This is a genomic window from Rhodococcus daqingensis (genome assembly GCF_042665615.1).
Lineage (GTDB): Bacteria > Actinomycetota > Actinomycetes > Mycobacteriales > Mycobacteriaceae > Rhodococcus_G > Rhodococcus_G daqingensis.
On the sequence record NZ_JBHTCS010000014.1, the window covers coordinates 56,417 to 112,708 of the forward strand.

The window sequence follows — 56,292 nt, forward strand, 5'->3', positions numbered from 1 at the left end:
GCCGAGGCTGATGCACTGGCCCACGAAGCCGAGCGAGAGCGGCGTCGGTTCGGTGCCGCCGAGGCGGGCGAGGACCGTGTCGGCGGCGTGTGCACCCATCGGGAGGGCGGCCTGGCAGCTCATCCGGAGGTGGCCGAGTTCGTCCGGCGGTCCGGCGACCGCGTCACCGGCGCCGACGATCGACGGGGCGCCGAGGCTGGTCAACGTCGCATCGACCAGCAGTCGGCCTTCGGCATCGACCTCGAGCCCGCTCCTGCGCGCCAGATCGGGGAACGCGAAGGAGGTCGCGAGCACCGTGCAATCGCTCTGCAGGATCCGCCCGTCCGCGAGAGTGACCTTGCCCTCGGCGATTTCGGCCACCCGGTCCCCCTCGGTCACCGTGACGCCGAGCGCGGCGAGGGTGGTGAGGATCTTGCGTCGCGTCCGCGGCGGCAGGGTCTGCGCGACCGGGGTGTCGGACACCAGGGTCACGGCGATCTCGGGGTCGTTCTCGGCGAGCTCGGCGGCGGTCTCGATGCCGGTCAGTCCGCCCCCGATCACGGTGACGGCGAGCGGTCGCGGCAGCGCGCGCAATCGGAGCCGGAGCAGGTGTGCCTGTTCGAGCTCGGACACGGAGAAGGCGTGCTCGGATGCCCCCGGGATGTGGTCGCGTCGGTCGGTGCTGCCGACGGCATAGACGAGATGGTCGTAGCGGAGGAGTTCGCCGTCGCTCAACGCGATCGTGTTGTCCTTCGCGTCGATACGCTCGACGGTTCCCACCCGAAGCTCCAACCCGGGGTGCAGTACACGCTCGAATGGGATTGTCGCGTCAGAGCTTCCGGTGACGAGCTGATGGAGCCGGATACGTTCGACGAACGCGGGCCGGGGATTGACGACGATCACTCGCGTGTCCTCGCTCCGTGATCTGATCCTGTTCGCGGCCATCACCCCGGCGTAGCCCGCTCCGACGACCACCACACTTGCGCTCATCGGCGCACTCCTTTCGAGGTCCTGAGCCCGGCGACCACGGCCTCCGCCGCGCGCAGGGCACTGTTGATTGCGATCTCGCCGCGCATCCCGGGGGCGGCGACCATGTCGCCGACAAGGTACACCCCTGAGCCCCGGTCGATCTCGGGTCGGTCGCGCCAGGTCTGGCCCGGCAGGTCGACGGCTCCGGTCCTGTCCCTCGCCGTCGCTGTCCGTTGCCAGGTGACCCGGTCGCGCCAGCCAGGAACCGTGAGATCGGTGAAGCGGTACAGACGGATTCGCGCCTGGTCGGCGGACTCGTCCGGGCGCACCGGCATGTCGATCTGGAACAGGGACTCGCCCGGCGGCGCGACGGAGCGGTCCTGCATCGAATAGCAGTCGTGGAAGCCTCCCTCGTCGAGGTCGGCGGCGGTGAACAGGTCGCGCCGTCCCTCGCGGACGGCGAGGTCGAGCATCACGCAGTGCCCGCTCTGCCAGCGCAGCGACGAGTCGCCGAGGAGGGTTCGCGCGGAGGACAGTTCGGTCGCGACGATCGTCGGAGTGGAGGGGATCGCGTCGACCCGGGAGCCCAGTTCGATCCGGACCCCGAGGTCCCGCGCGCGGGCCACCATCCGGCTCGTGACCGCCTGCCAGCCGCCGGCCACGTAGCGCACGCCGGGGACCCTCGGTCCGTAGATCCGCTGGAACAGATTCCACACGAAGGCGGCCGAGAGTCTCCCGGTGTCCGCGTCGTAGGTTGCCACGCCGACGGAGTTCGCCATGGCCGTCGCGGCGCAGTGCCCGAAACGCTGTGTGGCCCAGGAGTGGAAGTCCGCGTCGACGGGCGCGGAGACCCAGGGAGAGAGCTGGGCTCGCAGCATTCCCTTCGGAGGGGTCCGGCGGAGTCTGCCGTCCCGTCGGAAGCCGAGCAGCCCGAGGGTGCGCACCGGCGGCAGGCACAGGTCGTCGACGAATCCACGCCGCTTGAGCCATCGCCAGTGCGGGCCGTCCGCGTAGAAAACGTGGGCGCCCTCGTGGGCGACGTACGGGCCGGCCGTGGCGCGGGCCCGGCCGCCCAGCGTCGCGTGGGCCTCGTGGAGCGTGACCTGGGCGCCGGCCTCTGCACACGCGATCGCCGCAGTGAGCCCGGCGAGGCCGCCGCCGATAACGGAAACCGAATCAGTCATGACTGCGACGTTAGGGAGCGGATACCGATTACTCCAATGCATTGTTCGGGTCGTCTCGATGCGCTAGACGTATAGAGATGACCCTGACGCAGCTCGCCTGCTTCCTCGCCGTCGCACGCACCGGGCATTTCACCAAGGCCGCCCGCGAGGTGCACCTGGCGCAACCCTCCCTGAGCAGACAGATCCTGGCGCTGGAGAAAAGCCTGGGGGCCAGCCTGTTTCACCGCGCGCGCGGGAACATCGCACTGACCGCGGCAGGCGAGTCGTTGCTGCCTCTGGCCACCAGGATGCTCGCGGACGAGGAGCTCGCACACCGCGAGATCGCCGAGCTGACCGGGTTGAGGCGAGGTCGGGTGCGCCTGGGTGCGCCGCCGAGCCTCTGCGTCAGCCTCGTGGCGGATCTTCTCGAGCGCTATCTCGCGGCGTATCCGGGGATTGCGTTGAGCCTGAACGAAAGTGGATCACGCGCGCTGGTCGATGCGCTGACCGGCGGACTGGTCGACATGGCGTTGATCGTCTCGAACGAGGATCGCGGCGAGGCTGCCCTCGAGGTCACCCCGTTGCTGCGGGAGGACCTCGTCGTGGTGTCGTCGGCCGCCGCCGATCCGCTGACCAGGCGACGCGCACTGACGCTCGACGAACTCGCGAGACGCCCCCTCGTGGCATTCCACCGCGGTTACGACCTGCGCGTGGCCACCGACGCTGCCTTTCGGCAGGCCGGATTGTCGCCGCGGGTCGCGGTGGAGGGCGCCGAGATGGACGGGGTGCTGCGGTTCGTCGAGCGCGGTCTCGGCGTGGCAGTGGTGCCCTCGCTGGTGGTGTCCCATCGGCCCGGCCTGCGCTCGGTGCGGCTGGAAGGGCCCGAACTCAGTCGAACCATCTCCCTGGCGCGCCGGGCCGACGTGCGGCCGACCCATGCCGCACGTGCGATGCAGGACATGCTGATCGAGGTGGTCGACGACATGGTCACGGGAGACGCGCACGGGCTCACGCGACTGTGACCCGCCTCAGCCGGCGATCGCCTGCCCTCCCGCGGACAGGTTCGCTGCGTCGGCCGCCGACCGTCCCGCCAGCACGCCCAGGGGATCGACCGGGGAATGCCGCCAACTCTTCGTCGGGCCGAACAATCGGTCCACCTCGGCCTTCACCGCTGCCGCGCGACCCGCGAGGAGGGGGAGCAGGTCTCCGAACGAGACTTCGGCATCGACCACCGCCCGCGCGGTCGCGGCCTTGTCCGCCTCCGTCAGTCGCTGGCCGATCCGGATGGCGAACCCGAACAGGAATGCCTTGCGGAACGATGTGGATCGCGAACCGACCTCACCGTCCTCGCCGGCCTTGCGCATCGCCCGGGTCGCCTGGACGAGCAGCGAGGTGAACAACATCTCGACCTGTTCGAGATCGACCGGAGCGCCGACCATCGTGGCGGTGGCCATTCGGGAGTTGTACAGGGTCTGAACATGATTGGCGGTGCCGATCGAGGTGAGCAGCAGGGCCTTCTGCTTGACGTACGGGTTGTCGAGGTGGACCCGCCTGCTCTGCACGCTGACCCCCTGGCCGGGTTCGCCGGAATCGAGCAGCGCGGAGTTGATCGCGTAGCGGGTCATCAACTCCTGGGCTTTGGCGGTGAGCGTCTCGGCCTCCTCGGTGAACTCCGTGCTCTCGGCCTTCGCCAGCAGTCCACGGATCTTGTTCAGCACCTTCAGGTCTGCCGGCCGTTGCGGCTGCGCCGTCGACTCGCTGTGCTGCCGCGGCCAGGCCGACGGTGGCGGGCAGAGTGCCGTCCAGTGGCCCAGGAGTTGCCACAGGAACCCGAGCGATCGGGCATGGTCCTGGTCGACCGGCAGCCTGCTCTCCGCCTCGGGGTGGGCGTCCGCGATGGCCCGAAGCTGGTCGAGCCACTGCCGGGGGGCCCGCGACCAGGCGCGACTCGTCCGCGCCTCGTGCAGGACGAGCGTGGCCGCGCTGCCGACCACCGTGGCGTCCAGTGCGCGCTTGGTGACGTGGAGGATGTCCGCGGGCTGCCAGCCGCGCTCGTAGGCCCGGGCGAGCGCATCGACCGCGGCCGTTTGTCGAATATGTGTTCGATTATCGCTCATGGCGGACAGTGTGCACCGAGGGTCCGACACGACTGCTCGCCGCAGGTCAGGGCCGTGACTTGCCCTGCTTGGGCCTGAGGGCGCGCCCGCCCTGCGGTAGCGGTGCGTTGTCCGCCGCGGCCTGCCCGGCATGCCAGCCCCGCGCGTCCACCGGGCGGGACCTGGCCGTCCTGGTCGAGGGGAACAGCCGGGTGAACTCGGCATCGACCGCCGCGGATGTGGTGGCGAGGACCGGCAGCAGGTCGCTGAGCGGGATGGACTCCTCGGCCGCCGCGGCCTCGGTCGCCCTGGCGTCGGCGTCGCGCAGCCGCTGCCCGATCCGGCTCGCGAACCCGGCGAGGAAGGCCTTGCGGAATCCGGTGGTGCGCGAACCGCTGCGGCCCGCCTCGGCGGCGGACTGCAGCGAGTGGGCCGACTGGACGAGCAGTGAGGTGAACAGCAGGTCGACCTGCTCGAGGTCGATCGGGGTGCCGACCGCGGTGACGATGTCGAGATCGCCGAACAGGACGGTGCGAACCCGATTCGCGTCACCGATCGCGGTCAGCAGGTGTGCCTTCTGCTTCAGGTACGGGTTCTCGAGGTGAAACCGGCGGCTGTGCACCACGGCTCCACCGGTGTGGGCACGGGAACGAAGCAGGGCGGTGGTGATGGAGTAACGCGTCATCAGTTCCTGTGCCTTCGCCGTGAACGCCTCCGCCTCCTCGGCGAACTCGGTGCGCTCGGCCTTGGCGAGCAGTCCGCGGATCCGGCCCAGCGTCCTGGGATCCGGGGTGCCTGCGGTTCCGGTGGCGACAGCATCGGATCCCGCGCCTTCGGCGGGCCACTGCGCCGATGGGGCCGCGCCTTCGGCGGGCCACTGCGACGGCGGGGGCAGCACGATCATCCAGTCCGGCAACCGGTTCCACTCGGCCGCCAGCTCGGACAGTTGGAAGCCCACGAAACCCGACCGGCCGGCGGTCAGGGCCCCTGCGAGGTGCGCGCCCGCCGTATCGGGGACCGGGATCCGGTCCGCGAGGCGGGCCTGCTCCGGGTACTGCTCGGCGACGGCGCGCAGCTGATCGGACCATTCCGTCGGCGCCCGATCCGCCGCGCCACTCTGCCGCGCCTCGTGCAGCAGCACCGCCGCGGCGAGCGTCGGCGGCGACTCGGCGGCCCGGCGGGTCAGGTGCAGCAGGTCCGCGGGTTGCCAACCGCGTTCGTACGCGCCCGTGAGCGCCGCGAGGAGCGCCCGGACCTCGGCCGTCGGCCGGCCGTCGTCGGCCGCGTCCTCGTCCGCCATGTCAGGCGGTTTCGGGCTCCACGTACCGGGGGAACACCGGCGAGGGAGCGGGCAGCGGATTCCCCGCGGCGATCCGCACGGGGAGGCTCGCGAAGTCGCGGGCGGCCGGGTCCTGCCCGAGCAGGTCCAGGATCTTCGCGGCGGAGTCCGGCATCACCGGCTGGACCAGGATCCCCACGATGCGCACCACTTCGAGGGTCACATAGAGGACCGTCGCCATCCGGGCCGGGTCGGTCTTGCGGAGCACCCACGGCTCCTGCTGCGAGAAGTAGCGGTTCGTCTCGGCGAGCACCGCCCAGATCGATTCGAGTGCCAGGTGCATGGCCTGGCGATCGAAGTCGGCGCGCACGATCTCGAGCAGCGCGTCGGCCCTCGCCAGCAGCCCGCGGTCGTCGTCGGTGAGCTCGCCGGGGGTCGGGACCTGGGCCTCGCAGTTCTTCGCGACCATCGTCAACGAACGCTGCGCGAGATTGCCCAGCTCGTTCGCCAGGTCCGCGTTCATCCGGGTGACGATGGACTCGTGGCTGTAGCTGCCGTCCTGGCCGTAGGAGATCTCCCGCAACAGGAAGAATCGCAGCGCGTCGAGGCCGTACTGCTCGACCATCTCGAGCGGGTCGACGACGTTGCCGACCGACTTCGACATCTTCTCGCCCTTGTTGTACAGGAACCCGTGCACGAAGACACGCTTCGGTAGCTCCAGGCCCGCCGACATCAGGAACGCCGGCCAGTACACGGTGTGGAAGCGGGTGATGTCCTTGCCGATGATGTGCAGGTCCGCGGGCCAGAACTTGCCGAAGGCCTCACCGTCGGTGTTCGGGTAGCCGACGCCGGTCAGGTAGTTGGCGAGGGCGTCGACCCACACGTACATGACGTGCTCGGGGTGGCCGGGCACCGGGACACCCCAGTCGAAGGTCGTGCGCGAGATGGACAGATCCTTGAGTCCGCCCTTGACGAAGCTGACGATCTCGTTGCGTCGGGTGTCGGGTGCGATGAACTCCGGGTGCGACTCGTAGAGGTCGAGGAGCTTGTCCTGGTATTCGGAGAGCCGGAAGAAGTAGGTGGACTCCTCGGTCCACACCACCGGGGTGCCGGTCAGCACCGACACACGGGTCCCGTCCTCGAGGACCTCGGTCTCGGCCTCGGTGTGGTAGGCCTCGTCGCGCACCGAGTACCAGCCGGCGTAGGTGTCGAGGTAGATGTCACCCGCCTCGACCATCCGCTCCCAGATCACCTTGCAGGCGGCCTCGTGGTCCTCGTCGGTGGTCCGGATGAACCGGTCGTAGGACACGCCGAGGACCTTGTCCATGGCCTCGAAGGTGTCGGAGTTCCTCGCCGCGAGCTCGCGGACCGGGATGCCCTCCTTGGCCGCGGTCTGCTGCATCTTCAGCCCGTGCTCGTCCGTGCCGGTCATGAAGAACACGTCGAAGCCGTCGAGGCGCTTGAAGCGCGCGAGGGCGTCCGAGGAGATGTACTCGTACGCGTGGCCGACGTGCGGGACGCCGTTCGGGTACGCGATCGCCGTGGTGATGTAGAACGGGGGACGAGTGGGTGCAGTCATGGTGCGCCTACTCTATCTGCGTGCCAAGAGACCGTCCGGCCCCGGACCTGCCAGAGCCGCTCGCGCCGCTGATCGACGCGCACACCCACCTCGACGCGTGCGGTGCCACCGACGCCGCGTCGGTGGCCGCGATCGTGGACCGCGCCGAGAAGGTGGGTGTCGGTCGCGTCGTCACCGTGGCCGACGACCTCGCCGCCGCGCGGTTCGCGGTGGACGCCGCGAACTGGGATCCGAGGGTGTACGCGGCGACAGCCATCCATCCGACCAGGGCCAACGTGCTCGATGACGCGACCAAGGCCGAGATCGAGCTCCTGGCGGGCGATCCGCGGACCGTCGCGGTGGGGGAGACGGGACTCGACTACTACTGGCCGGGCAAGCTCGAGGGTTGCGCCACCGTCGAGGAGCAGGTCGAGGGGTTCCGTTGGCACATCGACCTGGCCAAGCGGCTGCGCAAGCCGCTGATGATCCACAACCGGGAGGCCGACCACGACCTGCTGGCCGTGCTGATCGACGAGGGCGCGCCGGAGACGGTCATCTTCCACTGCTTCTCGTCAGACGCGAACATGGCGCTGGCGTGTGTGGAGGCGGGTTACGTGCTGAGCTTCTCCGGGACGGTCAGCTTCCGGAACGCCCGCGACCTGCACGAGGCGGCGAAGCTGGTGCCCGATGACCAGCTGATCGTCGAGACGGACGCGCCGTACCTCACCCCGCACCCCTTCCGCGGAGCGCCGAACGAGCCGTACTGCCTGCCGTACACGGTTCGGTCGCTGGCGCACACCCGTGGGCAGGACCCGGTCGAGTTGGCGGAGGCGTCGACCGCGACCGCCCGCCGGGTTTACCGCATCTGACGTCGAGCGTGCACCTGCAGTCGCATCGGCCGGGAAGGGCCGACAGCAGCTGCACTCTCGGCGAGTAGATTGGGCCGCACAGGTAACGACGAATGCACGGGTTCACGAATTCGACTCCCGTCGACCGCGGCGTCGACGTCATCGACGTGTACATCGCAGCCTGGGAGATCGAGTGCTGCGCGCCACCGCCGGAGGTGGGTTGCGAGGCGACGTGGGCACTCGCCTTCGCCGCGGACGACGCAGAGCCGGAGATCTTCCACCGACCCGTTCGCTGGGATCGGACGAGCGGGAAGCTCAGCGCCGGGGGCGTCAGCGCCTACTGGCGAGACGCGCCGGATGACCTGTCCGACCGCCCCACCGGACTGCGCGGGCGGCTCTGGGGAACGGTGCACGGCGCCGATGTCCCCGACGATTTCGACAGCACCACCGGCTCGATCCTGGGCGTGTACCTGCTGGAGGAGCTGTACCGCGAGGACGAGGGCGGCGCGTGGCGCCCGATCCCGGGGACCGCGGTGCGGACGTCGATCCCGAAGAGTCCCGGTTGGTTCGGGGGCAGCGGGGAGTTCGTGTCCGGCATGGACTGCCGCAAGCAGACCGGGGTGGTGATGGAGCTGGCGGTTCGGAGTTGACGCAGCTCCCCGCCGAGCGTGCAGTATTCGGGGCATCGCCCGAGAGCGACCGACGAAAGCTGCACGCTCGGCGAGCGGCGCGGGCAGGGCCTACAGCACCTTCTTGAGGAAGTCCTGGGTGCGCGGGTGCTGCGGGTTCCCGAACAGCTCCGCGGGGGTGCCCTCCTCGACGATGAACCCGTCGGCCATGAAGATCACCCGGTCGGACACCTCGCGGGCGAAGCCCATCTCGTGGGTCACCACGACCATCGTCATGCCCTGATCGGCCAGGTCGCGCAGCACCTGCAGCACCTCGCCGACCATCTCCGGGTCGAGCGCGCTGGTGGCCTCGTCGAACAGCATGATGTCCGGGTTCATCGCGAGCGCCCGGGCGATCGCCACGCGCTGCTTCTGCCCGCCCGACAGGCTGGCGGGCTTGGCGCTCGCCTTCTCGCCCAGCCCCACCTGTTCGAGCAGCTTCTGCGCGGTCACCCTGGCCTCGTCCCTGGTGGCGCGCTTGGTCTGCACCGGTGCCAGCATCACGTTCTCCAGCGCCGTCATGTGCGGGAAGAGGTTGAAGTGCTGGAACACCATGCCGATGTGCTGGCGGACCTTGTCGATGTCGACCTTCTTGTCGGTCAGGTCGTAGCCGTCGACGATCACCGTTCCGCCGGTGATGTCCTCGAGCTTGTTCAGGCAGCGCAGGAACGTGCTCTTGCCGGACCCGGACGGGCCGATCACGCAGACCACCTCGCCGTTGGCGATGTCCACGTCGATGCCCTTGAGCACCTCGTTGTCGCCGTACGCCTTCTTGAGGCCGGAGACCTGAATCTTGGTGGTGGGCGCCGCGACCGGCGCCGCTGACGACTCCGTCATGCGTTGATCCTCTTCTCGAGTCGGTTGGAGAGCTTGGTGAGCGCCATGATGATGACGAAGTAGAAGAGGCCGACGATCAGCCACATGTTGAACGACTCGAAGTTCCTGGCGATGATGATCTTGCCGGTCTGGGTGAGCTCGGCGATGCCGATCACCGACAGGATCGAGGTGTCCTTGAGCGTGATGACCGCCTGGTTGACGAACGACGGCATCATGGTCCGCATCGCCTGCGGGAGCACCACCTTGCGCATCGAGGTCATGTAGTTCATGCCGAGGCTGCGCGACGCCTCCATCTGGCCCTTGTCGACGGACTGGATGCCGCCGCGGATGATCTCGGTGATGTAGGCGCCCGCGTTCAGGCTCAGAGTGATGACGCCCGCGGTGAACGCCGGCATCTGGAAGCCGAGCGCGGCCGGGATGCCGAAGTAGATGAAGAAGGCCTGCACCAGTAGCGGTGTGCCGCGGAAGATGTCGACGTAGGTGACGCCGATCGCGCGCAGGAACTTGCTGTGCGAGACCCGCAGGAACCCGAAGATCAGACCGAGCACCAGCGCGATCGCCAGCGACACGACGGTGAGCACGATGGTCAGCCACAGGCCCTTGAGCAGCTGCGGGTAGGTGTCCTTGAGGAGCGAGAAGAAATTGTTCCCGCCCTGGGCCTGCTGCGCCCCCTCGCCGAGGTAAGTGTCGAGGATCTTGTCGTACTGCCCGCTGGCGCGCAGGTTCGCGAGTCCGACGTTGAACTTCTCGATCAGTTCGGCGTTCTGGCCCTTGGAGACCGCGAATCCGTACGAGTTGCCGGCCTCCTTCTCACCGACCGCCTTGAGTCCGTTGCCCTGCGCGATGCCGTACAGCAGCACCGGGTAGTCGTCGAACACCGCGACCGAGTTCCCGGTCTTGACGTCGTCGTACATGCTCGCCGAGTCGTCGAAGGTGACGGTGGAGAAGCCGTACCGGTCCTTAATGGATTCGGCGAAGGTGGCGCCCTCGGTGCCGGTCTTGATCGCGACCCGCTTGCCCCTGAGGTCCTCGTAGGACTCGATGTCGTCGTTGGACTTGGCGACCGCCATCTGGACGCCGGAGTCGAAGTAGGGGTCGGAGAAGTCGAAGACCAGTTTGCGCTCGTCGGTGATCGACATGCCGGCGATGACGCCGTCGACCTGACGAGATTGCAGCGCCTGGACGGCGGCGTTGAAGCCGAGCGGCTTGACCTGATAGCGGAAGCCCTGGTCCTCCGCGATGGCCTTGAGCAGGTCCATGTCGATGCCGACGAAGTCGCCCTGTTCGTTCTGGAACTCGAAGGGGGCGAAGGTCACGTCGGTGGCGATGACGTAGGTCTTGTCGGGGTCGGATTGCGCGGTGGCGGTTCCGGGTCCGAGGACGAGGGCGAGCAGGGCGAGGATGCCGATCACGACGGGTAGTCGGTCGAGTCTTCGGCGCGATTGTGTACGCATCCGAGTGAGCTTTCCCGGTCACGATTCGAGGAGCAACTGAGGCACGCGGTTGCCGTTCTGAGACATTGATATTTCCTGGTCAGGGTCCTCTGGTTGCCTCGTGTCCCCGTGCTCGTTACCGTACTGTGATCGAACCGCATCGGGAATACCCCCGATGACCGTCAGCCCCCAGGACTTCTCGTGTCACCTATTGCTCGGATCAACAACGCCAATTCCCCGCTCCTGCGCGTGGTCGTGGGAGCCCTGCTCCTCACGCTGATCGCGGGTGGTCTGCTCGCGGTGTTCCGCCACAAGACGGTGACCGTGGACGTGGACGGGGAGACGATCGCCCTGAGCACGATGAGCACCGAGGTGGTCGACGTCCTCGCCGACGCCGGCTACTCGGTCGGCGACAAGGACGTAGTCGCGCCCGCGGCCGACGCCGCGGTCGCCGACGGGTCGACGGTGGTGTTGCGCCGGGCCCGCGAGGTCGCGCTGACCGTCGACGGCGAGCCGCGCACCATCTGGACCACCGCGCTCACCGTGGACGAGGCGCTGCAGCAGCAGCGTCTGGCGGGCGATGTGCACGTCTCCGCGTCCCGGTCGCAGCGTCTCCCGCTCGAGGGCACCGCCCTCGACGTGGTGAGCCCGAAGCTGGTCAGCCTGATCGACGGTGCCGCCGCTCCGGCCGAGGTGCGACTGGCCGCACCGACCGTGGGTGAGCTGCTGGCGGCCAAGGGTGCCCCGCTCGAGCAGGCGGACACCGTCGTGCCCGCCGCGGACGCCGAGCTCGTCGAGGGCATGCAGATCGCGGTCACCCGCGCGCGCACCGAGAACGTGACCGAGACGCTGCCGCTCCTCCCGCCGGAGCAGCGCATCGAGGACCCGACGATGAACATGAGCAGGACCGTCGTGGAGAACCCGGGCGCCCCCGGCGTGCACGACGTGACGTTCTCGGTCACCAAGGTCAACGGTGTCGAGTCCGGCCGCCAGCAGCTCCATGCCGTCGTGACCACCCCCGCCCAGCCGAAGGTGGTCCGGGTCGGCGCCAAGCCCGGTACCGAGGTGCCGCCCGTCACCAACGGCGCCACCTGGGACGCGCTCGCGCAGTGCGAGGCGACCGGCAACTGGGCGATCAACACCGGCAACGGCTTCTACGGCGGCGTCCAGTTCGACCAGAACACCTGGGAGCGCCAGGGCGGCCTGCGATACGCCCCGCGCGCGGACCTCGCGACCCGCGAGGAGCAGATCGCCATCGCGACCAGGACCCAGGAGACCCAGGGCTGGGGCGCGTGGCCGGCCTGCACGTCCCGTCTCGGCATGCGCTGAGTGTCGGATTTCGCGGCAGCTCGGCAGAGGCGATAGGTTCACCTCGTGACAAACCCCGAGGTGAACCCCCTGTGATCAGCCCCGAGGTGAACCCCGCCGAGGGGAACCCGCGAGGCCAGGCCGCGCTGCTCGGCCCCGTCGAGGTGCGCGCGCTGGCCGAAGAGCTGGGCGTGCGCCCCACCAAGACGCTCGGCCAGAACTTCGTGCACGATGCCAACACGGTGCGCCGCATCGTGACCACGGCCGGCGTCGGCCGCGACGACGTGGTGCTCGAGGTGGGCCCCGGACTGGGCTCGCTGACCCTGGCGCTGATGGACGTGGTCGACTCGGTGATCGCGGTGGAGATCGACCCGGTGCTCGCCGGCCGGCTCCCGACGACGGCGGCCGAGCGGGCTCCGGAACTCGCGGATCGGCTCACCGTCGTGGGCGCGGACGCCATGAAGGTGATGCCCGCCGACCTGCCCGCCGCGCCGACCGCACTGGTCGCGAACCTGCCCTACAACGTCGCGGTGCCCGTTCTGCTGCACCTGTTCTCCGAGTTCCCCAGCCTGCGCACCGCCCTGGTGATGGTGCAGGCGGAGGTCGCGGACCGGCTGGCCGCGGTGCCCGGCAACAAGATCTACGGGGTGCCGAGCGTCAAGGCCCGGTTCTTCGGCGAGGTCCGGCGGGCGGGGGCCGTCGGCCGTCAGGTGTTCTGGCCGGTGCCCAAGGTGGAGTCCGGGCTGGTGCGGGTGGACCGCTACGCCGAGCCGCCGTGGCCGATCGACGAGGAGCATCGGCAGCGGGTGTGGGCCGTCGTCAATGCGGCATTCGCACAGCGCCGCAAGACGCTCCGGGCCGCGCTCGCAACCTGGGCCGGCTCTCCCGCCGAGGCCGAGCGCCTGCTGGTCGCGGCGGGGATCGACCCGTCCGCCCGCGGGGAGGTTCTCGGCGCTGCGGACTTCGTTCGATTGGCGAACGTCGAGTAGATCACCCGATTCGTTCGCGTTAAACGAATCATCAAGTGCCGCAACAATGTATGGATTCTTGCATCGGGCCTGACCGATGTCGGTAGGGTGGCGCGAAGCGTGCTCGGTGGTGGTGCTCTTCGGCGCCGACGATGTACGACTCAATCGCCGTCTCTGAATGGAGTTCGTACATGCCTCGTTCCACGATGCGTCGTCTCGCCGCTACTGTGGTTGCGTCGGCCGTGCTGGCTGGTGGTCTCGCCGCCGGGTCCGGTGCCGCGTCCGCGGCGCCCGCCGGATCCCTCTTGCCGGCCGAATCCGTCGCCGCCACTTCCACCGGATCCCTGGATGGCGTCGAGAACCTTCCCCTCTACGAGAACAAATACGGGGTGCTCGGCGCTCCGCTCGTCCTGCTCTCCTATTTTGGCGGAAGTTATGAGGAATGTAACTTCGCCCCCTACGGTTGCATGATCCAGTAGGGAATCCGTCGCGGCCCGGTGTGTGCCTGCGCTCGGGCCGCGCTGCTCCGCACGGGCGGAGCATTGGGCGCTGATGTCGCAGCCTTGGTCACGTGATCGCAGCCGAGTCGCTGGACTCCATCGCGTGACGGGCGGCTGGCGGCGTGGCAGATTCCGTCGATAGTCCGTTGCGTTGAACGAATCGACAAGTGCGGCAACAATGTACGAATTTCCGCACCGGGCTTGATCGTTGTCGGTACGGTGTCGCGAACCGTGTTCGGTATCGGCGTATTCAAGCCGTGCCGAGTGCGACACAATCTCGAAACCTACGAATGGAGTTCGTACATGCCTCGTCCCACGATGCGTCGTCTCGCGGCCACGGTTCTCGTCTCGGCAGCGCTGACCGGCGGCCTGGCCGCCGGAGCGGGCACCGCCTCCGCCAGCCCAGTCGAATCCCTCCCGCCGGCCGGATCGGTCGCCACCCTATCCGCCGACATCGCCGCCGCCGTCTTCGGCGGCCTGGCAGAACTCCCAACCGGGAGCCTCAGGGGCTGCAACGGCTTCTGCTACCAGCAGGAAGGGGACACCCGGAGCGGGTCGTGACCGGCTACGCCCGTGAGTCCTTCTGGTGTGCAGGGACACCAGAAGGACTCATGGGCGGCGGAGCCGCTGCTACCGGAACCGACGCAGCCGGAGGCTGTTGCTCACCACGAAGACCGAGGAGAAGGCCATCGCGGCGCCGGCGAGCATTGGGTTGAGCAGGCCGGCCGCGGCGAGCGGGATCGCCGCCGCGTTGTAGGCGAAGGCCCAGAACAGGTTGCCGCGGATGGTGCCGAGTGTCTTGCGGGACAACCGGATCGCGTCGGCGGCCGAGCGCAGGTCGCCGCGGACCAGCGTGATGTCGCTGGCCTCGATCGCCGCGTCGGTGCCGGTGCCCATCGCCAGACCGAGGTCCGCCTGGGCGAGTGCAGCGGCATCGTTGACACCGTCGCCGACCATCGCGACCACCTTCCCGCGCGACTGCAGCTCCTTGACCGCGTCGACCTTGTCCGCGGGCATGACCTCCGCGAGCACCGTGTCGATGCCGACCTGGTCGGCCACGGTCCTGGCGGCCGCCGCGTTGTCACCGGTCAGCAGCACCGGTTCGAGGCCCAGCCGCTTGAACTGCGCGATCGCCTCGGCGCTGGTGTCCTTCACCGCGTCGGCGACGACCAGCACGGCCCGTGCCGCGCCGTCCCAGCCGACCGCGATCGCGGTCTTGCCCGCGTTCTCGGCCGCCGCCTTGGCCTCGCTCAACGCCGCCGGCAGGTGCAACGACCAGTCCTCGAGCAGCGAGGTCCGGCCCGCGACCACGGCGTGCCCGTCGACGATGCCCTGAACCCCGCGGCCCTCGACGTTCTCGAAACCCTCCACCGACGGCAGCGGACCGGTCGCGTCGGCCGCGGCGGCGCTCGCGATCGCCCTGGCGATGGGGTGCTCGGAGGCGTGCTCCAGCGCCCCGGCCAGGCGCAGCGCCTCGGCGCGATCGGTGCCCTCGACCACGATCACGTCCTCCAGCGTCATCTTGCCGGTGGTGACAGTGCCGGTCTTGTCCAGCACGATCGTGTCCACCTTGCGGGTGGACTCGAGCACCTCGGGTCCCTTGATCAGGATGCCCATCTGGGCGCCACGCCCGGTGCCGACGAGCAGGGCCGTCGGGGTGGCGAGGCCGAGCGCGCAGGGGCAGGCGATGATGAGCACCGCGACCGCGGCGGTGAACGCGGCCGACAGCGGGCTGCCGGTTCCGATCCAGTACCCCAGTGCGGCAACGGCGATCGCGATGGCGATCGGCACGAAGACCCCGGCGATGGTGTCGGCGAGGCGCTGCACCTGAGCCTTCCCGTTCTGTGCGTCCTCCACGAGCGCCGCCATCTGCGCCAGCTGCGTGTCGGCGCCGACCCGGGTGGCCCGGACCACGAGTCGGCCACCGGCGTTGACGGTCGCGCCGACCACGCCGTCGCCCTCGGCCACCTCGATCGGGACGGATTCACCGGTCAGCATCGACATGTCCACCGCGGATCGGCCCTCGACGACCTGGCCGTCGGTGGCGATCTTCTCGCCCGGACGCACCACGAACAGGTCTCCGACCGCGAGTTCCGTTGCCGAAATACGGGTCTCGACGCCGTCGCGGAGCACCGAGACCTCCTTGGCCCCGAGTTCGAACAGCGCACGCATGGCGGCCCCGGCCCGGCGCTTGGACCGCTGCTCGAAGTAGCGGCCCGCGAGCACGAAGGTGATGACACCCGCGGCGACCTCGAGGTAGATGTTCGCGGCGCCGTCGGTGCGTCCGATGGTCAGCGAGAACGGGTGCGTCATCCCGGGTTCGCCCGCGGTGCCGAAGAACAGCGCGTAGAGCGACCAGAGGAAGGCGGAGCCGGTGCCGATGGTGATCAGCGTGTCCATCGTGGCGGCGCCGTGCTTGAGGTTGGCCCAGGTGGCCTTGTGGAACGGCAGGCCGGCCCACACGATGACCGGTGCGGCCAGCGTGAGCGAGAGCCACTGCCAGTTGGTGAACTGCAGCGCGGGGATCATCGCCATCGCGATGACGGGGACCGACAGGATCGCCGAGACGATCAGCCGGGTACGCAGGGCGGCGAGCGCGCGGGACTGCTCGTCGTCGGGCTCGGCGTCATCACCGGTGCCGGTGTCGGTCGAGGGCGGCAGGGGAACGGTGGCCGAGTACCCCGCCTTCTCGACCTCGGCGACGAGGTCGGCCGAGGTGACCGCGGGGTCGAAGACGACCTTGGCCTTCTCGGTGGCGTAGTTGACGGTGGCGGTCACGCCCTCCATCTTGTTGAGCCGCTTCTCGATCCTGGCCGCGCAGGAGGCGCAGGTCATCCCGCCGATGGCGAGCTCGATGCTGGCGGTGCCGGTGGTCTCGGGAGCGAGGTACTCGGTGGTCATGTCAGTGGCCTTCGTGGGTGGAGACCGTGAATTCCGCTGTGCGGACCACGTTCTCGTGCTGGAAGTCGAGGAAGAGGCGGTAGGTGCCGTCCGTCGGCGCCTGCGCGTGGAACGTGACGTCCGGGCCGGGCGCGGTGACGCCGTCGCCGGGCTCGCCCTGCGGGTGCACGTGCAGGTAGGCGAGGTCGCCGGTGCGCAGCGCGACCAGGTGCCCGAAGGCGCCCAGGTACGGCTGCAGGTCGGTGACCGGTTTGCTATCGCGTGACACGGTCAGGGACAGCTGTCCGCCTGCCGTGCTCAGGTCGCCGTCGAGAGTGACCTGGTAGCCGTCCACCTCGGCGACCCGCGATTCCTCGGGCAGCGGGGCCGGGGTGAAATCGCCCGCGACGTCGACGTTGCGGCCGAGCGTGAGCTGCGGACCGCCGGCCGGCTGGAAGTCGGCGAAGACGCGATAGGTACCGCCCCTCGGCCAGCTCCAGTCGATGGACCAGGTGCCGTCCGCCGCCCGGACGGGGTGAACGTGGCGGAACTCGCTGGTGTCGCTGCGCACGACGATCAGGTGCAGCTGCTTCTCGTGCAGATCGTCGTACTCGGTGACTGCGGTACCGGACGGGCCGAGGATCCGGAAGGCCAGCGTGCCGGGGCTGCCGGCCACGGCGGGCGCGGTGACCTCGGACAGGGTGTACCCCTGCTCGGAAACCTGGAGGCCCGCGGGGGCGGTCGCGACGGCGGCGCCCCCGTCGGCATGGCCGCCGTGGGTGGCGGTGTCGTGGCTGTTCGACATCTCGATCGGGCTTCCCGTTGCGGCGCCCAGCCCGAGGGCCGCCGCGAAGATCACGGCGAGCCCTCCGGCGTAGGCGCTGAGTTTGATCGGAGTGTTCATGGCGGTCCCTATGCGGGTGTGGCCGAGTAACCGGCCTCGTCGACGGCGCCGAGGACGGCGGATTCGTCGAGCGGGGCGGTGCTGGTGATGGTCAGCCGGCCGGTGGGGACGTCGACGGCGATGTCGGTGACCCCGCCGAGCTTGCCGACCTCCGCGCGGACCGAACCTGCGCAGTGGCCGCAGGTCATGCCGGTGACGGTGTAGTTCGAGGTGGTCATGTCGATCTCCTTCGTGTGGTTGTGGATGGTGCGGGCTCCGGGCCTTTCGGTCCGTTGCGGTCGCACATGAACATGTATACCCCTACCCCCGGGGGGTATGCAAGTGATCTGGGTGACACTTGTGTTCGGGCGGTTCGGGTCCGGCGCTCGGCACCAAGGGTTGTCGCCGAGAATCCGCTGGTCGGGTCGGTGAGGTGGGCGATCCTGCCGGCCGCGCATGTGACTGTGGGGCAATGGAGTTCGCGGATTCTCTATATGCCCACCGGGGGTAATTGGAGAATCTCGCGCCCGCTCTTGTGGACCATACCCCCGGAGGGTATAAACGAGACCCTGCGGTATTCGACCGTGGACGTGCCGAGATCCCGAGGAGTGATCGAGATGAGTTTGAACACTAGTCCCGCGCCGTCACGAAAGTGGCTGGCGCTCGGTTTGATTGCGCTTGCGCAGTTCGTGGTCATCATGGACACCTCGATCATCGGGGTCGCCCTTCCCGAGATGCGGGCAGATCTCGGGTTCACCCAGGGCAATTTGACCTGGGTGTTCAACGCGTACGTGGTGGTGTTCGGTGGGATGCTGCTGCTCGGTGGGCGGCTGTCCGACCTGTACGGGGCCCGCCGGATCTTCGGCCTCGGCTGGGTGATCCTGCTGGCCGGCTCCTTGGCTGCGGGCTTGGCGGCCAACGTCCCCACCGAACTCGTCGGGCGCGCGGTGCAGGGAATGGGTGCGGCACTGATCGCGCCCGCCGCGTTGACACTGTTGATGATGCTGTTCGGCTCGTCGCCCCGCGAGCTGACCAAGGCGCTGGCGGTGTACGGCGCCGCCGCCCCCGCGGGAGGAACCGCGGGCGTGTTCCTGGGTGGATTGCTCACTGAGTACGCGTCCTGGCCGTGGGTGTTCTTCGTCAACATCCCGGTCGCGATCCTGGCCCTCGTTGCGGCGCCCGCGCTGCTGCCCGGTGGGCGGGGCGCTGCGACGGGCGGCGTCGACCTGATCGGTGCCCTCACCGTCACGCTCGGCATCGGCGCAGCGGTCTTCGGCATCGTCCGAGCGCCGGAGGTGGGCTGGGCCGCGACTCAGACCTGGGGTGTTCTCGTCCTGTCCGCGCTGCTCCTGATCGCCTTCGTCGTGATCCAGGCGCGCCGCCGTGAGCCGCTGGTCCGGCTCGCGATCTTCCGGACCCCCCAGTTGGGTGCGGCCAACCTCGCCCAGTTCCTGCTCGGGGCCGCGTGGATCCCGATGTGGTTCTTCCTGAACCTGTACCTGCAGCAGGTGCTCGGCTATTCGGCCTTCCCCAGCGGCGCCGCACTCATCCCGATGACGGCCCTGATCATGATCGGCATGATCGTGCTCGCACCGCGTCTGATCGCGAGGTTCGGAACGAAGTCGATGGTGGTCTCGGGTCTGGTCCTGCTGTCGGCGGGTCTTACCTGGTTGTCGCTGGTCCGGCCGGACGGCAACTTCTGGGTGGATGTTCTGCCCGCGTCGCTGGTCTCCGCGCTCGGCATGGCACTGGCCTTCATTCCCTCGCTGGGTACCGCGATCTCGAGTGCGCGGCCGGAGGAGGGTGGACTGGCGTCTGGCATCGTCAACACCAGCTACCAGCTGGGCTCCGCGCTCGGCCTGGCCGCCGCGACCGCGGTCGGTGCGGCCGTCGGGGCGAACGAACTCGGGGACCGGGCCGCGCTGACGGACGGGTTCTCCGCGGCGTTCCTGCTCGCGGCAGGCATCGCGTTGGCCGGTGCGGCTCTGGCCGCGGTCACCCTGCGCGGATCGCGGGCGCCCGAGCCTGCCGCCGAGTCGGTGACGGTCTGATGTCGCGACGAGTGGTCCGGCTGGATGACCCGAGGGTCAGGGCCGTGCTGCGCTGCACCGCGGGCTGCCTGCTGACGGCCCTGCGGGTTCGGTTGGGACCGCATGCCGGCGGTGGCGCCCGCTGAGCATCGGTACTGCTCGGGTGGCCGCTGACGCTCCCGCCTGGACGAGAGTCCGGGCGGGAGCGTCAGCGTTCGCCTGCCCCGATGCACGAGGGGGAGGCGTCAACGGAGGCCGGGGGCCACCGGCGCGGTCCACTGCGGATCTCGACCGAGGAGGGCGGCCAGCCGGTCGAGGACGGGGGCGTCCGGGTCGACGGTCTCTATCGGGGCGAACAGTGCGCCCGGCCCGCGCATGGCGGGTGAGTCGGGGTATCGACCGGCGAACTTCAGCGCGGTGGCCACCCGGCGTTCCGCGGGGCGGTAGTCGATGCCGATCGCCCGGCTCAGGTCCCAGCCGTGGGTGAGGACGTCGACGAAGTGGACGCCGATGGCGATCGAGCCGGGTACCGTCCCGGAGCTCGCGACGGGCACGCTCCGGTCGAGGACCGCGTCGTCGGCCAGGGTACGGGCGAGTTCGCTTGCGGCCGCGTCGAAGTCGGCACAGGGATCCGGTGTCGGCGGGGCGTCGCCGGTGAGGCCTTCGCGGCTGCCATCGTTTCTGTCGGACAGGTGGGAGCTCATCGCACGGGCGTTGGCGCTCAGGTGGCAGATCACCGCCCGGACGTCCCATTCGTCGCAGGGTGTCGGGAGATCGAGTTGTTGTTCGCTCAGGCCGCCGACGATGTCGCCCGTCAGGGCGAGTGCCTCCAGGTAGTGCTCGCGCAGATCCATGAACCCTCCTCAATATGTACGAACGATCGTGCTTTTATTTGACCATCGTTGGGCGTGCGGATCAAGAAGGGGGGTTAATGCTGCGGACCGTCCGGCGTGCGGCGCGCGATCAGCTCTGTCGGTAGCGCTCGCTGAGCAGCGCGTGGTGCTCGGCCCGCCGCAGACATTCCTCGCGGAGCTCGGGCGGACCGAGCACGGTGAAGTCGACGCCGAACGCGCTGAGCCAGCCGGCGATGCCGGCGGCCGATTCGCCGTGGAGCTCGATCATGCACCGGCCGTCGTCCACCGATTCGAGTGCGCCCCAGGACTCGTCGACCATCGGGGCGATCTGCTCGATCGGGGCGTTCAACATCACCCGTGCCGTGACCTGACTGAGGGCGCGGCTGATGCCCCGGGATACGAAGGCGGCGGCGTCGCCGGTCGGCAGCTCGCGCGGGGTGAACCGGGGTCCGGTGGGCGTCCTCGGTGTCAACCGGTCCACGCGGAACGATCGCCAGTCCGCGCGCGCCAGGTCCCAGGCGACGAGATACCACCGCGCCCCCGCCCGGACCAGCCGGTGGGGTTCGACCTCACGCCTGGTCTCGGCGCCGTCGTGGGTGCGGTAGTCGAAGCGCAATCGCTCGTGGGTATGGCAGAGCGAGGCGATGGCGGAGAGCACCTTCGCGTCGACCGCGGACCGCGGCGCACCCTGCGGCACCACGTCGATCCGCAGCGCGTCGAGGCGGTGCCGCAGCCGCGACGGCATCACCTGGCGCAGCTTGGTCAGCGCCCGCAACGACGAGTCGCCGAGACCCTCCACCGAGCCGGTGGCGCCGGACTGCAGCCCGAACGCGACGGCCAGCGCCTCCTCGTCGTCGAGCAGCAGCGGCGGCATCTCCGCGCCTGCACCGAGCTGATATCCGCCGCCGACGCCCACGCTCGCGTTGACCGGATAGCCCAGGTCGCGCAGCTTGTCCACGTCGCGGCGCACCGTCCGCGGCGTCACCGCCAGCCGTTCCGCCAGGTCCGCGCCCGACCACTCCCGCCGCATCTGCAGCAGCGACAGCAGCCGGAGCAGTCTCGCTGAGGTTTCCCGCATGGCTACACCCTGCCAGCTATTGCGGACAGTTGTGGTCCGCAATGGTCTTCTCGCCCCGAGACGGCGAAGGGCACCAGGTGTGCCTGGCGAGGCCGTGTCGTCCGCGTGATTCGTTGCGTATTACGAATCATGTTGTGTCGCAGTGGAATGAATTCACCACCGCGGGTGCGGAGCGCAGGATACGGTAACCCCCCCAACGGCAGACCGCGGCGGCCGGCGGGCGCGGATTGGGACAGGCCGGTCTCGCGACAGCCGTCACGGCGGGGCCTCGTCCGAGGTCCCGCCCCTTTCACACAGGAGGATCTTGATGACACAGCATTCCGGGCGTCGAATCATCTCGACGGTCGTCGTCGCTGCTGCCCTGGCAGGGGGTCTGGCGTGCGGTGCCGGAACCGCGGCGGCGGATTCCTCGGACTCGATTTCCTCGGACTCGATCGGGTGGTCGTCGGACGCACTCTCGTCGGAAGTACTCATGATGCCCCCCATCCTGGAGGCTGGAGTCGACGCGCTCGGCTCCGCCTGCACTGCTGTGCGGAATCTGCTGTTGGGGCAGAACTACTGCCTCGCTCCTCCCTTCCACGGCGCCACGATCGACTGACACCTGGGGAGGGCAGTAACAACAGTGGGCGCCGCCGGAATGACTTCCGGCGGCGCCCACTGTGCTGGCAATCGGTCCCTACACCGTGTTCAGAGCCTTGCCCATGCCCCGCTCCACCGCGTCGACCAGGCGCGGACGCAGCTCGGCCGCCGGGACGATCGCATGCACCGAGCCGACCTCGCGGGCCCGCTCGATGTTGTGGATCGCCTCGAACTCGGCGGCCACCTCGCCGAGCTTCGCCGACCGGACCGCGGAGCGTTCGGCGGCGAGCTCGACCCGCAGGCGGGTGCGCTCGGCGTTGTCCTCGGTCTCGGCCAGGCGGGCCTCGAGCTCGCGGACCGCGGGGTCCGCGGCGGTGCGGGTGTTCACCTCGCGGGTGAAGACCACGGCCGCGGCGGGCGCACCGCCGAGCACGGAGGCGAACGAGCCCTCGACCGCGAGCACCTCCATGTTCTCGTTCAGTGCGCCGGAGAACACCACGAACGCGCCGCCGTGGTAGCGCGAGACCACCACGAACACGATCGGTCCGTCGAAGTTCACGATGGCCCGGCCGATCTCGGCGCCGTACTCGAGCTGCAGGTTCCGCAGCGACTCCGGGGAGCCGTCGAAGCCGGACAGGTTCGCCAGGACCACGACGGGGCGGTTGCCGCTGGCCGCGTTGATCGCGCGGGCCGTCTTCTTCGACGAGCGCGGGAACAGCGTGCCGGACGTCCACTGGTCGGGGCCGTCGGTCGGGAACCAACCCTTGCGGGAGATGGCGCGCGACTCGATACCGATCACGGTCACCGCGTTGCCGCCGAGGTGCGCGTCGAACACCACGGAGGTGTCGGCGTCGGCCATGTCGGCCCACCGTTCGAGCACCGCGTGATCCTGGTCGACCACCGAGCGCATCACGGTCCGGATGTCGAAGGGCTTCTTACGATCCGGGTTCGTCTCGGCGGAGAAGATCTCGCCGACCGTGGTGAACTCGCTCGACGGATGCACGTGCGGGAAGGTGCGCACGTCGCGGTCGATCGGGTCCGTGGACTCGACCTTGCGCGGGAAGCGTTCGCCCGCAGCGAGATACGAGTGCTCGTAGTGCGTGAACAGGACGCCGATGGCCGCCGTCAGGTTCGGCGCCCAGTACTGCGCCTGGCCGTTCGGCCCCATGACCCGGTCGTAGCCGCCGATGCCGAAGTTGTCCTCGGCGGAGACGCCACCCGAGTAGTCGAGCGACTGCTTGCCGGTCAGCACCATCGCGCTGTCCGGGGTCATCACCAGGATTCCCTTGGTGTGCATCAGCATCGTCGCCTCGGCGTTCCAGTACGGCTGGGCGCCGACGTTGATCCCGGCGACGATCACGTTGATCTCGCCGCCCGCCTGGGTGAACGTGATGATCCGACGCAGACCACGCGAGACCCAGTCCATGTTCTCGGTGCCGGATTCCATCGAGATGGTGGCTCCGGAGGAGAGGGCAAACCACTCCACGGGTGCGCCGAGCTGCTCGGCCAGGTCGATCGCGGCGACCACCCGCGAGCACTCGGCCTCCGCCACGGTGCCCAGCGCCTTGGTGGGATCACCGAACAGCGCGACGCGGGTCATACCCTCCGGATGGCGCTCGGTGGGTGTGGTCACCAGGCCGACGATGATGCCCGCGGAGTTGCGCCCGTGTGGGCGGTCGACGGGGACCAGCAGTCCGGTCTCGTCGAGGTCGTACTCGACGAACGTGCCGCCCGCCGACAGGGCGGGGATCAGCTCGTACGGGTACACGGTGCCGCGGGCCTTGGACCGCTGCACCTTCTGGGTGTAGGCGTCCAACGGCTTGAGCGGCTCGGTCGGCGGCTCGGTGACGGCGACCTGCAGGCCGGCGCCCGAACGGTACGAGAACCGAACCGCCACCTGACGAGGCGCCTCGGTGGGAGTCTCTTGCAGGCGACCGATGATGGTGAGCTGCTCGAGTCCGGCGCCCACGGTCAGCGGCGCGACATGCTGGGCGATCCTGGCGATCCGGTCGGCCGACACCTCGAACTTCGGCCACACGTAGAGCACCACGCGGTTGTTCTCGATGCGCTTGCTGCCGCGCTCGGCCTGAACCCGTCGGATGCCGTCGAGGCAGGCCACGACGGCCCGCTCGATGGCGGGCGCGGCGGCGATCTCGCCGTCCGCGTCGAACTGCAGCGTCAGGTCCCGCACCTGGGCCATCGCGATCAGCCGCTCGTCGGTCTGGTTGTCCTTGGCGACGAGGTGGTACAGGTAGGTGTCGGCCGGGGCGGGCAGGCGGGTGCCGTCGAAGTTCTTGAGCCGCCACATGTCCAGGCGCTGGGCGGTGAGCGGATGCATGTCGCGGATGATCTTGTCCTCGACGAGCCCCGAATCCGGCTCCGCCGCGGGGCGGAGGGTCACCACACGCTGCGCCGTGATGTCGCCGGGGGTCGCCACCGTGACCGTGACGCGGCGCCAGGACGAGGCCCCGGCGTGTTCGCTCAGCACCGTCCGCAGCGACTGGGCGAGGGTGTCGCCGTCCGCGGGGGCATCCGGCCAGGCGAGGTAGAGGTCGATGACCTGGTTGACCGGTGCCGGGCCGACGGCCGCGTCGACCACGGCCAGTGCCTCGGCGAGGCGGGCCCGGTCGGCGGCGACCGAGACCAGGTTCATCTGCTCGCCCGACAGCTCGAAAGTGCCCGTGACGCAGGGCAAGCCATGGCCGTCGAGGGACTTCACGTCGTGCAGGCCGCGGATCTTGTAGTACTGCCGCGTGACCACCTCCAGCAGGTCTCCGGGCAGTGAGAGCGGGTCGGCGAGGAGACCGACCAGCGGCTCCGGGGTGTCCACCAGCGCGTCGAGCCGCTCCGCGCGGTCCACCGCTCCCGGCCGCTCCGCGAGGTACTGCAGGCTGCCGCGCACGCCGTCGTAGACCTGCTCGCGAGCCCTGCGGATCCTCGGCTCGTCGAAGATCCGGAACTGCAGGTTGCGGGCCACGTCGCCGACCACGGGGTAACGCAGCTGGGTGGCGAGCACGAGGCGGTCGAGCACCTCCGCCAGGGCCGGGCAGTTGTCCGTGCAGACGCGGCCGTCGTGCAGCCACTGCGCGAGCAGCCCGGCGACGATCGGGACCTGGGTCTCCATCCGCTGCTGCGCGACGAAGATCCGGTAGACCGCCTCCTCTAGCTCCTGGGTGCGATCGAGGTCGTTGACGTCGTAGTGCCGCAGCGACCGGGAGAGCTTGGCGCGGAACGAGTCCGGCAATCCGTGCACGTCCACGTCGAGGGACTGCAGGAACGAGTGGAAGTGCTCACGCGGGCTGTGCACGCGCTCGACGGTGTCCTCTTCGTCGGCGGTGGGCCGATTGCGCGAGAGCTCGCACAGATCCGCGAAGGTGGTCAGCAGGCTCAGCTCGGCGGCCACGAGGGTGTTGTCGGACTCGGGCAGCGACTCGCGCAGCGAGAGGTACTCGGCCAGCAGCGCGCGCGAGCGCGCGGCGTCGACGTCGAAGCCGGTGATCATCGCGCTCAGCGCGTCGAGCCGGGCGAGTGCCTCGGTGAGGTCGTCGCGGTCGCGGGTTTCGGGGGCGACGAACTCGACGCGCGGTGCCTGGGTGGTCACCGTCTCCTCGGCGACCTGATCGACACGCAGCAACGGCGCGCCCGCATCCACCTGGGCGTTGACGACGGCCAGTACCTCGCGGACCGTGCCCGCATAGGGCGCCCGGATCGCGGTCTCCATCTTCATGGCCTCGAGGACGACCAGGGTGTCGCCCGCCTCGACCTCGTCGCCGACGGCGACGGGCAGGGCCACCACCACGGCGGGGGAGGGGGCGCGCACGACGCCGGCCTCGTCCTGGCTGATCTGGTGGCTGATCCCGTCGACCTCGACGAGGTGGTGGGCGGGACCGGTGACAGAGACGATGTGGAACCGGCGGCCGCCGACCACGATGCGGCTCTCGAACTCGCCGAGCCGGTCGACGTCGACCTCGATCTCGCCGCTGTCCCCGTCGATCCGGTACCGGTGCGGCCCGATCTGGCCGACCACCAACTGGTAGGCCTGGCCCTGGTAGCTGAGTTCGACGGGTCGGCCGACGCCGTGCTTGGCGCGCGGCCTGCCGCCGCGGGCGGCCGCGAGGAACGCACCGCGCTCGTGGGCCTCCTCCGCGTCGTACACGCTGACCGCGGTCGCCAGCAACGCCACCGCGGCGGCGGGCGTCGGGCCGTTGGCGGTGCCCGCACCGGTGCGGTCCAGCCATCCGGTGTCCGCGCTGGCGGTGATCACCTCCTCGCGGTCCAGCAGGTCCAGCAGGAACGACTTGGTGGTGGTGCCGCCGTCGAGGACGACGGTGGTCTCGCGGAGCGCGGTGCGCAGCCGGGCGAGGGCCTCGGACCGGTCCCGGCCCCAGGCGATGACCTTCGCGACCATGGAGTCGTAGTCGGGCGGGATGACATCGCCCTGGGCGATGCCGGTGTCCACGCGCAGTCCGGAGCCGAGCGGGAACTTGAGCAGACGCACGGTGCCGGGGGCCGGGGCGAACCCGTTGTCGGCGTCCTCGGCGTTGAGCCGGGCCTCGACGGCGTGGCCGAACTCGGGCGGGCAGTCACCGACCAGCGGGTCGCCGCCCGCGACCTGGATCTGCAGCTTGACCAGGTCGATGCCGGTGGTGGCCTCGGTGATCGGGTGCTCGACCTGCAGTCGGGTGTTGACCTCGAGGAAGGTGAAGACCTGCTGGGAGGGCTGGTACAGGTACTCGACGGTGGCGGCGCCGCAGTAGCCGGCCGCGCGCACCAGGTCGGCGGAGACGCCGCGCAGGTGGTCGGCCTGCTCCTTGCTCAGCAGCGGGGACGCCGACTCCTCGATGACCTTCTGGTTCTTGCGCTGGATGGAGCAGTCCCGCACGCCGGGGGCCCAGACGTTGCCGTGCGCGTCGGCGATGACCTGCACCTCGACGTGCCGGGCCTCGGTGACCAGGCGCTCGATGAACACGACCGGGTCGCCGAAGGAGCGCTCCGCCTCGCCCTGGGTGCGCTCGAGGGCGAGCTCGAGCTCGTCCTCGGCGAAGACCTTGCGGATGCCGCGGCCACCGCCGCCGGAGCGGGCCTTGATGATCAGTGGGTATCCGATGGCCTGCGCGTGCCTGCGGGCGTCCGCGCGGGTCTCGACGGGGCCGCCGGACCACGGCGCCACCGGGACACCGACCTTCTCGGCGAGCAGCTTGGCCTCGACCTTGTCGCCGAGCAGGCGCATGGCGTCGGCGGAGGGCCCGATGAAGGTGATGTTCAGGCGGGCGCAGAGATCCGCGAAGGCCGGGTCCTCGGCGACGAAGCCCCAGCCGACCCAGACGGCGTCGGCCTTGGCCTCGATCAGGGCGCGCTCGAGCTCGGCGTGATCGAGGTAGGGGGTGGCGGCCGTGGTGGACGGCCGCAGGGTGACGCCCTCGTCCGCCTGCCGGACGAACATCGCCCGCCGCTCGGCGTCCGTGTGCAGCGCGATCGTCGTGATGCCGTACGGGTGCTCCGCATTGAGCTCGCGCACCGCCCGGATCAGGCGTACCGCTGCCTCACCTCGATTGACCACCGCTACACGTTTGAACATCCTCGCCACCGTTTCTCGAATATGTGTGTCGACTGCGCCGCGCCTACGCGACCGTCCGCCGTCCCCGAACCCTGTCGCAGGGTGCCGAGCCGGTGTGCAGTCCGGACCGGTTGGCCTGGGACATGCCCGACCGAGTGCGGTTGGGACCCGAAACCTCGTTGGAAACGAAGTCGGGGCGCGAGCGAATTCGATCCGGTCACGCGTAATCCTCGCCCGGCCTGGCGTCCCAAGTCGACCCTGCCGGTACGCAAGCATGCAGTATTTCTGCGACATTGTCATGTCGCGTCCGCCGGTGCGACCGGATCGATGAATGTTGTTGCAGTGCAGTGTGTTTCGAGGGCCATTTGGCGCTGCCCGGAAGTGGATTCGGCCCTACCAACCGGTAATAAGATTCATACTGACGAGTAGGCATAGCGCGTACTCATGAGTAGGAATTGCTTTACCCGCGAGTAGGGTTACCGCCGGATGAAGTTTCGGAATTAGAAAAGATGCTGTTACGGCGAGTATCGATTCCTGGGTGGGAACGTCTGATCTTGATATCCGCTGGTAATGCGATTGTGTCCCCGCGTGCCAAATCAAGTCGATCTTGTGGGGGTCTCGCGAGCCCTGGACCTGGACATTCGCTCAAGTGGATTCCGAATTCCGGATGATGTAGAACAGGTCACAAGCGCAGCCGGCTCGTGATCTTTCTCACAGATATCCGTGAGAAAGCGTCACACCGGAAAGCGCGGAACGACAGGTCCCCGGGGGACCGGAACCGCTCACGGTTCCGGGCACGGGATTTCAGGAAAGGCGCGTCAATGCTGCTGCCGATGTCACCGACCGACTCGATGTTCCTTCTGGGCGAATCGCGCGAGCACCCGATGCACGTCGGAGGTCTGGCGCTGTTCACGCCGCCGGAGGGTGCGGATGCGCGGGACGTGCGGGCGATGCTCGATTCGGCCTTCGCGCGGGCCGACGTGTCGCCGCTGCTGCGCAAGCGCGCGCGGCGATCGGTGACCTCCCTCGGCCAGTGGGGCTGGGAGACCGACACCGACATCGACCTCGGCCATCACGTCCGGCACGACGCGTTGCCGGCGCCCGGCGGGCTCACGGAATTGCTCGAACTCGTGTCCCGCCTGCACGGCGGGCTGCTCGACCGCAGTCGGCCGCTCTGGGAGATGCACCTGATCGAGGGCCTCGCGGACGGACGGTTCGCCGTGTACACGAAGATCCACCATGCCCTGGCCGACGGCGTGTCCGCGATGAAGCTGCTGCGCAGTGCGCTCAGCGAGGATCCGGAGGCGCGGGAGATGCCCGCGCCGTGGGAACCGCTCGTCCGCGAGCGCCCCACTCTCGTCCCGGACGTACCCGACGGCACCGCCGTCGAATCGTCGCGCGGAGGCCCGCTAGACCTGGCTTCCGCGGTCCTGCGCGTCGCTCGCGGCGCCGTCGGAGAGGCGGTCGGGATCCTTCCTGCCATCGCGGGCACCGTCGATCGGGCCAGGCACGACCGTGGCGGATCGCTTTCCTTCGCCGCGCCGAGCAGCATCTTCAACGTGCCGATCGGGGGTGCCAGGCGGTTCGCGGCGCAGTCCTGGCCGATCGAACGGCTGCGGCTCGTCGCCAAATGCGGCGACGCCACGATCAACGATGTCGTGCTGGCGATGTGCGCGGGCGCGTTGCGCTCCTACATGGACGAGCTCGACGTCCTGCCCGCCGACCCGCTGATCGCGATGGTGCCGGTCTCGCTTCGGCGTGAGCAGCCGGAAGCCAAGGCGGGCAACGAGATCGGAATGCTCATGTGCAACCTCGGCACGCACCTCGACGATTCGGCCGCGCGGCTCGACACCGTGCGCACCGCCATGAGCGAGGGGAAGGAGTCGATGCGCACCATGAGCTCGGCGCAGATCCTGGCCACCAGCGCCCTCGGTGTCGCGCCGTTGGCGCTCGGCATGTTCGGCCTGGGCGGGCCGATCCGCCCCGCGAACGTGATGGTCTCCAACGTGCCGGGTCCCGCGACGCCCCTGTACTGGAACGGAGCCCGCCTGAGCGCGCTCTATCCGCTGTCGATCCCGGTCGACGGGCAGGCGCTGAACATCACCTGCACCAGCACCGACGATGAGATCGCGTTCGGACTGACCGGCTGCAGGCGCAGTGTCCCGCCCCTCCAGCCGCTCCTCGGTTATCTCGACGACGAACTCGCCGCGCTCGAACGGGCCGTCGGCCTGTAGCGCGCACGGCACCACCAGACCCACGAGGGAAGGACGACCGATGACTGTCACAGCACACGACCGGACCCTGCGCCCGGACGACATCGCGCCTCACCGGATCCGCTCCGCGATCTCCATCGCGCTGGCCGCCTCCGTGCCCGCCGCCGCATCCGCGCTCCTGGTCACCGGGTCAGCCCTCGCGGGGGCGCTGATCGCCGCGTTCACCATCGTCTGCGTCGGCCTGGCCGCGGTGATGATCTGACACCGGCCTGAGCTCACCCGATCGGCCCGGCGAGCATCCAGCGGTGACCGAACGGGTCCACGAGGGTGGCGCCGCGCTGGCCGTTCTCGTTCGCCGGTTCGCGCTCGACGTCCGCGCCCGCGGCCCGCGCCCGCTCCAGGGTGGTGTCGGTGTCGGTGACCGGCAGCATCAGGCTCACCCCGGAGCGGCCGGGCGCGGGCGCGGTGAAGCCGATCTCGGGGAACTCGTCGGCCAGGTAGAGCGTGCCGTCGCCGATCGCCAGCTCACAGTGCCCGATCCGGCCGTCGGGCATCACGACCGGCTCGCCGTCGACACGGGCGCCGAAGGCCTCCGCGTACCACTCGATCGCGCGGCGCGCGTCGGGCACGGACAGATAGGGCAGGGCGGCCGGCCGTGGCACCACCGACTGCTCTCGGCCCGGATCGCTGCGATCGGTCATGACGGCTCCTTGCTGGGGTCGGCTGCGTCCACCACCCATGGTCGTCCCCTCGGGCGGTCATGGGGTCGCATTTGTTCCACTACGCTGGTGCCTTGTGCTGTCCGCTGTCCCTCGCCCGGTGATCGTCCGGGCACCGTCGAAGGTCAACCTGCATCTGGCCGTCGGTGACCTGCGCGACGACGGGTATCACGAGCTGACCTCGGTCTACCAGGCGCTCTCGCTGCACGACGACGTCGAGGTCCGCGATTCCGACGAACTCTCGGTCGCCGTGCAGGGTGAGAGCGCGCGGGTGGTGCCGACGGACCGGCGCAACCTGGTCTGGCAGGCGGCCGAGTTGCTGGCCGAGCGCGCGGGCCGCGATCCCCGGGTCGCGATCTCGATCGCCAAGGGCATCCCGGTCGCGGGCGGCATGGCGGGCGGCAGCGCCGATGCGGCGGCAGCGCTGGTCGCTCTCGACGAACTCTGGCAGCTCGGCCTCGATCGCGCCGATCTCGACGAGTTCGCGGCCCGCCTGGGCAGCGATGTGCCGTTCTCGCTGCGGGGCGGCACCGCGATCGGCACCGGTCGCGGGGAGAAGCTGCTGCCGGTGCTGTCCCGCAACAGCTTTCACTGGGTGCTCGCCCTCGCCAAGGGCGGGTTGCGGACCCCGGACGTGTTCCGCGAGCTGGACCGGTTGCGGAGCGAGGGGGAACCGCCCCGCCTCGGTGCCGCCGACGAGCTGATGCACGCGCTCGCCGTGGGCGATCCCCATCAGCTCGCACCCCTGCTCGGCAACGACCTGCAGCCCGCGGCGCTGTCCCTCAAGCCGGAGCTGCGCCGCACCCTGCGGGCGGGCACCGCGGCCGGCGCGCTGGCCGGGATCGTGTCGGGCTCGGGACCCACCTGTGCTTTTCTCTGCGCGGACGCCGACGCGGCCGTGGCGGTCGGTGCGGAATTGGCGGGCGCGGGCGTCTGCCGGACCGTGCGAACAGCCCACGGCCCGGTGCCCGGTGCCCGCGTGATCGACGACAAGACGGAGCGCTGATGGCGAATCTGATCAATCTGGAGCAGGTCTCGAAGTCCTTCGGGATCAAACCGCTGCTGGACTCGGTGTCGCTCGGTGTCCAGGAGGGCGAGCGGATCGGTGTCGTCGGTCTCAACGGCGGCGGCAAGACGACCATGCTCGAGGTGCTCGCCGGCATCGAGGCGCCGGACTCGGGCCGGGTGAGCCGGGTCGGTGGACTGCGGATGGCCGTGGTCACCCAGCGCGGGGTGCTGCCCGCGGGCTCGACAGTCGCCGACGTGGTGCTCGCCCCGCTCGGGGTGGCCGAACACGAGTGGGCGGGTGACGCGCGGATCCGGTCGATCCTCGCGGGAATCGGCGTCGACTCGGTCGGGCTGGACTCCAGCGTCGACGGGCTGTCCGGCGGCGAGCGGCGTCGTGTCGCGCTGGCGGCGGCGCTGGTGCAGGACCTCGACCTGCTGGTGCTCGACGAGCCGACCAACCACCTCGACGTCGAGGGCGTGCAGTGGTTGGCCGAGCACCTAGTCGGCAGGCGCAGTGCCCTGGTCGTGGTGACCCACGACCGGTGGTTCCTCGACACCGTCGCCACCCGCACCTGGGAGGTCGTCGGCGGCAAGGTGGAGAGCTACGAGGGCGGCTACGGCGACTGGATCTTCGCCCGTGCCGAGCGGGCCCGCCAGGCGGACGCGGCCGAGGACCGGCGTCGGAACCTCGCGCGCAAGGAACTCGCCTGGCTGCGCCGGGGCCCGCCGGCCCGGACCTCCAAGCCGCGCTACCGGATCGAGGCGGCCGAGGCGCTCATCGCTGACGTGCCCCCGCCGCGCGACAACGTCGCGCTGGCCTCCTTCGCGCAGCGTCGGCTCGGCAGGATCGTCATCGAGCTCGAGAACGCCACGATCGCGACCCCCGACGGCCGGGAACTCGTGCACGACCTGACCTGGCGCCTGGCCCCCGGCGAACGCATCGGTCTGGTCGGCGTCAACGGCTCGGGCAAGACCACCCTGCTGCGCACCCTGGCCGGGGAGATCGCTCCGGCGACGGGCAAGCGCATCGAGGGCAAGACCGTCAAGATCGGTTGGCTGCGGCAGGAACTCGACGATCTGCCGACCGACATGCGGGTGCTCGAGGCGGTCAAGGACGTCGCCGAGCGGATCGTGTTGGGGGACCGCGAGGTCTCGGCCGGTCAGCTCGCCGAGCGGCTCGGTTTCACCCCGGCCCGCCAGCGGACCCCGGTGGGCGACCTGTCCGGCGGCGAGCGCCGGCGGCTGCAGCTCACCCGGGTGCTGATGTCGGAGCCGAACGTGCTGTTGCTCGACGAGCCGACCAACGACCTGGACATCGACACCCTGCAGCAGCTCGAGGACATCCTCGACGGTTGGGCGGGGACGATGGTCGTGATCAGTCACGACCGGTTCCTGATCGAACGGCTCTGCGACTCGACCTGGGCGCTGTTCGGCGACGGCAAGCTCACCAACCTGCCCGGCGGCATCGCGGAGTACCTGCGCCGCCGCGAACAGGTGGCGGAGATCGCGGCTCCCGGGCCTGCGCCGGTGACGGCACCGACCGCGACCCGGGACGGCGCCGCTGACCGGGCGGCCCGCAAGGAACTGAGCAAGCTGGAGCGTCAGGTCGGCAAGCTCGGCGAGCGGGAGAGCACGCTGCACGCGGCGCTGGCCGAGGCCGCCACCGACCCGCAGCGGTTGCAGTCCCTCGACACGGAGCTGCGGAAGGTGCTGGCCGATAAGGAGGCCGCGGAGGAGCGCTGGATGGAGTTGGCGGCCGAGCTGGAGTGAACCGGCGCTCACCCATTCCGGTCTCCTTCCCGGGCGAAGGAGACTAGTCTGCGAGCAGGTCAGTATCTGTGCATGAGTCCCGTCATGGAAGGCGTGCATCATGGATCTGGAGGCCGTCGCCGAGATCTGCAGACTCAAATACCGGTACACCCGCGCGCTGGACACCAAGGATTGGGCCACGTTCCGCGACACCCTGTTGCCCGACGCGACCGCCACCTACGGCGAGCATCTCCGGTTCGAGGATCGCGAGGCGCTGGTCTCGTTCATGGAGATCACGCTGGCCCCGCACGTGCTGACCGAGCACCTGTGCGGGCAGCCCGAGATCGACGTGGAGGGCGACGCCGCGACCGGGATCTGGGTGCTCTCGGACACCGTGATCATTCCGGAGGACGGGATGCTGCTGCGTGGTGCGGCCTTCTATCACGATCGGTACGCCCGGGGTGCGGACGGACGGTGGCTCATCGCGCACACGGGCTACGAACGCACCTACGAGGTGGTCATCTCCCTCGCCGACATCCCGAGTTTCCAGGTCACCTCGAGCCGGTGGGCGCTCTCGGTGACCCCCTCCGCCAGTCAGACCCCCGCCTCGGCGTGACAGGGCGGATCGGTCTCGGCCCCGTATCGCGGTAGGGCCGAGGCGATCTCGGACGGTGAGCCGTCCTGGTGCGCGGTCCCGCGCTCGGGGCCTAGGGTTCGTCCGTGTCCGACATCGCGCCCCGGTCCACATTCGCCGACACCCGTGCGTGGCTACGGGCTCTGCCCGCCGCCACGGCAGCTGCCGCGGCAGACGGTGTCCTCGATCCGGCGCTCGCACCGTCCGAGCTCTTCCTGCGCTGGCTGGAGGACGCGGTTGTCGCGGGTGTGCCGGACCCTCAGGCCGCGGTGCTGTCCACGGTGGACGACGGCCGCGCGGACGCCCGCGTGCTGACCCTCAAGGACGTCGACGAGCGGGGCTGGTGGTTCTCGGGCTCCGCGAACTCGCCGAAGGGGCGGCAGCTCGCGGCGAACCCCGCCGCGGCGCTGACCTTCTACTGGGCGGGCGTGGGCAGGCAGGTCCGGGTTCGCGGGGCGGTGGCGACCGCCGATCCCGAGGTGTCCGCGCGGGACTATCTCGACCGGTCGGTGACGGCCCGCGCGGTCGCCGCGGCGAGCAGGCAGAGTGAGGTGCTGGCAGATCCGGTCGTCTACGACGGTGCGGTCGCGGGGGAGCTCGCCCGGATCGAGGCCGATCCGGGCCGCGTCGCGGCCACCTGGCAGGCTTGGTGCCTGGTCCCGGACAGCGTCGAGTTCTGGCTCGCCGACCCGGGGCGCAGGCATCAGCGGTTGCGGTACCGGCGGCCCGCGCCGACCGCGGGGTGGATCACGGACGTCCTGTGGCCGTGACCGAGATCAGGTGAACGGGAGTGTGAATGAGCTTCATCCGGACCAAGGTCGTCGACGGTGTCGGCGAGATCGTGCTGGACCGACCGAGGGCACTCAACGCCCTCGACCCGAGCATGATCCGCGACATGTACGAGGCGCTGGTGCGCTGGCGCGACGATCCCGCGATCGAGACGGTCCTGGTGACCAGCGGTTCGGACCGCGCGTTCTGCGCGGGAGGCGACATCAAGGCCGTGCGCGAGGCGGTGCTGCGGGGCGATCGGGAGTCCGTGCACGGGTTCTTCGCCGACGAGTACCGGCTCAACCTGCTGATCGGTGAGTACCCGAAGCCGTACATCTCGCTGATCGACGGCGCTGCGATGGGCGGCGGGCTCGGCATCTCGGTGCACGGCACGGTTCGGGTGGTGACCGAGCGGGCGGTGCTGGCGATGCCCGAGACGGCGATCGGGTTCTTCCCGGACGTCGGCGCCGGCCACTTCCTGCCGCGGCTGACCGGTGCGGCCGGAATGTACCTGGGGCTCACCGGCGCCCGGGCCTCGGCGGGCGACGCGGTCGCGTTCGGCCTGGCCACGCATTTCGTGCCGAGCGAGCGGTTGGCGGAGCTCGCCGACGCGATCCGCGGTGGGTCGGCGGCGGAGGCGCTCGAGAAGTTCGGCGAGCAGGCCCCCGAGGCGCCGCTGGCCGCGCGGCAGGCGCGGATCGACGAGGTGTTCGCGCAGGGCACCCCGGCGGACATGCTGGCCCGGCTGAGCGGGGACGACGAGTGGACGACACAGGCGCGCGCCGCGCTGACCTCGGTCTCGCCGACCGCCGCCTTCGTCACCGCGGAACTGATCCGTCGCGGCGCGGTCGACACGTTGGCGGGGTGCCTCGAGCGCGAGCTGGCACTGACCGGACCGGTGACCGCCGGGCCCGACTTCGTGGAGGGCGTGCGCGCGGTGCTGGTCGACAAGGACCGCAACCCGTCCTGGTCGCCCGCGAGCCTCGCCGGGGTGGACCGGGACGCGATCACCGCACTGTTCGACTAGCACCGTTCGTCCCGCCATCCCTACCGGAGGAGCCAGCATCGTGTTCACCGAGATCCTCGCTCGCGCGGCGCTGAGCCCGATCCCCTCCGCCCGCGCCCTCGCCGCGAAGATACTGCCGATGCGCGAGCACCGGATCGCGGGCAAGCGGATCCTGCTGACCGGGGCGTCGTCCGGGGTGGGGGAGGCGGCGGCGCGTCGTCTCGCCGCCGAGGGTGCCGAGCTGATCCTGGTCGCGCGGGGCGCCGAGGCGCTCGAGGCCGTCCGCGACGACATCGTGGGCTCGGGCGGGATCGCGCACGCCGTGCCCTGCGACCTCACCGATCCGGAGGACGTGGACCGACTCCGGGCGGTCGTCGAGGGCGAGCTCGGACCCGTCGACGTGCTCGTCAACAACGCGGGCCGGTCGATCCGCCGCCCGGTCGAGGAGTCGCTCGACCGGTTCCACGATTTCGAACGCACCATGTCCCTGAACTACTTCGGTCCGGTGCGCCTGACCCTCGCGCTGCTGCCCGCGATGCTCGAGCGGGGGCACGGACACGTGGTCAACGTGGCCACCTGGGGCGTACCGGGCGGTGTCATGCCCAAGTTCGCGGCGTACCACGCGTCGAAGGCCGCGGTCAGCGCGTTCGGGCGCGACCTCGGCGCCGAACTCGAGGGACGCGGAGTGGCGGTGACGACCGTGCACTTCCCGCTGATCCGCACGCCGATGATCGCCCCGACCAAGGACTACGACGCGATGCCCGCCCTCAGGCCCGAGGACGCGGCGTCCTGGCTGGTCACCGCGATCCGCACCCGGCCGGTCGAATTGCTGCCGACCTACGCGGAGCTGCTCCGGTTCCTGGACAACTTCGCCCCGTCGGTGACGGACGCCCTCGTGCGGCGCGCCGGGATCTAGCGCGACTGCTGGGGGAGCGTCAGCTCCAGGCGGACTCCGCCGATCGGGCTGTCCACCAGTTCGACCGTGCCGCCGTGCAGCGCGGCCTGCTGGGCGACCAGCGCGAGCCCCAGCCCGGACCCCTCGGCGGCGGAGCCGGCGCCGCGGACGAAGCGCTCGAAGACCGACGTCCGCTCCGCCTCCGGCACGCCCGCTCCGTCGTCGTCGACGGTGAGGACCGCGGTGCCGTCGGCGTTCGTCCGGACGGCGACGAGCACTCGATCGGCCCCGCCGTGGCGCACCGAGTTGGTGATGGCGTTGTCGAGCACCAGGCGCAGTCCGGTCGGAATGCCTCGCACCACAACGGGTTCCGCGGCCGAGAACGAGATGTCCAGGTCGGGGTGGGTGCGCTGGGCCGCCTGGACGCAGCGGTCGACGAGCTCGGTCAGGTCCAGCTCCTCGTGGTCGGCGGCTTCGGACAGTTCGCCGACCGCGAGCCGCTCGAGGTCGGCGAGTGTCGTCTCGACCTGACGCTGCGTGCCGAGGAGGTCGGTCAGGATCTCCGCGCGCTGCTCGCCGGTGAGCCGCATCGTCGAGAGCACCTCCAGGTCGGTCCGCATCGAGGTCAACGGGGTGCGCAGCTCGTGCGCGGACACCGAGGCGAAGTCGCGGGCGGATCCCAGCGCCTCCTCGGTCCGCTTCTGGGCGGCGGCGATCCGGTCGAGCATGTGCCCGATCGCCTCCGACAGGTCCTCGGCCTCCCTGGCCCCGCGCACGCTCGGGCGTGCGGCCCGGGGATCGTCGCCGATGTCGTGGGTGGCGTCGGCGAGGAGCCGCAGCGGGCGCACGGCCCGCCCGGCCAGCAGCCAGCCCAGCCCACCGGCCGCCGCGATCGCGAACACGGCGGCGATCGCGACCGCCACCTGCTGCTGGCGGATCGCGCGGGTCAACGGGTCCTCGGGGACGGTCAACGCGATGAACGCCCCCGGCTCGTCGGGGATCGCGATGTCGCGGGTCCGGACCGCGATACCGCTCGTCGACTCCGTCCTGATCGCATCACCGGCCACGGCACCGGGGAGCACGACTGCCGGCTCCGATGGCGTGGCCGGCTCCAATGGCACGGCAGGCTCCGTCGCTACCGGGTCGAACACCACACCCGGCGGGACCGCCACCGTCACCGAGTCGAGGGTCCGGTCGATCTGCTCGGAGCCGTTCACCCGCAGGAACACCGCGATGGCGGCGCCGATCGCGACGATGACCACGGCCGCGGACAACGCCGACACGATGGCGACCCGCGCGCGCAGCGACAGCGACCGCCTCATGGCTGCGCCCGCAGGACGAATCCGACGCCTCGGACGGTATGCAGGACCCGTGGCACGGAGTTCGCCTCCAGTTTCTTGCGTAGGTAGGTGACGAAGACGTCCACCACATTGGTGTCGGCGTCGAAGTCGTAGCCCCAGACCAGCCGCAGCAACTGCGGGCGGCTGAGCACCACGCCCGCGTTCTCGGCCAGCGCGCCGAGCAGGTCGAATTCGCGCTTGGTCAGGTCGAGCCTGCGGCCCGCGACGTGGGCGCGCCGCCCCGGCAGGTCCACCTCAAGGGCCCCGACCGTGACGAGCCCGGCGGGCGCGATCGCCCGGGGTGCCCGCCGCAGCAGCGCCCGCAGCCGGGCGACCAATTCGCCGAGCTCGAACGGCTTGGTCAGGTAGTCGTCGGCGCCGGCCTCGAGGCCCGCGATCCGGTCGCCGACCGAGCTGCGCGCGCTGAGCACACAGATCGGCACCTCGTTGCCCATCGCCCGCAGCGCGGTGACCACGCCCACGCCGTCGAGGCCCGGCATGTTCACGTCGAGGACGATCGCGGCCGGGCATTCGCCGGACACGGCCCGCAGCGCGGAGGCGCCGTCCGTCGCGGTCTCGGTGTGGAAGCCGGACAGACGGAGCCCCCGCTCCAGCGAGGCCAGGACCTTGGGGTCGTCGTCGACGACGAGGATGCGGGCGGTATCGGTCACCACATCCATGGTGCCAGGGCCGCCGGGGTGTCTCAGCAGGCGCGAGTCACGGTCACGGCGCCGGCCGGAGCGCTCTCGTCCTGCTCGATGGTCAGCGTCGGCACCTCACCCTCGGGAAGAACGGCAGGGGCGACGTCGCGCATGGTTCCGTCGGCGATCATCCGCTGCGCCTCCTCGTCGGTCAGCATCTTCGTGACAGCCGGTTCCCCCTCGCCTGCCGGAAGGGCCGGGACGGTCAGGACCGCAGGCATCGCGGTGCCGTCCTCGATCATCTTCTGCAGCGCCTCAGGGCTGAGCTCGATGGCCATCGCCGCACAGGTCGCCGCGTCCAGAGGAGCGCCTGCCACCGCGGGGCCGGACTCCTGGATGGCGACCGCCCCGCCCTGCGGGATCGTGTCGTTCGCCCACGCGACGCCGGGCACCGCGATCGCAGCGGCGGCGGCCAGCCCGGCGGCCGCGAACCCGGCGCGCTTGCGGACGCTGCTGATGTTGAGGGACTTGCGCATGGGGAGCTCCTTCGGTCGTGTCGGAGCCGGGGGTGGCTTCGACGTGACCCAAGGTAGGGGCGAAAAACTCGGCGCCCGTTAGCGAATCATTAGGGGTTCGTTAGACCCGCGCCGGCGGCGTCGCGCGCTGGATCCGCAGCCACACCGCGAAGCCCCAGACCACGAAACCCGCGTACACCAGATAGAGGATCGCCGACGGGTAGTAGCCGGCCCCGAGGAGCAGCGGGACACCCACCAGGTCCACGCCGATCCAGATCAGCCAGAACTCCGTCCATCCGCGGGCCATCCCGTAGGTGGCGAGCATCGAGCCCATGAAGATCCACGCCTCCGCCCATGGGCCATAGGACCCGAGCCGGGCGAAGATCTGCGCGAACGCCACGGTGCCGACGGACATCGCGAGGAGCAGCAGCAGTCGGTCCCGTCCCGGCGCCCACCGCGGCAGCACCGCCCGACCCGATTCCTGACGCGACCGCAGCCACTGCGTCCAGCCGTACACGCTCACGCTGATGAACATGAGCTGGCGCCCGGCCTGGCCGTACAGGTTCAGCTCCTGCGGGGTGTGGAACAACGCGCCCATGAACACGGTGAACAGCAAGGCATTTCCGGCGATGCCGACCGGCCACGCCCACACCACGCGCTTCATCCCGCCGATCGCGGAGGCGATGCCGAAGGCGTTGCCGACGATCTCGCGCCACAGGATCGTGGCCCCGCCGATGTGCAGTTCCGCATCGAACAGGGTGAGCAGCGGGTTCACGGACTAGTCGGCGGTCGCGACGAGCGGCTCGAGCGTCAGCTCCGGAAGCTCCTTCTGCAGGTACTGCAGCCGCCACTTGTCGCTGATCAGGGCGAGCATCACGCCGTCGGAACGGGTGAAGACCTCGACCCCGCGCTGGCGGCCCAGCTCGGTCGCGGACTCGGCGTCGGTGCGGCGAGCCAGCGCGTAGGGCAGGCCCTCCATCCGGGCCTCCACCGAGAACTCCGCCTTCATCCGCGCGGCCACCACCTCGAACTGCATCGGGCCGACGGCCGCCATCACCGGCGCCGCGTCGCCGCGAATGTCGTTGCGCAGCACCTGGACCACGCCCTCGGAGTCCAGCTGCTCGACGGCGCGGCGGAACTGCTTGTACTTGCTCGCGCTCTCCGCGCGCAGCACCGAGAAGTGCTCGGGTGCGAATGACGGGATCGGGGGGAACTCCACCTTCTTGTCGGTGAACAGGGTGTGGCCCGGTGCCAGGGCCGTCGCGTTCACCAGGCCCACCACGTCGCCCGGGTACGCCGACTCGACGGTGGAGCGCTCGCGACCGAACACGGTCTGCGCGTACTTGGTGGTGAAGGGCTTGCCGGTCTGGGCGTGCGTGACGACCATGCCGCGCTCGAAGACGCCGGAGACGATGCGCATGAACGCCAGGCGGTCTCGGTGGCTCGTGTCCATGCCCGCCTGCACCTTGAAGACCACCGCGCTGAACGGGTCGGTGACCTCGCGCGCGACGCCCTTGACGTCGTCGCGCGGGCCCGGGGCGGGTGCGAGCGCGACGAGGGTGTCCAGGATCTGCCGGACACCGAAGTTCAGCATCGCGGACGCGAAGATGACCGGTGAGGTCTGCCCGGCGAGGAACATCTCCTGGTCGTGGTCCTGCCCGCTGGCGGAGAGCAGCTCGCTCTCCTCGACCGCGGTGTCCCAGTCGGAGCCGTCGCGGGTCGCGGCGGCGTCGGCGTCGAGGATCTCCTCGGGCGCGATCGTCGCGCCGCCGGCGGTGCGGGTGAACCGGATGTACTCCCGGGGGGCGCCGTCCTCGCCGCGCCGGAGCAGCCCGCGGAAGTCGCCCGCGATGCCCACCGGCCAGTACAGCGGAGTCGGGGTGAGCCCGATCCGCTCGTGGATCTCGTCGAGCAGTTCCAGCGGGGTCTGGCCCGGGCGGTCCCACTTGTTGATCACGGTGATCACGGGGATGCCGCGGTGACGACACACCTGGAACAACTTGAGGGTCTGCGGCTCGAGGCCCTTGGCGGCGTCGATCAGCATGACCGCGGCGTCGACGGCGGTGAGCACCCGATAGGTGTCCTCCGAGAAGTCGGAGTGGCCCGGGGTGTCGACGAGGTTGATGACGCTGACCGGCTCGTCCGGATCGGACTCGCCGGACTTGTAGTTGAACTGCAGGGCGGTCGAGCTGACCGAGATGCCTCGCGCCTTCTCCATCTCCATCCAGTCCGAGACGGTGGAGCGGCGACCGGCCTTGCCGTGCACGGCCCCTGCCTCCGAGATCATCTTCGCGTGCAGCGCCAGTGCCTCGGTGAGCGTGGACTTGCCGGCGTCCGGATGCGAGATGACGGCGAACGTCCGTCGCCGCGCGGCCTCGGCGGCCAGGCCCTTCGGGGTCGCCGAGGTCCGGGCCGAGGCGACCTCCGCGGGGGCGTCGGTGGAGGTGGAGGCGGACGCCGACGCGGGCTCGGTGGTCACCGGGATTCCTAACTGATGTGACGGACGAAGATGGCGAAACGCCAATATGCCAGGCTACCCGTGCCCGTGACGCCTATGCTCGGGTACACCCTGAACCAGGCCGTCGCCCCGCCGGAGTAACGGCCGAACAGCGATTCCTGAAGTACCCGTGAGGGCGCTGGGCCCTTGGTCGTGGTGCTCGCCGCGGCCGACGGCTTCATCCCTCCATCGTACGGAGGAGGCCGTCATGAGCCGGTTCACCGATGAGATGTATGCCAGCGCCGAGGACAGCCAGCACGGGATCGTGACGGGGGAGCCGGACGCCCCGCGACGGCAGGTCTGGAGCGAGATACACGCGGTCGCCCGCGCGATGGCGGGCGCGCTCGCGGCCGCGGGCATCGGCCCCGGCGACGCCCTCGGGATCCTCGCCGGTCAGCCGGTCGACATCGCGCCCGCCGTGCAGGCCACCTGGATGCGCGGCGCCTCCGTGACCATGCTGCACCAGCCGACGCCGCGGACCGACCTCATCATCTGGGCGGAGGACACCGAGACGGTCATCCGGATGATCTCGGCCAAGGCGGTCATTCTCGGCGCACCCTTCGACGCGGCGGCACCGGTCCTCGAGGAACGCGGGATCAAGGTCGTCACGATCGCGGACCTGCGGGCGGGACCCACCATCGAGCCGGTCCGGACCGCCGAGTCCGACATCGCGTTGCAGCAGCTGACGTCGGGGTCGACGGGCTCTCCCAAGGCCGTGCAGATCACCCACGAGAACTTCCACACGAATTCCTGGGCGATGCTGTCCCGGATCAAGTTCTCGGTCGAGGACGACGTGATGGTGAGCTGGCTGCCGCTGTTCCACGACATGGGCATGGTCGGGTTCCTCACGCTCCCGATGCAGATCGGCGCCGAGATCGTCAGCATCACCCCGATGGACTTCCTCACCTCGCCGCTGCTGTGGGCGGACCTGATGGGCAGGTATCGGGGCACGGTGACCGCCGCCCCGAACTTCGCGTACTCACTGCTCGCGAGGAAGCTGGCCAAGGCCGAGGACGGCGTCGTGGACCTGTCCACGGTGCGCTGCCTGCTCAACGGCGCGGAGCCGGTCGACGCCGACACGATGATCGCGCTCGCGGAGGCCGGGGCACGGTTCGGGCTGGATCCGGCCGCCCTGGCGCCCACCTACGGGATGGCGGAGGTGACCCTCGCGGTCTCCCTGCCCGAGCCCGGGCGGGGGATGGTGCTCGACGTGGTGGACCCGGACCTGTTCGAGGCGGGTGGCCTGGCGGTACCGACCCAGCGCCCCAACGCCCGCAAGCTGCCGACACTCGGCACCCTGGTGTCGGGGCTGGAGGGGCGCGTCGTCGGGGACGACGGCCGGGTGTTGCCTCGCCGTGCCGTCGGGATCATCGAGCTGCGGGGCGGCTCGGTCACGCCCGGCTACCTGACGGTGGACGGGCACAAGCCCGCACAGGGCGAGGACGGATGGTTGAACACCGGCGATGTCGGCTATTTCACCGAAGAGGACCTGATCGTGGTGTGCGGCCGCGTCAAGGACGTGATCATCATGGGCGGTCGCAACGTCTACCCGACCGACATCGAGCGGGCCGCGTGCACCGTCAAGGGGGTCCGGCCGGGCAACGCGGTCGCGGTGCGACTCGATGCGGGCCAGAAGCGGGAGTCCTTCGCGGTCGCGGTGGAGACCAACGACCACGAGAATCCCGAGGAGGTCAAGCGGATCGAGCACGAGGTGGTGCACGCGGTGTTCTCGGAGGTGGGCGTGCGGCCGAGGACGGTCGCCGTGCTCGGGCCGGGCAGCATCCCGAAGACGTCGTCCGGCAAGCTCCGCCGCGGGAGGTCGGCGTCGCTGCTGGGAGGGGTGTGAGTCGGCGGAACTACTCGCCGATTCGGACGTAGGAGGTCGAGCCGTCGAAGCTGAACGATCCGGCCGGTCCTCGGCAGGTCATGGACTTTCCGTCGTCGGCCGTGCACGACAGTTCACCCACGGTGAGGGTCGAGCCAGGTGGCAGCAGCTGGCCGGTGATGAACGCGCCGGCGACGTTGACGACCTTGCGGACGCCGTCGGGCTCGATGACGACGGCGTCGGCGGGCGCCCGCACGCCGGTCTGGGGGTCGACGATCGGCTGATCCGTCTTCGGCAGCGGAAGGTCACACAGCATGTGCGGCGCCTGGTTCTCGGTCTGGTTGGGGTTGAACCAGCAGCCGGCGGCTCCGGACACGAGGTGGAAGACGTGCTTGCCGTCGCCGATCGCGTAGTCGTCGGGATCGACCTGGACTCCCTCGGCGGCCGTCGGGACCCCGGGGGTGCTCGAACCCGCGCAGCCGCTCACCAGGATCCCGGCCGCGAGCGCGAGCCCGGCACCCGTCGCGCTGCCCCACCGAACCACTACGCCCCCTGAGTAATTTTCGATCTCCACACCATCGCGACGTCCGCCGCGTTGCCCAGATAGTAGCCAGCCCGGTTCGATCAGTGCAGCTGGTTCTGCGCGGCCTCGAGGCCGACGCGGAGCAGCAGCTCGACGGCGTCGGCGGCCTCCTCGCAGACCAGGTCCAGTTCCTTGCGTTCGACCGACGAGAACGGCTTGAGCACGTAGTCCGCGGGATCCATCCGGCCGGGCGGTCGGCCGATGCCGACACGGGCTCGGAGATAGTCCTTGGTGCCGATCGCGCTGGAGATCGAGCGCAGGCCGTTGTGCCCGCCCTCGCCGCCGCCGAGCTTGAGTCGGAGCGTCCCGAAGTCCAGGTCCAGTTCATCGTGCACGACAACGAGATTCGCGGGTTCGACGGAGAAGAACCGGGCCAGTGCGGCCACCGGCTTCCCGGAGAGGTTCATGTAGGAGCGCGGCTTCGCCAGGATCACCTGACGGCCCGCGATACGCAGCGTGACCGCGTCCGAACCGCTCTTCTTGTGGGCGGTGAAGCGGGCCCGTTCGCGCGCGGCCAGTGCGTCGACCACCATGAACCCGATGTTGTGCCTGGTGCGTTCGTACTGCGGTCCGGGATTTCCCAGCCCGATGACAAGGGCGGTTGATTCGGATGGCTGGCTCAACGCGGTCGGCTCTCGGTCGTAGGGGTGGGGCCGCGAACGTCAACGGCGCGCCGTCCCTCGCGGGATGGCGCGCCGTCGACGTTAGCGCTGCACTGATGTGTGCGGTGGAGCGACTCAGGCCTCGGTGGCCTCGGCCTCGGCGGCCGGCTCCTCGGCGGGGGCCTCGGCGCCCTCGGCGCCCGCACCCTCGGCCTCGAGGGCCTCGGCGGTCGGCGCGGCGACGATGTTGACGATCAGGAGCTCCGGGTCACCCTGCAGGGTGGCGCCCGCGGGCAGGGTCAGGGCGGAGGCGTGGATCTGGCTGCCGACCTCGAGGCCCTCGACCGAGACCTCGATCGACTCGGGCAGGTTCATCGCGTCGGCCTCGATGGAGACGGTGGTGGCGTCCTGGGCGACCAGGCTGCCGGCCTCGGCGTCACCGGTGACGACGACGGGGACCTCGACGGTGACCTTCTCGCCCTTCTTGATGACCAGCAGGTCCGCGTGCTCGATGTACTGCCGGATCGGGTGGACGACGACCGACTTGGTGAGCGCGATCTGCTCCGTGCCCTCGATGTCGAGGGTGAGGACGGCGTTGGTGCCGTGCGCGCGCAGGACCTTGGCGAACTCGCGGGCGTTCAGCGCGAGGTGGCGCGGATCTTCCTGGTGGCCGTAGAGCACCGCGGGGACCTGGCCGTCGCGGCGGGCGCGGCGGGCGGCACCCTTGCCGAACTCGGTGCGGACGGCGGCTTCGAGGCGATTGACATCGGTCGACATGGGAAAACAGCTCCTACGGCTCACATCAGATTTGATTCGGTGGCATTGCGGTTCTCGACGGGGGGCGGACGACGCGCACGGCCCGGAGCGCATACTGCTCGAAAGGTAGCCGTAGCCGCGTCGATCACGGTGAGCCTGCTTCACAGACAAGACGGAAGTGGATCACCCTCGCCGAGACAACCAGGACAGCCTACCGGAGACCCCGGATCGATCGCCAATCGGTCTCGACACGCCTCCGCCCGCAATCCCGGGGGTGGCGGAGGCGGCCGTTAGGTTTGGGCAGGGAGACCGACAACCACCGAACCCCGGGAGGGCCGATGAACGACGCAACCGCCGCGCTGGCGCCGTTGGGCGTACTCGCACCGTTTGCCGGCCACTGGGCGGGCACCGGCGAGGGGCACTATCCGACGATCGAGGGCTTCACCTACGACGAGCAGGTGAACCTGACACCGATCGGCAAGCCGTTCCTGACCTACCTGTCCCGCACCCGCAAGCCCGGCGGCGGACCGCCGATGCACACCGAGAACGGTTACCTGCGGCTCGCGGGCGGCGACAGCGTCGAGCTGCTGGTCAGCCAGCCCACGGGATTCGTCGAGATCCATCAGGGCGAGGTCCGCGACGGGGTGCTCGAGATGACGGCGCTGTCACTGAGCCGGTCCCCGGGCGCCAAGCCCGTCCACGAGATCCGCAGGCGCTGGGTGGTCGCGGGCGACCTGCTCACCTACGACCTGTGGATGGCGCACGACCAGACGCCGCTCACCCATCATCTGCACGCCGAGCTGCACCGGCAGGAGTAGCGGCGCTCACCCGGTCCTCGCCCACCAGTCCTACAGTGCCGCGACCGCGTCGACGAGCCGCTCGAGGTCCTCGAACGAATTGAAGTAGTGCGGTGATGCCCGCACCACGGCGTCCAGGTCCCGGTTGCTCATGTCCACCAGCGTCGAGCCACGGCCACTGACGGTGACGGTGATGTCCTTGGCGGCCAACGCTTCCCGTACGGCTGCCGCGGCAACTCCATCGACAGTGAACGAGACGATGCCGCTCCGGCTGCGGCCGAGGTCGCGTACCGTCGCGCCGGGGATCGCGGCCAACCCGGCGCGCGCGAACTCGGCACGCTCGGCCACCGCGGGGGCGACCTCGTCGATCCCGAGCTCGAGCAGGTAGCGGACAGCCGCGCCGAGGCCCAGCCGGCCCGCGACGCCGCACTCCCAGAACTCGAACCGCGACGCGTCGTCTGCCATCCGGTACCCGTCGGTGTCCGTCCACTGCGCTCCGTGCAGGTCCAGCGCGGCGGGCTCCAGGGTGCGGGCCAGCTCGGGGCGCACATAGAGGAACCCGGTGCCGCGCGGCGCTCGCAACCATTTGCGGCCGGTGGCCGACAGCGCGTCGACGCCGAGCTCGGCGACGTCCACCGGGATCTGGCCGACCGACTGGCAGGCGTCGAGCAGCACCAGCGCGCCGACGCCGTGCGCCAGGTCCACCACCTCACGGACGGGATTGACCAGACCGCCGTTGGTGGGCGCGTGTACCAGCGAGACCAGCCGCACCCGTTCGTCGAGCATCCGGGCGAGGGCGTCGAGATCGATCTCTCCGGTGGGCGTGGACGGGATCACCTCGACGACGGCGCCGGTCGTGCGGGCGCGCTGCAGAGCCGCGATGGCGTTGCTGGCGTACTCGACCTCGGTCACCAGGATTCGATCGCCCGCGGTCAGCGGCACGGCGTAGAAGAAGTCCGTCCACGCCCTGGTCGCGCTCTCCACCAGCGCGAGGTCGCCCGGCTGGGCGCCGAGCAGCTCGCCGAGCGCCGACTTCACGTCGGCCAGGTCGGCGGCGCGCTCCTGGGCCGCGAGGTATCCACCGATCTCGGCCTCTCGTCGCAGGTGGGCGGTGACTGCGTCGAGGACCGGCTCCGGGGGCAGCGACGACCCGGCGCTGTCGAGGAAGACCTTGTCGAGGCAGCCGGGGGTATCGCGGCGTAGGCGTTGCTGATCGAGCATCGTCGGACCCTCCGGGTGGGCTGGTGTTGTCCGTCGGACAGTACCGTCGCCGCCCTCGCGCGAGGACGCTCCGCGGGTGCGCGATCGGCGATCTCGGTTTAGTGTCGGTGACGGTCTCTATTGTCGAATTCGTACATGCCGAACACGCGCCGCCGACGATCGGAGCAGCTGATGGCGATGGCAGTGGATTCACGCCGGCTCACGACACGAGCCGCTGCGGAGGCGTACGTCGGTGGGGTCTGTTTCAAGCTCGGGCCACCCCGACTCATCGGAGCCGAACTGGAATGGCTGACCGCCCGTGACGACCCCGCGCGGACCAGGCCGGACCTCGGCGACATCGCCGCCGCGCTGGGGCCGCACGCGCCGACATCGATTGCCCCTTCTTCACCCGCTCTGAGTCTGCCGAGCGGAAGCGCCGTCACCATCGAACCCGGCGGCCAGATCGAACTCTCCAGCGCGCCCCTGACCTCGGTCGAGGAGCTCTGTGCCGCGCTTGCCTCCGACGAGGCCGTCCTGCGTCGCCTGCTGAGGGCCGCGGGCATCACCGTCCGATCCTGCGCCGCCGACCGGTCCCGACCGGCCCAGCGGCTGCTGCGGCTGCCGCGCTACCGGGTCATGGAGGAGCGGTTCGACGGGATCGGACCGTTCGGCCGGCTGATGATGTGCAACACCGCCGCCACCCAGGTGAGTGTCGACGCGGGCGCGGATCCGGCCGAGGTGGCCGCTCGGTGGCGGCTGCTGCACGACGCCGGTCCCGCGCTGCTGGCCGCCTTCGCCTGCTCGCCGCGGCTGCGCGGGATCCCGGACGGCGGGTGGGCGTCGCAGCGGATGCGGACCTGGCTCGAGCTCGACCCGGCACGAACACGGCCGCCGTTGACCTCCGATCCGGTCGCCGACTACGGCCGCTGGGCGCTTGACGTGCCCCTGCTGTGTGTCGTTGGGGGACGCGGTGCGGGTGGCTCCGGCATCGACGGCGACTGGTCGGCGCCGCCCGATGCCACGTTCGCGGACTGGATCGCCGGGGCACTCGACTCCGAGATCGACAGGCGCCCGGACCTCGCGGATCTCGACTACCACCTGACCACGCTATTCCCTCCGGTCCGGGCGGCGGGCCACCTGGAGGTGCGGTACCTGGACGCGCAGCCCGGCGATCTGTGGCGGGTGCCGATCGCGGCCCTGGCCGCGCTGCTCGCCGCACCGGCGACCGTCGCGGATGCCACCGCCGTCGCGGCGTCGACCGCGGGCCGGTGGCGCGACGGCGCCGAGTTCGGGCTCCGCGACGGTGAACTGCGTCGTGCTGCAAGCGAATTGCTCTTCCTGGCCGCGGCGCGGTCCCCCCGGTTCGAGTCGGAGCTCGCGGCCGCGGCCGAGCGATGTTGCCGCGGCAGGACCCCAGCAGAGGAGTACCTCCGATGACCGTTGGCCCATCGACAGAAGCATCCACGCCGGTGGCCCTGTCGACCGAGGACCTGCGCGCTCGGCTCGCGACGGTGCTCGCGCGGGCGCGCGCCCGGAGCGCGGCGCTCACCGAATGCGTCGACGAGTCGGAACTGGTCGCGCAGCATTCGCCGCTGATGAGCCCGCTGGTGTGGGACCTCGCGCACATCGGCAACCAGGAGGAGCTCTGGTTGGTCCGTGATGTGGGCGGTCGGGAACCGGTGCGCCGCGACATCGACGAGATCTACGACGCGTTCAAGCATCCGCGCGCGGACCGGCCCACGCTGCCGCTGCTGAACCCGGACGAGGCGCGCGGTTACGTCACCGAGGTGCGCGACAAGGTGTGGGACATCCTCGACCGGTCGCCGCTGACCGGCAGGCCGGTCGAGCGGGACGGGTTCGCCTTCGCCATGATCGCCCAGCACGAGCAGCAGCACGACGAGACGATGCTCGCCACCCACCAGTTGCGAAGCGGCCCAGCGGTGCTGCGTGCTGTGCCGGCACCGGACCCGGTACGGGCGGTGACCCCGGCCGAGGTGGTGATCCCCGGCGGCGAGTTCACCATGGGCACCTCGACGGACCCGTGGGCGCTCGACAACGAGCGGCCCGCACACCGGGTGCACGTGGCTGCGTTCGCGCTCGACGTCGCGCCGGTCACCAACGGGCAGTATCGGGAGTTCATCGCAGACGGTGGGTACGAGCGCGCGGAGCTGTGGAGCGAACGCGGCTGGGCACACCGGCAGTCGGCAGGCCTGACCGCGCCGCAGTTCTGGGAACGTGACGGGGCGGGGGACTGGTGGCGCCGGTCGTTCGGGCTGCTCGCGCCGCTGAACCCGAACCAGCCGGTGGTGCACGTCTGCTACTTCGAGGCGCAGGCGTACGCCCGGTGGGCGGGCAAGCGGTTGCCCACCGAGAGCGAATGGGAGAAGGCCGCCCGGTGGGACCCGACGACCGGGCGATCACGCCGATACCCCTGGGGCGATGAGGAACCCGGCGCTGAGCATGCAAACCTCGGGCAGCGGCACTTGGAGCCGGCCGGTGTCGGGGCGTACCCGCGGGGGCGCTCCCCGCAGGGCGTCGATCAGTTGATCGGCGATGTCTGGGAGTGGACCTCGTCGGACTTCCTGCCCTACCCGGGTTTCGCGGCGTTCCCCTACCGGGAGTACTCGGAGGTCTTCCATGGCGGCGACTACAAGGTGCTGCGTGGCGGGTCGTTCGGCACCGACCCCGTGGCATGCCGAGGCACCTTCCGCAATTGGGACCACCCGATCCGTCGCCAGATCTTCGCGGGATTCCGGTGCGCACGAGACGTCGGTGCGCGAGATGACCGCACGCGCGATGTGACGGAGAGCGCCTAGATGTGTAGGCACCTGGGCTATCTGGGCCCGCCGCGCGCGGTGGGCGAACTGATCACCGCCGGACCGCACAGCCTGCGCGACCAGTCCTGGGCGCCGCGGGACATGCGCCGTGGCGGCACGATCAACGCGGACGGGTTCGGCGTCGCGTGGTGGCAGGGCAATCCGGGATCGCCGGATGGGGTGCAGGCCTACCGGAATCCGGCGCCGATGTGGACTGACCCCGCAGTCGACGGGGTGCTCGGTCAGGTCCGTTCGGGTGCAGCGCTCGCGGCGGTCCGCTCGGCCACGGTCGGCATGCCGCTCGAGCGTGCCGCGTGCGCCCCGTTCACCGGCGACGGGTGGGCGCTGAGCCACAACGGCCGGATCGTGGGCTGGCCGGATTCGATCGCCGGGCTCGCCGAGTGGCTGCCGGCGGTCGAGCTGCTGCGGATGCCGGCGTTGACGGACTCGGCGTTGCTGTGGACCCTGGTGCGGCGCCGACTGGATGCCGGTGCACCGGCATCGGCACTGGCCTCGGTCATCGCCGACGTTCTCGAGGCCGCGCCCGAATCGCGGCTGAACCTGTTGCTGGGCAACGGCACGACACTGTGGGCCACCACCGTGTACCACTCGCTGTCGGTGAGGGTGGACGAGGTCAGCGCGATGATCTCGTCGGAGCCCATCGACGACGACCCGGGCTGGCAGCCCGTACCCGATGGGCACCTCGTCGAGGCGCGACCGGGACATCTGAACATCACTGAGTTGGGAGATCACCTATGAGCGAACCGACCCTGGAGATCCACCTGTCCCCGGCCCAGATGCTCGGGTACCTGCGCGACGACGCCCTGATCGGGCTCAAGTCGACACCGAAGTGGCTGCCGCCCAAGTGGTTCTACGACGCCCGGGGGAGCGAACTGTTCGAGGAGATCACCCGGCTGCCCGAGTACTTCCCGACCCGCACCGAGCGGGAGCTGTTGCGGGCGAGCGCCGCGGACATCGCCGAGGCCACGTCCGCACAGATCCTCGTCGAGCTGGGATCGGGTTCCTCGGAGAAGACGCGGCTGCTCCTCGGCGCGCTGACCGCACACGGAACGCTGGAGCGCTATGTGCCGCAGGATGTGTCGGAGGCAGCTCTGGTCTCGGCCACCGAGCAACTCGCCGCCGAGTTCCCCGCGCTGACCGTGCACGGCATCGTCAGCGACTTCACCGACACACTGCACAACCTGCCGCGCGGGGGCACGAGGATGATCGCGTTCCTCGGCGGCACACTCGGCAACCTGGTGCCCGACGAGCGGGCCGAGTTCCTGGCATCCATTGCCGAGGTACTGGACGAGGGGGAACAGTTGCTGCTCGGAGTCGGGCTGGTCACCGACCCGGCGGTGTTGGTGCCGGCCTACGACGATGCGGCGGGGGTGACCGCGCAGTTCAACCTGAACGTCCTGTCCGTGCTCAACGATCAGCTCGGGGCGAACTTCGATCTGGACCGCTTCCGGCACGTGGCGCTCTGGGACGAGGGAAACGAGTGGATCGAGATGCGACTGGAGGCCGCGGAGGCGATGACCGTGTGCCTGCCCGGGATCGGCCTGGACGTTCGGTTCGCCGCGGGGGAGCAGATGCGCACCGAGATCTCCGCGAAGTTCCGGGTCGAGGGCATCTGCAAGGAACTCGATGCCGCGGGGTTCGGCAGCGATCGGGTCTGGACGGATCCCGATGAGCGGTTCGCGCTGATCCTGGCGGACAGACAGTAGGTCCGCGCCGGACCCGCACGGCGAACGTGTGGGTCCGGCGGGCCGCCGACTAGGACTGGGAGTTGAGGAACAGGCCCAATCCGAGCAGGGCGCCGGCGCCGCTGAGCAGGCCGGCTCCGAATCCGGCGACCTTGGCAACGGTGCCGAGCATGGCGAGGTCGGCGTCGGAAGATCCCATGGTGTTCTCCTTATGGCGTTTGTGTGAGTGATGCACGTCTCAGTGCGCCGCCATTGTTGGCAGAGAAGTTCACCGGCCCGACCGCCGGTCTCGGTGACTGAGACCCGGCGCGGGCACCGCGCCGACGCCACCCCGTTTCGGGTGGTGTCGGGCGGTGCCCGGTGGGGTTTCGCGTTGTGCGGCGAAGGCGAGTTGGTTGCGCCGGTTGTGTGCCGGCAGTGGTCTTCGGTGGGGGTCGACCCACGGTGGTGGGTGAACCACGGATGGCCGTCGTGGTTGCTGATGTGAACGGTCCAGTCGCCCCGGTGGATGGTGGTGTGGTGGAAGCGGCGGAGCAGCACCAGGTTTCACAGGTTCGTGGGTCCGCCGTTGGCCCAGTGGTGGATACGGTGGACTTCGGTCCAGGCGGCGGGTCGACCGCAGCCGGGGAAGGCGCAGCCGCAGTCGCGGGCGCGGCGACGCCCCGCACGGTGGCGGACCCGGTCCTGATGCTCGGCGGCAGCGGTGTTCGTGGTCGCGCTCGTGGCCGCGCTGGTGGTGGACGTGGTGGCGGTGGCGACTGCGAGGTCGTCGACGTCGACGAACACGCTCACGTGCGGCCGTTCACAACGGCCGGGGTACCGGTGACGCGTGACCGAAGGCGCGGAAGGGCCCGGTCGTGCCACCCGCTGCCGGACCGTACGGCGGGGTAAGTGCTTCGAACGCGCCAGTGGGCTGGGTGATATGCAACCCTTCGTCCTGCCGATGAAGTGTGCAGAAAGCGTTGTGGCGCACGAAGTAGACAAGAGCGGCAGCGGAAAGCGTCTCGACGCGTCGTGGGACCGCGTACCCTGCGGATATTCCTGTCGAAGGAGGATGGTCGATGAGAGCGACGTCGATTCTTCTGCACGGTTTTCGGTATCGGTTCGTTTGTGCGGCGACTTCACTCGTCGTCGCTGCATCCAGCGTCGTTATCGCCGCACCGTTCGCGCGCGCCCAGAACTGCGACCGGGAACCGACGGGAACCCAAACGTCGGATTACAACCTGGCATTCACGGTTCCGCAGAATTTGATGCCCGATTCGAGATTCGCCGACAGGTCCGCGACAATCCGGGTGCATCGGGTGAGTCCGACGTACGCGCGCGGTAAATGTCCCGGCGTGCAGAATCTCGCGACGGTCCTGGTGCACGGCAGAGCCCAACCCGGATCGACAACCTTCGACCTGCGCGCGCAAGATGCCGCGGGCGGCAGCCTGAGCCTGCAGGAAGCGCTAGCTCGGGCAGGCATCGACACGTTCGCCCCGGACCTGCTCGGCTACGGCCGGTCGACCCGCTTCGAGGACGGACTCGACGATCCAGCGAACGCGAGCCTCCCAGGCTACGGACCTGGCGACACCTGCGCGACACCCGCGGCGGGATGCGACAAGACCCGCAACGCCAACATCTTCCCGCTGAATCAGCAGGCGCGCTATCTCGGCGACGGGATCACCCCGCCCATCGAGGGGCTCGGCGTCAACCCCCTGCAAGGGGAACTGCGCCCGCATAAGAGTCACACGTACTTCGCCAACATCGATGTCTGGGTACGCGACATTATGCAGGTCATCGACGACGCGATCGCCAAGGCACAGCCACGGGCGAACAAGGTCGTCCTGCTCGGCTACTCGTTCGGTGGACCACGTGTCGCCCGCACTCTCTACCGCCTCGGCGAGCAGGCCGACCGGAAGGTGAGCCAACTCGTGTTCGTGGACTCGTTGTTCAACCGGTTGCCCGGCCAGACCACCGACGTCAATCTCCCGACCGAGGAAGCGCAGCTGCCTCCGGTCGACCGGTCGACGTCGTTCCCCCTCAATATCAGTCCGACCGGCGGCTGGGATCCGATTTCCCCCGGCCGTGAGCCCGCCTGCGCCGGCCGGATTCCGGCCGGCGCGCCACAGGCGTTGAAGCAGCAGGTTCTGGAGCTGGATCCGCTCGGGGCGTCCTGGGGCGGAAGCGATGCCGAGCTCCCGACGGGAGTGCTGCGCTCGCCGACGTTCACCCTGTACGGGTGGAATCCCACCGTTGCGGCGACCTTCGATCAGCCGACACTGATCCTGCACGGCGCCGAGGACCTGCCGGCCCCGCTGGTGAATGCGGACAACATGTTCAACGCGCTGACCTCGGTCACCAACAAGGCAGTGGTGAAGGTGGAGTGCGGAAGCCACTTCATGCCTGCGGAGGGATGCGACCCCACCCGGTCCAGTCGCTGTGACGACGGCATTCCGGACACCATCCCCTATGGTCAAACCTCACAGGTCTGGGCCGGCCCGCACAGCACCGCCGCGGCGGCAGTCGCCGAATGGGTCAAACGAGGAACCTTCAACAGCAAAGAATGCGGACGCTTCAGGGTAAATGCGAGCGGAATCGTCAACGAGGAGGCGCCGACAGGCTGTCCGGGTGCCTAGATCGAGCCAAAGATACTGCGAAGCGAACCGGGATCGTGATCGGTGTCGAACCTCAAACCGAACTCCTGTCCGCGGGTGAGGCGGCCGATACTTGCCGCACGGATCTCTGCACGACGGAGGATTCTCGCAAACGGTGGATTGTGCGATGTCCGATGGTCAGCGTTAGTTGGCGGTGGCGTGTGTGGGGCAGGCCAATTCGGGTTCGATCTGTCAGCCGTGGTCGTGTAGCCACGTTCGGGCCTGGTCTCGCTGCGTGCCAGCCCAGGGCTCGGTGCACGAAGAGTGCACGAGCCGCCCGGGGTGCAGCTGCTGATCGACGACGCGGCGCTCGAACGATCTCGCCGAAGTGTTCTCGATCAGCAGACCCATGGTGTACCGCACACTCCAACGCGGCAAACCTGGCCAAACACACTGAGGCTCAGCGAAAGCTGCGCAGGACGATCTTGGTCCTCGGTCATATCGATCTCCGAAATTTCCCGAGTACTACGGCTACCCCACCTGTTCGGGAGTTCGAGGATCACCCGAACCTGGTCGTTTGGGGGTACCTCCCTGCACGAAGTGCTTGGGGGACCGTTTTCCCGGCGTCGAAGGCCGCCGCCACCTGCGGATGCTTGGCGAGTTCGCGCCCGAGCCGGACGATCCTGCTCGCCTGACCGGGCGTCATGGTGGCCGCCCGGCGAGCCAGCTGCCGGGCGAGGGCGCCCCGACCGGAACTCTATTCGGCCGGACTCGGAGCCGGAGCGCTGGTGGTAACCGCCGCGGCGGTAGTCGAAGCCGCCGGCGACTTTTCCGTGACGGTGGCCGTCCCCGCTACCGAGGTCGGCGTCGGCTCGACCGTGGAGGCCGCTCCGGCGCTCGGCGCCGTCACCGTCGCGGTCGACGTGCTGTCAGTTGTCGGCGTGGTGGACCCCGTCGTCGGCGGAGTATCCGCGAGGAGCTCTGCCGTCGGTACCGGCGTTGTGGTCGCGGTGGCCCCTGTCGCGCTGGGAGCGGCCGCGGTGCTCGCGCCGTCCGGCTGGTTCGCGGTGATCGGTTGCCCGTTCTGCGCCTGCTGTGCGAGGTGCGTCAGCCACGCCGCGGCGTACTCGGCGGAGGTCAGCGGCTTGCCGTTGTTCGGATCCGCGTCACGCCAGTAGTCGAAGTGGTGTCCTGTGTCGGGCGCCAGCGTCAACTTGTAAGGGTCGCTCAAGACGACCGGGATCGTGTTCTGGTTCGTCGTGATGAGACCGATGATCTCGTTGAACACCTTCTGCGGCAGGTAGGCGAGCGGCGACATCTCGTCGGCAGCGATCGACTGGGCCTTCGCCGGGCTCGGCGCGGGCTGGCCGGGCTTGTAGGACGGCGCCGACACGGTCAGGAGCACGTCGAGGAAGGTCTGGTCGCTCTGCATCCAGTTGGGCTGCGAGCCGATCTCCGTGAACGCGTCGAACGCGATGCGGCTGAGCGTCACCGCGACGTCCTGCCCCGTCGCAGGCGTGAGGCCCTCCCGCTCGAGGGTGTCGACGTTGAGTTGCCTGCCCACGTTGACGGCAAGCTGCAGCAGCGAGATGTTCTGCGGTACTGCGCAGGTCAGGTCGTCGTCCGAACAGAACGAGGCAACCTTTCCGCCCAGCACACCGAAGTCGTCGCCACCGGTGTCCGGCAGCGCGCCCTGCCCCCCGGTCGCGTTCGTGCCGTCCTGATACTTCCGGTCGAAGCCGTCCGGTCCGGCGAACGGATTCTTCGCGCCGGGGAACGGCCCCTGCTCGGCCGCGCGGCCCGCGTCGGCGAGGATGACGACGCCGACGACTTTCGCCGGATCGACGATCCCGTAGCTGCCGTCCGCGTCAGCTTCTTGATGCCCGACGTCCATCGCGACGCGGCGCGCGACATCGGCGCCCTCGCTGTAGCCGACCACCGCGAACTTCGTGTTCGGGCAGGATGCCTGGATCTCCCGC

50 protein-coding genes (2 of these 50 only partly in view) are annotated in these 56,292 nt (G+C 69.8%); 24 read left to right on the top strand and 26 right to left on the bottom strand.

Annotation, left to right across the window (positions count from 1 at the left end; all coding sequences use genetic code 11):
- A protein-coding gene (locus ACFQS9_RS12465; protein WP_378405040.1) for an NAD(P)/FAD-dependent oxidoreductase crosses the window boundary here: on the bottom strand, positions 1 to 969 show its 5' portion. It extends 171 nt beyond the left edge of the window; only the first 969 of its 1,140 coding nucleotides appear in the window; the start codon lies at positions 967 to 969; its stop codon lies off the left edge, out of view.
- Positions 966 to 2,132: an FAD-dependent oxidoreductase gene (locus ACFQS9_RS12470; protein ID WP_378405042.1), complete on the bottom strand. Its 1,167-nt coding sequence runs from the start codon at positions 2,130 to 2,132 to the stop codon at positions 966 to 968. The genes ACFQS9_RS12465 and ACFQS9_RS12470 overlap by 4 nt, the downstream gene beginning before the upstream one ends.
- A 77-nt stretch (positions 2,133 to 2,209) precedes the next feature.
- Here ACFQS9_RS12470 and ACFQS9_RS12475 point away from each other — a divergent pair, with 77 nt between their 5' ends.
- On the top strand, positions 2,210 to 3,133 hold the full coding sequence (locus ACFQS9_RS12475) for a LysR family transcriptional regulator (RefSeq protein ID WP_378405044.1): 924 nt from the start codon (positions 2,210 to 2,212) through the stop codon (positions 3,131 to 3,133).
- A 6-nt stretch (positions 3,134 to 3,139) separates the two neighbouring features.
- Here the strand turns inward: ACFQS9_RS12475 and ACFQS9_RS12480 are convergent, their stop codons facing one another.
- The 3 genes from ACFQS9_RS12480 to metG are packed head-to-tail and all read right to left on the bottom strand — an operon-like array spanning position 3,140 to position 7,065.
- Complete coding sequence (locus ACFQS9_RS12480) at positions 3,140 to 4,228, bottom strand: DUF2786 domain-containing protein (protein WP_378405045.1); 1,089 nt, start codon at positions 4,226 to 4,228, stop codon at positions 3,140 to 3,142.
- Between the two features lie 46 nt (positions 4,229 to 4,274).
- Positions 4,275 to 5,507, bottom strand: a complete 1,233-nt coding sequence (locus tag ACFQS9_RS12485) for a DUF2786 domain-containing protein (protein ID WP_378405046.1) — start codon at positions 5,505 to 5,507, stop codon at positions 4,275 to 4,277.
- 1 nt (position 5,508) lies between these two features.
- A complete protein-coding gene (gene metG / locus ACFQS9_RS12490) occupies positions 5,509 to 7,065 on the bottom strand; it encodes a methionine--tRNA ligase (protein WP_378405047.1) in 1,557 nt (518 codons plus the stop codon).
- Positions 7,066 to 7,085: 20 nt separating this feature from the next.
- Here metG and ACFQS9_RS12495 point away from each other — a divergent pair, with 20 nt between their 5' ends.
- Positions 7,086 to 7,913, top strand: coding sequence for a TatD family hydrolase (locus ACFQS9_RS12495; RefSeq protein ID WP_378405049.1), 828 nt, complete (start codon positions 7,086 to 7,088; stop codon positions 7,911 to 7,913).
- Positions 7,914 to 8,005: 92 nt separating this feature from the next.
- Positions 8,006 to 8,542 (top strand): DUF6578 domain-containing protein, encoded by a 537-nt coding sequence (locus tag ACFQS9_RS12500; RefSeq protein ID WP_378405051.1) that lies wholly within the window; start codon positions 8,006 to 8,008, stop codon positions 8,540 to 8,542.
- A 90-nt stretch (positions 8,543 to 8,632) separates the two neighbouring features.
- On the opposite strand, the gene ACFQS9_RS12505 is transcribed toward ACFQS9_RS12500, so the two are convergent.
- Positions 8,633 to 9,397, bottom strand: a complete 765-nt coding sequence (locus ACFQS9_RS12505) for an amino acid ABC transporter ATP-binding protein (RefSeq protein WP_378405053.1) — start codon at positions 9,395 to 9,397, stop codon at positions 8,633 to 8,635.
- Complete coding sequence (locus ACFQS9_RS12510) at positions 9,394 to 10,851, bottom strand: amino acid ABC transporter substrate-binding protein/permease (RefSeq protein WP_378405055.1); 1,458 nt, start codon at positions 10,849 to 10,851, stop codon at positions 9,394 to 9,396. Before ACFQS9_RS12510 ends, ACFQS9_RS12505 begins: the two co-directional genes overlap by 4 nt.
- 180 nt (positions 10,852 to 11,031) lie before the next feature.
- On the opposite strand from ACFQS9_RS12510, the gene ACFQS9_RS12515 reads away from it, so the two are divergent.
- The 4 genes from ACFQS9_RS12515 to ACFQS9_RS12530 all read left to right on the top strand — a co-directional run bounded on the left by ACFQS9_RS12515 (position 11,032) and on the right by ACFQS9_RS12530 (position 14,167).
- Positions 11,032 to 12,159, top strand: coding sequence for a transglycosylase family protein (locus tag ACFQS9_RS12515; protein WP_378405057.1), 1,128 nt, complete (start codon positions 11,032 to 11,034; stop codon positions 12,157 to 12,159).
- A gap of 71 nt (positions 12,160 to 12,230) precedes the next feature.
- Entirely contained in the window at positions 12,231 to 13,127 is an 897-nt protein-coding gene (gene rsmA, locus ACFQS9_RS12520) for a 16S rRNA (adenine(1518)-N(6)/adenine(1519)-N(6))-dimethyltransferase RsmA (protein ID WP_378405058.1), read from the top strand.
- Between the two features lie 170 nt (positions 13,128 to 13,297).
- The gene (locus ACFQS9_RS12525; protein ID WP_378405060.1) at positions 13,298 to 13,585 is read left to right on the top strand and encodes a hypothetical protein; all 288 of its coding nucleotides are present in this window, start codon (positions 13,298 to 13,300) and stop codon (positions 13,583 to 13,585) included.
- A gap of 324 nt (positions 13,586 to 13,909) precedes the next feature.
- Positions 13,910 to 14,167, top strand: a complete 258-nt coding sequence (locus ACFQS9_RS12530) for a hypothetical protein (RefSeq protein WP_378405062.1) — start codon at positions 13,910 to 13,912, stop codon at positions 14,165 to 14,167.
- A 69-nt stretch (positions 14,168 to 14,236) separates the two neighbouring features.
- Here ACFQS9_RS12530 and ACFQS9_RS12535 read toward each other — a convergent pair whose 3' ends face one another.
- From ACFQS9_RS12535 to ACFQS9_RS12545, 3 genes are read right to left on the bottom strand one after another with little or no spacing between them, the layout of a single operon-like run.
- Complete coding sequence (locus ACFQS9_RS12535) at positions 14,237 to 16,507, bottom strand: heavy metal translocating P-type ATPase (protein ID WP_378405064.1); 2,271 nt, start codon at positions 16,505 to 16,507, stop codon at positions 14,237 to 14,239.
- Between the two features lies 1 nt (position 16,508).
- Complete coding sequence (locus ACFQS9_RS12540) at positions 16,509 to 17,390, bottom strand: hypothetical protein (protein ID WP_378405066.1); 882 nt, start codon at positions 17,388 to 17,390, stop codon at positions 16,509 to 16,511.
- An 8-nt stretch (positions 17,391 to 17,398) separates the two neighbouring features.
- A complete protein-coding gene (locus ACFQS9_RS12545) occupies positions 17,399 to 17,608 on the bottom strand; it encodes a heavy-metal-associated domain-containing protein (RefSeq protein WP_378405068.1) in 210 nt (69 codons plus the stop codon).
- A 378-nt stretch (positions 17,609 to 17,986) separates the two neighbouring features.
- Here ACFQS9_RS12545 and ACFQS9_RS12550 point away from each other — a divergent pair, with 378 nt between their 5' ends.
- Positions 17,987 to 19,420 carry an MFS transporter gene (locus ACFQS9_RS12550; RefSeq protein ID WP_378405070.1) on the top strand — a complete coding sequence of 478 codons (1,434 nt, stop codon included), beginning with the start codon at positions 17,987 to 17,989 and terminating at the stop codon, positions 19,418 to 19,420.
- A gap of 224 nt (positions 19,421 to 19,644) precedes the next feature.
- On the opposite strand, the gene ACFQS9_RS12555 is transcribed toward ACFQS9_RS12550, so the two are convergent.
- On the bottom strand, positions 19,645 to 20,253 hold the full coding sequence (locus tag ACFQS9_RS12555; RefSeq protein ID WP_378405072.1) for a TIGR03086 family metal-binding protein: 609 nt from the start codon (positions 20,251 to 20,253) through the stop codon (positions 19,645 to 19,647).
- Between the two features lie 109 nt (positions 20,254 to 20,362).
- Entirely contained in the window at positions 20,363 to 21,331 is a 969-nt protein-coding gene (locus ACFQS9_RS12560; RefSeq protein WP_378405073.1) for a helix-turn-helix transcriptional regulator, read from the bottom strand.
- Positions 21,332 to 21,638: 307 nt separating this feature from the next.
- On the opposite strand from ACFQS9_RS12560, the gene ACFQS9_RS12565 reads away from it, so the two are divergent.
- Positions 21,639 to 21,929, top strand: a complete 291-nt coding sequence (locus ACFQS9_RS12565; RefSeq protein WP_378405075.1) for a hypothetical protein — start codon at positions 21,639 to 21,641, stop codon at positions 21,927 to 21,929.
- 78 nt (positions 21,930 to 22,007) lie between these two features.
- Here ACFQS9_RS12565 and ACFQS9_RS12570 read toward each other — a convergent pair whose 3' ends face one another.
- Entirely contained in the window at positions 22,008 to 27,488 is a 5,481-nt protein-coding gene (locus ACFQS9_RS12570; protein ID WP_378405077.1) for an ATP-binding protein, read from the bottom strand.
- An 800-nt stretch (positions 27,489 to 28,288) separates the two neighbouring features.
- Here ACFQS9_RS12570 and ACFQS9_RS12575 point away from each other — a divergent pair.
- Positions 28,289 to 29,701 (top strand): WS/DGAT/MGAT family O-acyltransferase, encoded by a 1,413-nt coding sequence (locus ACFQS9_RS12575; RefSeq protein WP_378405079.1) that lies wholly within the window; start codon positions 28,289 to 28,291, stop codon positions 29,699 to 29,701.
- Between the two features lie 40 nt (positions 29,702 to 29,741).
- Positions 29,742 to 29,942 carry a hypothetical protein gene (locus ACFQS9_RS12580; protein ID WP_378405081.1) on the top strand — a complete coding sequence of 67 codons (201 nt, stop codon included), beginning with the start codon at positions 29,742 to 29,744 and terminating at the stop codon, positions 29,940 to 29,942.
- Positions 29,943 to 29,955: 13 nt separating this feature from the next.
- Here the strand turns inward: ACFQS9_RS12580 and ACFQS9_RS12585 are convergent, their stop codons facing one another.
- Positions 29,956 to 30,381: a VOC family protein gene (locus tag ACFQS9_RS12585; RefSeq protein ID WP_378405084.1), complete on the bottom strand. Its 426-nt coding sequence runs from the start codon at positions 30,379 to 30,381 to the stop codon at positions 29,956 to 29,958.
- Between the two features lie 94 nt (positions 30,382 to 30,475).
- Between ACFQS9_RS12585 and ACFQS9_RS12590 the strand changes: the two genes are divergently transcribed.
- The 6 genes from ACFQS9_RS12590 (at position 30,476) to ACFQS9_RS12615 (ending at position 36,480) form a co-directional block, all read left to right on the top strand.
- Positions 30,476 to 31,405, top strand: coding sequence for a 4-(cytidine 5'-diphospho)-2-C-methyl-D-erythritol kinase (locus ACFQS9_RS12590; RefSeq protein WP_378405086.1), 930 nt, complete (start codon positions 30,476 to 30,478; stop codon positions 31,403 to 31,405).
- Positions 31,405 to 33,177: an ABC-F family ATP-binding cassette domain-containing protein gene (locus ACFQS9_RS12595; RefSeq protein ID WP_378405088.1), complete on the top strand. Its 1,773-nt coding sequence runs from the start codon at positions 31,405 to 31,407 to the stop codon at positions 33,175 to 33,177. Before ACFQS9_RS12590 ends, ACFQS9_RS12595 begins: the two co-directional genes overlap by 1 nt.
- Positions 33,178 to 33,277: 100 nt before the next feature.
- Positions 33,278 to 33,772 (top strand): nuclear transport factor 2 family protein, encoded by a 495-nt coding sequence (locus ACFQS9_RS12600; RefSeq protein ID WP_378405090.1) that lies wholly within the window; start codon positions 33,278 to 33,280, stop codon positions 33,770 to 33,772.
- Between the two features lie 104 nt (positions 33,773 to 33,876).
- Entirely contained in the window at positions 33,877 to 34,560 is a 684-nt protein-coding gene (locus ACFQS9_RS12605; RefSeq protein ID WP_378405092.1) for a pyridoxine/pyridoxamine 5'-phosphate oxidase, read from the top strand.
- Between the two features lie 26 nt (positions 34,561 to 34,586).
- Entirely contained in the window at positions 34,587 to 35,585 is a 999-nt protein-coding gene (locus ACFQS9_RS12610) for an enoyl-CoA hydratase/isomerase family protein (RefSeq protein WP_378405094.1), read from the top strand.
- A 52-nt stretch (positions 35,586 to 35,637) separates the two neighbouring features.
- Entirely contained in the window at positions 35,638 to 36,480 is an 843-nt protein-coding gene (locus ACFQS9_RS12615; RefSeq protein WP_378405374.1) for an SDR family oxidoreductase, read from the top strand.
- On the opposite strand, the gene ACFQS9_RS12620 is transcribed toward ACFQS9_RS12615, so the two are convergent.
- From ACFQS9_RS12620 to ACFQS9_RS12640, 5 genes are all read right to left on the bottom strand, one after another.
- The gene (locus ACFQS9_RS12620; RefSeq protein ID WP_378405096.1) at positions 36,477 to 37,781 is read right to left on the bottom strand and encodes a HAMP domain-containing sensor histidine kinase; all 1,305 of its coding nucleotides are present in this window, start codon (positions 37,779 to 37,781) and stop codon (positions 36,477 to 36,479) included. The two genes, ACFQS9_RS12615 and ACFQS9_RS12620, sit on opposite strands and share 4 nt — an antisense overlap.
- The gene (locus ACFQS9_RS12625) at positions 37,778 to 38,479 is read right to left on the bottom strand and encodes a response regulator transcription factor (protein ID WP_378405098.1); all 702 of its coding nucleotides are present in this window, start codon (positions 38,477 to 38,479) and stop codon (positions 37,778 to 37,780) included. The genes ACFQS9_RS12620 and ACFQS9_RS12625 overlap by 4 nt, the downstream gene beginning before the upstream one ends.
- Before the next feature lie 23 nt (positions 38,480 to 38,502).
- The gene (locus ACFQS9_RS12630; RefSeq protein ID WP_378405100.1) at positions 38,503 to 38,976 is read right to left on the bottom strand and encodes a hypothetical protein; all 474 of its coding nucleotides are present in this window, start codon (positions 38,974 to 38,976) and stop codon (positions 38,503 to 38,505) included.
- A gap of 100 nt (positions 38,977 to 39,076) precedes the next feature.
- Positions 39,077 to 39,730: a nicotinamide riboside transporter PnuC gene (pnuC, locus tag ACFQS9_RS12635; protein WP_378405102.1), complete on the bottom strand. Its 654-nt coding sequence runs from the start codon at positions 39,728 to 39,730 to the stop codon at positions 39,077 to 39,079.
- Positions 39,731 to 39,733: 3 nt separating this feature from the next.
- A complete protein-coding gene (locus tag ACFQS9_RS12640) occupies positions 39,734 to 41,434 on the bottom strand; it encodes a peptide chain release factor 3 (RefSeq protein WP_378405104.1) in 1,701 nt (566 codons plus the stop codon).
- A gap of 226 nt (positions 41,435 to 41,660) precedes the next feature.
- Here ACFQS9_RS12640 and ACFQS9_RS12645 point away from each other — a divergent pair, with 226 nt between their 5' ends.
- The gene (locus ACFQS9_RS12645; RefSeq protein ID WP_378405106.1) at positions 41,661 to 43,298 is read left to right on the top strand and encodes a fatty acyl-AMP ligase; all 1,638 of its coding nucleotides are present in this window, start codon (positions 41,661 to 41,663) and stop codon (positions 43,296 to 43,298) included.
- 10 nt (positions 43,299 to 43,308) lie between these two features.
- On the opposite strand, the gene ACFQS9_RS12650 is transcribed toward ACFQS9_RS12645, so the two are convergent.
- The 3 genes from ACFQS9_RS12650 to ACFQS9_RS12660 all read right to left on the bottom strand — a co-directional run bounded on the left by ACFQS9_RS12650 (position 43,309) and on the right by ACFQS9_RS12660 (position 45,239).
- Positions 43,309 to 43,821, bottom strand: a complete 513-nt coding sequence (locus ACFQS9_RS12650; protein WP_378405108.1) for a hypothetical protein — start codon at positions 43,819 to 43,821, stop codon at positions 43,309 to 43,311.
- 80 nt (positions 43,822 to 43,901) lie between these two features.
- The gene (pth, locus tag ACFQS9_RS12655) at positions 43,902 to 44,483 is read right to left on the bottom strand and encodes an aminoacyl-tRNA hydrolase (protein WP_378405110.1); all 582 of its coding nucleotides are present in this window, start codon (positions 44,481 to 44,483) and stop codon (positions 43,902 to 43,904) included.
- 114 nt (positions 44,484 to 44,597) lie between these two features.
- Entirely contained in the window at positions 44,598 to 45,239 is a 642-nt protein-coding gene (locus tag ACFQS9_RS12660) for a 50S ribosomal protein L25/general stress protein Ctc (protein WP_378405112.1), read from the bottom strand.
- A 317-nt stretch (positions 45,240 to 45,556) separates the two neighbouring features.
- Between ACFQS9_RS12660 and ACFQS9_RS12665 the strand changes: the two genes are divergently transcribed.
- On the top strand, positions 45,557 to 46,036 hold the full coding sequence (locus ACFQS9_RS12665) for a heme-binding beta-barrel domain-containing protein (protein WP_378405114.1): 480 nt from the start codon (positions 45,557 to 45,559) through the stop codon (positions 46,034 to 46,036).
- Between the two features lie 30 nt (positions 46,037 to 46,066).
- Here ACFQS9_RS12665 and ACFQS9_RS12670 read toward each other — a convergent pair whose 3' ends face one another.
- Positions 46,067 to 47,236 carry an aminotransferase class V-fold PLP-dependent enzyme gene (locus tag ACFQS9_RS12670; RefSeq protein ID WP_378405116.1) on the bottom strand — a complete coding sequence of 390 codons (1,170 nt, stop codon included), beginning with the start codon at positions 47,234 to 47,236 and terminating at the stop codon, positions 46,067 to 46,069.
- A 135-nt stretch (positions 47,237 to 47,371) separates the two neighbouring features.
- Between ACFQS9_RS12670 and egtA the strand changes: the two genes are divergently transcribed.
- The 4 genes from egtA to egtD are packed head-to-tail and all read left to right on the top strand — an operon-like array spanning position 47,372 to position 51,758.
- Entirely contained in the window at positions 47,372 to 48,652 is a 1,281-nt protein-coding gene (gene egtA, locus ACFQS9_RS12675; protein ID WP_378405118.1) for an ergothioneine biosynthesis glutamate--cysteine ligase EgtA, read from the top strand.
- On the top strand, positions 48,649 to 50,031 hold the full coding sequence (gene egtB, locus ACFQS9_RS12680; RefSeq protein ID WP_378405120.1) for an ergothioneine biosynthesis protein EgtB: 1,383 nt from the start codon (positions 48,649 to 48,651) through the stop codon (positions 50,029 to 50,031). Before egtA ends, egtB begins: the two co-directional genes overlap by 4 nt.
- Entirely contained in the window at positions 50,032 to 50,790 is a 759-nt protein-coding gene (gene egtC, locus ACFQS9_RS12685; RefSeq protein WP_378405122.1) for an ergothioneine biosynthesis protein EgtC, read from the top strand.
- Complete coding sequence (egtD, locus tag ACFQS9_RS12690) at positions 50,787 to 51,758, top strand: L-histidine N(alpha)-methyltransferase (protein WP_378405124.1); 972 nt, start codon at positions 50,787 to 50,789, stop codon at positions 51,756 to 51,758. Before egtC ends, egtD begins: the two co-directional genes overlap by 4 nt.
- A gap of 49 nt (positions 51,759 to 51,807) precedes the next feature.
- Here egtD and ACFQS9_RS12695 read toward each other — a convergent pair whose 3' ends face one another.
- Both ACFQS9_RS12695 and ACFQS9_RS12700 read right to left on the bottom strand, forming a co-directional pair.
- Positions 51,808 to 51,936, bottom strand: coding sequence for a hypothetical protein (locus ACFQS9_RS12695; RefSeq protein ID WP_378405126.1), 129 nt, complete (start codon positions 51,934 to 51,936; stop codon positions 51,808 to 51,810).
- Between the two features lie 347 nt (positions 51,937 to 52,283).
- Positions 52,284 to 52,529 (bottom strand): hypothetical protein, encoded by a 246-nt coding sequence (locus tag ACFQS9_RS12700; protein WP_378405128.1) that lies wholly within the window; start codon positions 52,527 to 52,529, stop codon positions 52,284 to 52,286.
- Positions 52,530 to 52,798: 269 nt separating this feature from the next.
- Between ACFQS9_RS12700 and ACFQS9_RS12705 the strand changes: the two genes are divergently transcribed.
- Complete coding sequence (locus ACFQS9_RS12705; RefSeq protein WP_378405130.1) at positions 52,799 to 54,355, top strand: alpha/beta fold hydrolase; 1,557 nt, start codon at positions 52,799 to 52,801, stop codon at positions 54,353 to 54,355.
- Between the two features lie 715 nt (positions 54,356 to 55,070).
- Here the strand turns inward: ACFQS9_RS12705 and ACFQS9_RS12710 are convergent.
- Positions 55,071 to 56,292, bottom strand: partial view of a cutinase family protein gene (locus tag ACFQS9_RS12710; protein ID WP_378405132.1) — the 3' portion only. Its footprint extends 422 nt past the window's final position; 1,222 of the gene's 1,644 nt are visible here — the last part of the coding sequence; the start codon falls outside the window, past its right edge — the gene reads right to left on this strand; the stop codon is at positions 55,071 to 55,073.

Excerpts from the sequence above, each read along its gene's own strand:
- ACFQS9_RS12630 (WP_378405100.1), bottom strand. The coding sequence starts at position 38,976 with ATGCGCAAGTCCCTCAACATCAGCAGCGTCCGCAAGCGCGCCGGGTTC.
- ACFQS9_RS12550 (WP_378405070.1), top strand. The coding sequence starts at position 17,987 with ATGAGTTTGAACACTAGTCCCGCGCCGTCACGAAAGTGGCTGGCGCTC.
- ACFQS9_RS12580 (WP_378405081.1), top strand. The coding sequence starts at position 29,742 with ATGACTGTCACAGCACACGACCGGACCCTGCGCCCGGACGACATCGCG.
- ACFQS9_RS12625 (WP_378405098.1), bottom strand. The coding sequence starts at position 38,479 with ATGGATGTGGTGACCGATACCGCCCGCATCCTCGTCGTCGACGACGAC.
- egtA (WP_378405118.1), top strand. The coding sequence starts at position 47,372 with ATGCCGAACACGCGCCGCCGACGATCGGAGCAGCTGATGGCGATGGCA.
- ACFQS9_RS12540 (WP_378405066.1), bottom strand. The coding sequence starts at position 17,390 with ATGAACACTCCGATCAAACTCAGCGCCTACGCCGGAGGGCTCGCCGTG.
- ACFQS9_RS12585 (WP_378405084.1), bottom strand. The coding sequence starts at position 30,381 with ATGACCGATCGCAGCGATCCGGGCCGAGAGCAGTCGGTGGTGCCACGG.
- ACFQS9_RS12665 (WP_378405114.1), top strand. The coding sequence starts at position 45,557 with ATGAACGACGCAACCGCCGCGCTGGCGCCGTTGGGCGTACTCGCACCG.
- ACFQS9_RS12570 (WP_378405077.1), bottom strand. The coding sequence starts at position 27,488 with ATGTTCAAACGTGTAGCGGTGGTCAATCGAGGTGAGGCAGCGGTACGC.
- ACFQS9_RS12705 (WP_378405130.1), top strand. The coding sequence starts at position 52,799 with ATGAGAGCGACGTCGATTCTTCTGCACGGTTTTCGGTATCGGTTCGTT.
- ACFQS9_RS12480 (WP_378405045.1), bottom strand. The coding sequence starts at position 4,228 with ATGAGCGATAATCGAACACATATTCGACAAACGGCCGCGGTCGATGCG.
- ACFQS9_RS12695 (WP_378405126.1), bottom strand. The coding sequence starts at position 51,936 with ATGGGATCTTCCGACGCCGACCTCGCCATGCTCGGCACCGTTGCCAAG.
- ACFQS9_RS12535 (WP_378405064.1), bottom strand. The coding sequence starts at position 16,507 with ATGACCACCGAGTACCTCGCTCCCGAGACCACCGGCACCGCCAGCATC.
- ACFQS9_RS12645 (WP_378405106.1), top strand. The coding sequence starts at position 41,661 with ATGAGCCGGTTCACCGATGAGATGTATGCCAGCGCCGAGGACAGCCAG.
- ACFQS9_RS12485 (WP_378405046.1), bottom strand. The coding sequence starts at position 5,507 with ATGGCGGACGAGGACGCGGCCGACGACGGCCGGCCGACGGCCGAGGTC.
- ACFQS9_RS12475 (WP_378405044.1), top strand. The coding sequence starts at position 2,210 with ATGACCCTGACGCAGCTCGCCTGCTTCCTCGCCGTCGCACGCACCGGG.
- ACFQS9_RS12510 (WP_378405055.1), bottom strand. The coding sequence starts at position 10,851 with ATGCGTACACAATCGCGCCGAAGACTCGACCGACTACCCGTCGTGATC.
- ACFQS9_RS12505 (WP_378405053.1), bottom strand. The coding sequence starts at position 9,397 with ATGACGGAGTCGTCAGCGGCGCCGGTCGCGGCGCCCACCACCAAGATT.
- ACFQS9_RS12565 (WP_378405075.1), top strand. The coding sequence starts at position 21,639 with ATGACACAGCATTCCGGGCGTCGAATCATCTCGACGGTCGTCGTCGCT.
- metG (WP_378405047.1), bottom strand. The coding sequence starts at position 7,065 with ATGACTGCACCCACTCGTCCCCCGTTCTACATCACCACGGCGATCGCG.
- ACFQS9_RS12600 (WP_378405090.1), top strand. The coding sequence starts at position 33,278 with ATGGATCTGGAGGCCGTCGCCGAGATCTGCAGACTCAAATACCGGTAC.
- ACFQS9_RS12525 (WP_378405060.1), top strand. The coding sequence starts at position 13,298 with ATGCCTCGTTCCACGATGCGTCGTCTCGCCGCTACTGTGGTTGCGTCG.
- ACFQS9_RS12670 (WP_378405116.1), bottom strand. The coding sequence starts at position 47,236 with ATGCTCGATCAGCAACGCCTACGCCGCGATACCCCCGGCTGCCTCGAC.
- egtC (WP_378405122.1), top strand. The coding sequence starts at position 50,032 with ATGTGTAGGCACCTGGGCTATCTGGGCCCGCCGCGCGCGGTGGGCGAA.
- ACFQS9_RS12610 (WP_378405094.1), top strand. The coding sequence starts at position 34,587 with ATGAGCTTCATCCGGACCAAGGTCGTCGACGGTGTCGGCGAGATCGTG.
- egtB (WP_378405120.1), top strand. The coding sequence starts at position 48,649 with ATGACCGTTGGCCCATCGACAGAAGCATCCACGCCGGTGGCCCTGTCG.
- ACFQS9_RS12575 (WP_378405079.1), top strand. The coding sequence starts at position 28,289 with ATGCTGCTGCCGATGTCACCGACCGACTCGATGTTCCTTCTGGGCGAA.
- ACFQS9_RS12620 (WP_378405096.1), bottom strand. The coding sequence starts at position 37,781 with ATGAGGCGGTCGCTGTCGCTGCGCGCGCGGGTCGCCATCGTGTCGGCG.
- ACFQS9_RS12595 (WP_378405088.1), top strand. The coding sequence starts at position 31,405 with ATGGCGAATCTGATCAATCTGGAGCAGGTCTCGAAGTCCTTCGGGATC.
- ACFQS9_RS12555 (WP_378405072.1), bottom strand. The coding sequence starts at position 20,253 with ATGGATCTGCGCGAGCACTACCTGGAGGCACTCGCCCTGACGGGCGAC.
- ACFQS9_RS12545 (WP_378405068.1), bottom strand. The coding sequence starts at position 17,608 with ATGACCACCTCGAACTACACCGTCACCGGCATGACCTGCGGCCACTGC.
- ACFQS9_RS12470 (WP_378405042.1), bottom strand. The coding sequence starts at position 2,132 with ATGACTGATTCGGTTTCCGTTATCGGCGGCGGCCTCGCCGGGCTCACT.
- ACFQS9_RS12530 (WP_378405062.1), top strand. The coding sequence starts at position 13,910 with ATGCCTCGTCCCACGATGCGTCGTCTCGCGGCCACGGTTCTCGTCTCG.
- ACFQS9_RS12560 (WP_378405073.1), bottom strand. The coding sequence starts at position 21,331 with ATGCGGGAAACCTCAGCGAGACTGCTCCGGCTGCTGTCGCTGCTGCAG.
- ACFQS9_RS12500 (WP_378405051.1), top strand. The coding sequence starts at position 8,006 with ATGCACGGGTTCACGAATTCGACTCCCGTCGACCGCGGCGTCGACGTC.
- ACFQS9_RS12660 (WP_378405112.1), bottom strand. The coding sequence starts at position 45,239 with ATGTCGACCGATGTCAATCGCCTCGAAGCCGCCGTCCGCACCGAGTTC.
- egtD (WP_378405124.1), top strand. The coding sequence starts at position 50,787 with ATGAGCGAACCGACCCTGGAGATCCACCTGTCCCCGGCCCAGATGCTC.